Consider the following 56,710-nt stretch of genomic DNA (forward strand, 5'->3'; position numbering starts at 1 on the left):
CGCTGCTGGAGGACATCGCGGCGATCGCCCGCGAACACGACATCCGCATCAACGTCAACGACTTCGACATCCGCGACATCCAGTACTACCCCGAGGACGGGCTGGAGCTCACCGAGAAGGTCGCCGCCAACCTGGGCCTCGGTATCCGCCGCATCCGCACCATGGCCGGGCACGACTCGGTGGCCATGAACCGGATCGTGCCCACCGTGATGATGTTCATCCCCTCCGTCGACGGCGTCTCCCACTGCGAGCGCGAGTTCACCACGGACGCGGACATGGTGGCGGGCCTGGACGCGCTTTCCGGCGTGGCCTGGGAGATGGTCAACGGGGCGCTCATCGGCGCGGAGTCCGCGGAGCACGACGCCGGCGTGCTGGCTTCCGGCCCGGCCGTTTCCGGCGCGGTCGCGGCCGGGGCAGGCGCCCGATGAGTCCCCAGCCGACGGGTTCCCAGACGGCCGGTTCCGGGACGGCGGTGGCCGGGCTTGACCGGGCGACAGCGGCGGGGGAGGGGCTGCACTTTCTGGACGCGGTCTCCGCGCTGGAGGCGTTCCGTGCGCTGGAACTCTCCCCGGTGGAACTGGTTTCCGCCGTGGTGGCCCGGACGGAGGCCGTCAACGGAGACCGCGGGAGCGGCATCAACGCCTTCACCGAGACGCTGTTCGACGAGGCCTTGGAGCAGGCCCGGACCGCCGCCGACGTCTACGCACGCTGCGCGCGCACCGGCGAGCAGCCCCCGGCGCTGCTGGGGCTGCCGGTCGCCACCAAGGAAAAGCACGCGCTCGCCGGACGGCGGATCGAGCAGGGACTGTACGCGCACCGCGGCCGGATCGCCGCCGCCGACCATCCCGTCGTGGAGCGCATCCGGGCCGCCGGGGGGATCATCCACGCCCGCACCACCTCCCCGGAGTTCAGCTGCGCGACCGTCACGCACTCCCCGATGTGGGGGACCACCCGAAACCCCTGGAACCTGGACGCCTCGCCCGGAGGCTCCTCCGGCGGGGCCGGGGCTGCCCTGGCCGCCGGCGTGGCCACGCTGGCCACCGCCAGCGACATCGCCGGCTCCACCCGCATCCCCGCCGGCTTCACCGGCACTGTCGGCTACAAGGCGCCCTACGGGCGGATCCCCGGGCTGCCTCCGCTGTCGGCGGACTGGTACCGCGGCGACGGGCCGATGGGACGGACCGTCGCGGACACCGCCCTGCTGGCTTCCGTGATGTCCGGCCGGCACCCGGTGGACCACGCGTCCTGGGGAGAAAACGGGGGAGGGAACGGGCATGCGCTGCCCGGGGCCCACTCGGTGGCCGGGATGCGGATCGGACTCTCCGTCACGCTCGGCGACTTCCCGGTAGCCCCCGAGGTGGAGGCCAACACGCTGGCCGTGGCCCGGGCGCTGGAGGCCGCCGGCGCCGTCGTCGTACCCGTCTCCCTGCCGTGGACCACGGCACGGATCGCCGAGACGATCTTCGCGCACTTCGGGCACATCCTCGGCCCGGCCATGGAGGCCGAGACCGCCGGGACCGAGGAGAAGCTGGCCGCGTACACCCGCCGGTTCATGCAGGACGCCCGGGCCGCGGCAGCGCGGCACTCGATGGTCGATTCGCTGGCCCTGGACGCGAGGCTGCAGGCGGAGCTGGCCGCGGCGATGGAGGGCCTGGACGCGCTGCTGTGCCCGACCTCCGCGGTGACCTCGCTGGCCGCGGACGGCGACTACCTCGAGGGGATCGACGCCGGCGGCCGGCACCTGGGCCACTACTGGGAAGCGCACCTGACCAGCCCATTCAACGTGGCCAACCGGTGCCCGGTGCTGTCCGTGCCGAGCGGAGTTGCCGACGACGGCGTGCCCACCGGCGTGCAGGTCGTCGGGCACCCCTTGGACGAGGCCACGGTCTTCCGCCTCGGGGCGGCCGTGGAAGCGCTGATCCCGCGGAGGGCCTGGCCGCTTCTCGGTTAGTCCTGCTCGGTCATTCCAAGGAAGCTCGGCTAGCTGGGCAGGGTCAGGATTTCGGCTCCGTCGTTGGTGATGGCGATTGTGTGCTCGCTGTGGGCCGTGCGGCAGCCCGTCGCGCTGCGCAGCGTCCACCCGTCGGGATCGGTGACCAGCTTGGCGGTGTCCGCCATGACCCACGGCTCCAGCGCCAGCAGCAGCCCGGGGCGCAGCGTGTATCCGCGGCCGGGGCGTCCGGTGTTCGGAACGTGCGGATCCTGGTGCATCGTTGATCCGATGCCGTGGCCTCCGAACTCGGTGTTGATCAGGTACCCCGCCTCGCTGAGGACCGAGCCGATGGCATGGGAGAGGTCACCGATGCTGGCCCCCGGCCCGGCGGCGGCGATCCCCGCCGCCAGGGCGCGTTCGGTTGCGCTGATCAGCGCAACGCTCTCCGGGGGTTGGGATTCGCCCACGATGAAGCTGATGGCGGAGTCTGCGGCCACCCCGTCCTTGGAGACGGCCAGGTCGAGTGTCAGCAGGTCGCCGTCGGCCAGCGCGTACTCGTGCGGCAGGCCGTGGAGCACGGCGTCGTTGACGCCCGTGCAGATGTAGTGGCCGAACGGACCGCGTCCGAAGGGCGGTGCGTAGTCGACGTAGCAGGACTGCGCGCCGGCCTCGATGATCATCTCCTTGGTCCACCGATCGATGTCCAAGAGGTTGGTGCCCACTTCGGTGCGGCTTTTCAGGGCCTGCAAGATGTCCGCGACCAGGGCGCCCGTGTCCTTTGCCCGGGCCAGTTCGGTGGGGGTCAGGATCTCGATCATGCGGCGCCCTTCTCGCGAAACCAATAACAATACCGGCCATACTATACCGGTATTAGAATGGGATCCATGGTCAGGTTGCCACTTACACCCGAAGAGATCGAGCGCGGACAGCGGCTCGGCGCCCTGCTGCGCCGCGCCCGGGGACGGCGCTCGATGCTCGAGACCGCGCTCGATGCCCGCGTCTCCCCGGAGACCCTGCGGAAGATCGAGTCGGGCCGGGTGGCGACCCCCGCCTTCCCGACCATCGCCGCGATCGCCGATGTCCTGGGCCTCTCCCTCGATACGGTGTGGGCCGAGATGAGCCAACCGCTCGCGGGTGCTGAACCGGCCAGGCCTGGCCGCAACACGCGCGAGCGGTTGGTCTCGTAGGTCCCGACTCTGTTGTGTTGGAGCCCTGCTGTGTTGGAACCCTGCTGCGGCAGCGTCGGCGGTGGGGCTACCGCACGCCGGCCGCGCTGGGGGCCGGTTCGGCGCCGTCGGCCGCGTCCAGCGACGCGGCGTTGAAGGCCGCCTCCTTGCGGCCCCAGCCGCCCGGCAGCAGCGCCACCGAGACGATCGAGATCGCGGCGACCACCAGCAGGTAGGCCACGACGGCGTCCGAGGTGCCGTAGGCGGCGAAGAGCGCGGTGGCGATGGTCGGGGCGAAGGCCGGCCCAACGATCTGCGAGATCGTGTAGCCCACCGAGGCGCCGGTGTAGCGGACCTCGCGGGAGAACACCATGGAGAACAGGGAACCGGTCACGCCCGCGGCCGGGGGCATCGCGATGCCGAAGAGCAGGATCACCCCGGCCATGAACCCGGCCACGGTGCCGGTGTTGATCAAGGCAAAGGTGGGCCAGATGCTCACGAACATGGCCACCGCGCCAATGAAGTACATGGTCTTGCGTCCGTAGGTGTCCGCGAGCGCCCCGCAGACCGGATAGAGCACGGTGGCGATGACGGCCGCGATGAAGACGCCCAGCAGCGCGTCCGTGCGGTCCAGGCCCACCACCTTGGAAGAGTAATTCACCAGGTAGCTCATGGTGATGTAAGCCAGCACACCCTGGGACAGGTAGGTCCCGGCGATCAGGAAGATCTCCTTCGGGTGGCGCCGGAAGGCCTCCTTCAGCGGCAGCTTGACCAGGTCGCCCTTGTCCCGCGCGGCGGCGAAGGCGGGGGACTCGTCCACCGCGAGGCGGATGGCCAGGCCCACGACCACCAGGACCGCGGAGGCCAGGAACGGCAGGCGCCAGCCCCAGGACAGGAACGCCTCCTCGGGCAGTTGGGCCACGGCAAGGAAGGCGACCGTGGCCAGCGCGGTGCCGGCCGGCGCGCCGGTCTGCGGGAACGCCCCGTAGAAGCCCTTCTTGCCCTTGGGGGCGTGCTCGACCGCCATGAGCGTGGCGCCGCCCCATTCGCCGCCGACCATGAATCCCTGGAAGAGGCGCAGGACGGTCAGCAGGATCGGCGCGAGGATCCCGATCGTCGCGTAGCCGGGCAGCAGGCCCATCAGCAGGGTCGCGATGCCCATGCCGGTGAGGGAGATGACCAGCATCTTCTTGCGTCCGATCCGGTCGCCGAAGTGCCCGAACACCACGCCGCCGAGCGGGCGGGCCAGGAAGCCGACGCCGAAGGTGGCGAAGGACAGCAGCGTGCCCATCAGCGGGGTGGCCTCCGGGAAGAACAGCTTGGGGAAGACCAGTGCGGCGGCGGTGCCGTAGATGAAGAAGTCGTAGTACTCGATCGTGGTGCCGATGAACGAGGCGCTGGCCACCTTCAGCGGGCCGGCCGGCTTCTTCCGTGCCAGGGTGGTGCTCATGGTGCTCCTTGGGAGTCGGATGTCAGGTGGAGAGGATCAGGTCAGGCTCTAGCGGGGGCGTTCAGGCCGGGACGTTCGCGGTCGGGGCGGCCGGCTCCAGGCTGGTTGGATCCAGGGCCAGGGCGGCCGCCAGCGCGGTGCGCAGTGCGGCCTCGGCGGCATCTGCGTCCCACAGGGCGGCGCCGTGCCGCCAGGCGACGTAGCCGTCGGGGCGCACCAGGAGGGCGCCGGCCTCGTCGATCTCGCGGACCTTGGCCCACGCCGCGTAGGGGTCCTCTGCCCCCGGGGTGCCGACGGTCAGCACGTCCAGGCAGTCGAGGCCCGGGGATTCCGAGCCTTTGGATTCGGAACCCAGCCGGGCGGCGGCCTGCGCCCACGCGGCCCCGGCCAGGCCCGTGACCAAGGTGAAGCGGCCGTGCCCGGTGAGGTCCAGGGTGGAGACGCGGCGTCCGTCCGTGCCGACCAGCCACGCGTGCGGCAGTTTCGCTCCGGGCCGGGTGGTGGGCTGCACGTAGAGTTCCGCGTCGCGTTCGAAGGCCTCCGGTTCCGTGCCGGGTTCGGGCACGACGGCGGTGGAGGCGTAGCGCTGGTTCAGTTCCACACCCTGGGCGTTGAACTCGCGGTTCTTCAGTTCCAGCGCCTCGGCCAGCCGCGCGCGCAGGGCGGCGCCCTCGATGGTGGGGGCCTTGAGGCGGGCCAGCCCGGCCTCGACGGTGCGGGTGCCGTCCCCGGCGTCGGTGTCGAAGCATGCGCGCAGCGGGGCGTAGTCGAGGCGGGACTGGTTGGCGCGGGCGACGATCTGCGCGCCGACCGGGGCCCGCTCGGCGGAGTAGGACTCGAGCAGGTCCATTCCGGCGCGGCCCTGGACGACGTAGGCCAGCTTCCACGCCAGGTTGAATGCGTCCTGCATGCAGGTGTTGGAGCCCAGCCCGCTGCTCGGCGGGTGCCGGTGGGTGGCGTCGCCGCCGCAGAAGACCCGGCCCTTGGACATGCTCAGGGCGTGCTGCTGGTTCACGTACCAGGTGGAAACCCCTTCGATCCGCGGCTGCAGGTCGGGGTCGCCCACCAGGGTGCGGATCTGTTCGGTGACGCGCTCGGTGGACAGGTCCGGTTCGCCGGCCTCCTTGTCGAAGCCCCAGCCGGCGATCCACTCGTCCCACGGGCGGACCGCGCGCAGCAGGCCCATGCCGATCTCGCCGAAGTCCGCGGCCGGGTTCATGATCCAGTGCAGGATCGAGGGGCGGTGGGCCACGTGCCGGGACAGGTCGGCGCGGAAACGCACGTACGCGGTGCCGGCGCGGGCCACGTGTCCGACGATCTCCAGGCCGATCTCCTCGGCGATCTGGCTCTTGGCGCCGTCGGCTCCGATGAGGAAGCGCGCCCGCTGGGTGTATTCATGGCCCGTCGTGCGGTTGAGCAGCCGTACGGTGACCCCGTTCTCGTCCTGCTCGTGGCCGAGGTATCGGGTGGAGAAGGCGACCTTGGCTCCGCGCTCGGCGGCGTTCTTGACCAGCAGCGGCTCCATGTAGGTCTGCGGAATGTCCAGCATGGTGCACGGGCTGGCCGTCACGTAGTCGCCCTGGCGCTCGTCACCGGTGCCCCAGGCGCGCATCCGGGCGATCTCGGGACCCGTCAGCGAGGTGGTGAAGAGGGTGTCGCCCATCTGGTTCCACGGCACGGCGTACTTTTTGGCCTCCTCCTCGATGCCGAGGTCCCGCAGGACCTCCACCGCGCGCTGGTTGGTGATGTGGGCCCGGGGCGTGTTCGCCAGCCAGGACCACTGCGAGACCATCGTGGCGCGCACGCCGTAGGTCGCCAGGGCCAGCGCGGCGGTGGCGCCGGTCGGTCCGGTGCCGACGATGAAGACGTCCGTGTCGAAGTCCGCGGCGTCCCCCGGAAGGGTGCCGGCCGCGTCCAGCAGGTCGGCGGCGCCGGTGATGTCGGTGAAGTTCTGTGCCTTGAAGTTCGGGGCGGGGGAGTTGTGTGCCATGTGTGTTTCCTCGGTCACGCTCGGGTGTGTTGCACCACACTAGCGTACTAGCATGCCAGTTGGTCAAGTAAGAGGGCGGTCGATGCGGAATACTGGAGGGATGGCGATCTCCGACTTGACTCCGCACCCCGGCTCCAGCCAGCGACAGGCGGCCGGCGGACGGTTGTCCGGGCGGGTGTACGAGGAACTGAAGGACCGCCTGCTGGAGGGGCGGTTCGAGCAGGGGAAGCGCATCTCGATGGAGGCGCTCAAGGCCGATTTCGGGGTCAGCAAGCAGCCCATCATGGAGGCGTTCCGGCTCTTGGCCGCCGACGGCCTGGTGGAGATCCTGCCCCAGATCGGCTGCCGCCCGGTCCGCTACACCGCCGAGGAGGCCGCCGACTTCTTCCGCGTGTTCGCCGGGTACGAGGGCGCCGTCGCCGAGGCCGCGGCCCTGCGCCGCACCCCCGAGCAGATGGCGCAGCTGCGCGGGATCTCCACGGAAACCGAGGGGCTGGACGCGCTCCCGGACGCGGACGCGCGGGCGCGGGCCTACCGCCGCGGCAACCGTCGCTTCCACCAGGCGCTCCAGGAGATGGCCCACTCGCGGGTGATGTCCGCGATCAGCCAGCGCATGTGGGACCTCAGCGACTACCTGGTGGGCACCTCGGAGACCGGCGGAACCTTCGGGCACCAGACCGCGCAACGGCACGGGGAGCACCAGGACATCCTGCGGGCCCTCGAGGAGGGCGACTCCATGGCGGCGCGCGACCTCATGTCGGCCCACATCCTGCACACCGTGGAACTGCTGCGCTCGCCGGAATCCGACTAGGCCCTGCCGCGCGAGACACTGCGGCCGGGACGGCTAACCCTGCATCGTGAAGTGCCGGGCGACGGAGTCGTGCACCGCGCCGTGCCCGACCAGCGCCCCGATCGCCCTGTTCCTTCCGCGCAGCAGCGGGCCGGGCAGCGGCCGGCCGAGCACCATGTTCAGGTGCGCCGCCCGTCCCGCGGTCCGCGCCGCGTCCAGCCGCCGCGCCGAAAAACGCTCCAGCGCGGCCTGGGTCGCCGCGTCGTGCGGTGTCCGGTGCGCTGTTCCCTGGCGTACTGTCCCGTGCCATAGCCCGTGCGCAGTCCCGTGGCCCTGCGCCAGCGCCGCGCAGAGGATTCCGGCCAGCTGTGCGGCATCGAGCAGCCCCAGGGTCATGCCTTGGCCGCCAATGGGGCTGACCTCGTGCGCCGCGTCGCCGATGAGTACCACCGGCCCGGCCGCCATCCGCGGCACGCTGCGGCGTGCCGTGCCGAACACTGAGGGGACGACGCCGGCCGCCTCCACCGCGTGCCCGGTGCGGCGGGCGATGGTTGCCGGCAGCGCCTCACCCAGACTGTCCCGTGGCGATCCGGCCACCGGCACCCGGAGCGGGCCGCCGCCGTTGCCCCGGCGAAGGAAACGGGGGGAGCCCGGCCCATCGGCGAGGCGCGCCACCCAGCGCCGCAGCCCGCCCGGCAGCGGGAAGGACTCCACGATGCCCTCCGGGTGCAGGAAGAGCGCGGCGGTGGACCCGAAGTCCGTGGTGTCCGGGTAGTCGGCCATCGCGTAGCGGTCCGGATGGGCCTCGCCGAGGAACGGCAGGCCCAACGCCTGGCGCGTTCCGGAGCGCACCCCGTCCGCCCCGACCAGGAACCGCGCCGTCAGGTAGGGCGACGCCGGTGGCCCGCCATCCGGGGGCGTGTCCGGGCCGCTGACGCGGGTGCGCACCCGCACCCCGTCCGGGCCCGGGCCGAACCCCTCCACCCGCACGCCCCGGCGAAGGGCCCCGGGGTCCAGCAGGTCCAGCCGCTTCTCCAGCAGGGCCAGCGTGGTGGTCTGCGGCAGCGCCAGCACGTAGCGGTGAGGCCCCGGAAGCACCCCGAAATCCATCGATGCCACCGCCGCCGCGCCCCGGTGCGGGATCCCGTTCAGTGCGACCCCGGAGGTGATCCGCACGCCCGCCTCCACCGCGGCCGAGCCCACGCCCGCCAGATCCAGGACCTCCAGCCCGGGCGGGTGCAGACCAATGGCCCGCGAATGCGTCCCCGGCTGCGCCCGCTCCTCCAGCACCCGTACCGAGACGCCCCGCTGCGCCAGCAGGATGGCCAGCGCCAGCCCGGCGGGCCCGGCGCCGGCAATCGCCACGTCGACGCGGCTCACGGGGCGGCTCCGGGACCTCCGGGGCCGCCCGGCGTGCGGGGGCTACCGGGATTTCCGGGGTTTCCGGGGTTTTCGGGCGGGCCAGTCATCCGGGGCCGGTGGATGAGCAAGTTCCGGAACGGACGCCGGGACCGGACCTCCCACCCCGGCGGCGCCAGGGCCGCCAGTTCGGGGCCGGTGTAGCTGCGCCGGATCGAGGCGAGCCCGTCGCGGCGGATGAAGGAACGCCCCGCCAGCGGCAGGGTCGCCGCCCCGAACAGCAGCAGCGCAGTGCGCGAACGCCGGATGTCCGCGTGCACCGCGATCCCGCCGGCCAGCGCCTGCGAATCCGCCAGCAGTCCGACCAGTTCCGCCTGCCCCAGGTGGTGCAGGACGTGGTTGGAGAGCACCACGTCGAACCGGGAGCCCTCGGCCACCAGGTCCGCGCTGTGCGCGCGGCGGAAGACGACGCCGGGCCCGCCCGGTGCCGCGGAGCCCGGCGTCCGCGTCCGGCTCGCGGCCGCGTCCGCCCGTGCCGCTGCCTTGGCCGCCGCCCGGGTGGCGAAGGCGTGGGCGCGCTCGTCCGGATCGATCCCGGTGACCTGCACGGCGATCCCGTCGCGAGCGGCCCAGCCCGCGAGCGCCAAGGCGATGTCCCCGCCGCCGGAGCCGATGTCCAGCACGGTGGCGGTGCGCCCTCCGCGCTGGACACCTGATCCGGCGGCGTCCAGCAGGACCGGGCGCAGCAGGTCCCGGTAGATTCCGTGCCAGCGCGAGAACGCCCCGTTGACCAGCGGGAACTGGGCATAGGTCCGCTCGAGCAACAGCGGGTCGCAGTCGGGGCGGTCCATCTCCTCGACCGCGTCCACGGCGCGTCGCATCGGCGCCCCCGTTCTTTCGGGCCCCGCTACCGGCCCGCTTCCAGGGCCGGCACCGCGGCGGACCCGGGCACGGCACTGGGCACCGGGCCGGGAACCAGCGTCATGAGCGCGGTCTCCACGGTCAGTCCCGGCCCGAACGCCATGGAACAGACCCGCTCGCCGGCCGCGTCCGCCGTCGGACCGCTGCCCTCGAGGATGTCCTTGAGCACGAACATAACGGTGGAGCTGGACATGTTCCCGTAGTCGCGCAGCACCCGGCGGGCCGGAGCCAGTTGCGCGTCATCAAGTTCGAGCCGATGCTGCACGCGGTCCAGGATGGCGCGGCCGCCGGGGTGGATGCCCCAGTGCGGGATCTCGGAGTACGCGTCCGGGAGCGTGGGGTCCTGGTTCAGCAGCGGTTCCAGCGCCCCGACGATGTGGTCGTCGATGATGTGCGGGACGTAGGTGCCCAGCACCATCTCGAACCCCTCGTCGCCGATGTTCCAGGCCATCGCCTCCTCGCCGACCGGGGTGAGCGTGGTTTCGAAGAAGTCCAGCAGCAGGTGCGGCGGGTGCGGCGGAAAGTCCCCGCCGTCGGACTGCGGGCGGGCGGTGACCACCGCGGCGGCGGCCCCGTCGGCGAACAGGGCCGAGCCCATGATGGTGTCCGGGTTGTTGGAGCTGCGCACGTGCAACGAGCAGAGCTCGCCGCAGACCACCAGCACGACGGCGTCCGGCTCCGCCTCGCAGAAGCTCTTGGCCGCGCGCAGGGCCGGGAAGGCGGCGTAGCAGCCCATGAAGCCCAGATGGTAGCGCCGGGTCTGCGGGTTCAGGCCGAGCGAGCGCACCACCTGGTAGTCCGGGCCGGGATTGTAGAAGCCGGTGCAGGAGACGGTCACCACGTGGGTGATGTCCGCGGGGGAGAGGTCCGGGCAGGCCTCGAGCGCCCGGCGTGCGGCCTCCACGAACAGGGGGCCGGCCTCCCGGGCGAAGAGTTCGTTGCGGACCCGGGTACTGGGGCTCAGCAGCAGCCGGGTGTTGGCATCGAAGAAGACGGGGTCCTCGGAGGTGCGGTCCAGGGTGAGTTCCTCGACGGCGGTGCGGCGGGTGGAGATCGCCGCCGAGTCGAAGGAGGTGGCGATCAGCCGCTGCCCCAGCCGGGTCAGCCCCGGTTGGGCGGCGAACACGTCGCGGGCCTGGTCCTGGTAGAGGATCGTGGGCGGAACGGCCGTCTGGATGGTGCGGATCATCACTGGCATGCCCCGACCCTATTCCGGGTCGGCGGCGCCGTAAATAGCCTGATGGAAGCCCCGATTGGGCGATGTGGGCGGGCGCGGCACGCCAGGGCCGGAACCGGACGGGCCAGCATACACCGCCGCGGGCGCGGCTTCCCGGCTTTGGCGCCCCCGGAGCCGTAACGCGGCGACCCATTGGCGGCATCGCGGCGGAACATCCGGTTGTGTGACGGTTTTGGCCGTCACGTTGCGGGCCGATTGGCCCGTTTCCGGCGGCACCACAATCATGGGGACAGCCCCTCCATCTGGTGCTCGGCAGCTTGCCGCGGAGGGGGCGCTCCCGCGCCGCCGGTGGATTTAGGACCCTAAGCCACACCATCCAGAGCAGCTGAGAGACCTGCCTCCGTGACGCTGCAGCTTCCCCCGGACGAACCTTGCCGGAAAGGTGCTAATGGCAGGAACGATGGAAAGGAAATGAGCCATGACGCTCGATCGCATTCACACCAGCCATGCCGGATCCCTGCCCCGCACCCCCGAACTGATTGCCGCTAACGCGGCCCGCCGGTTCGCCGCGGACGGGTTCACGCTGGAAAGCACCCCGGAATTCGAGGGGCTCCTCACCGATGCCGTGGTGGACCTGGTCCGGCGCCAGCGGGAGCTGGGCATCACCATCCCCGGTGACGGCGAGTACGGCAAGGCCATGTCCAACGCCGTGGACTACGGGGCCTGGTGGACCTACAGCTTCCAGCGCACCGCGGGACTGGAACTGACGGACTTCAACCCGATCCTCGCCGAACCGGTCCTGAGCGCACCGGGCAACATTAAGCTCACGTCCTTCGCCGACCGGCGCGACTGGACCCGATTCGCCGAGGCCTACCGGGATCCGGAAAGCGGCATCCAGATCGGCAAGAACGCCACGGCTTTCCCGTCCGCCACCGGGCCCATCTCCTACACCGGCCAGGCGGCCATTGCCAGCGACATCGCCAACCTCAAGGCGGGCCTGGAGGCTTCCGGCCTGTCCACCGGTTTCATCACCTCGCTCTCTCCCGGCTCGGCCAGCAGGATCGGCAACGACTACTACGCCAGCGAAGAGGAGTTCATCTACGCGTGGGCCGACGTGCTGCGCGAGGAATACCGCGCCATCGTCGACGCCGGCCTGACCGTCCAGATCGATGATCCGTCCATTGCGGAAAACTGGGACCAGATCAACCCGGAACCCAGCGTCGAGGATTACCGGCGGTTCACGCAGATCCGCGTCGAGGCGCTGAACTACGCCCTGCGCGGCCTTCCCGAGGAGCAGGTCCGCTTCCACGTCTGTTGGGGATCGTGGCACGGACCCCACACCACGGACATCGAGTTCCGCCACATCCTGGACCTTGTCCTGGGCATCAACGCCGGGTCCTATTCGTTCGAGGCCGGCAACGCCCGCCACGAACACGAATGGACCCTGTGGCAGGACACCACGCTGCCCGAGGGCAAGATCCTGGTTCCGGGAGTGGTTTCCCACGCCACCAACGTGGTGGAGCACCCCGAACTGGTGGCCCAGCGCATCGAGCGGTTTGCCGGCCTGGTGGGGCGGGAGCACGTCGTCGCCTCCACCGACTGCGGCCTGGGCGGACGGGTGCACCCGCAGATCGCCTTCGCGAAGCTGGAGGCCTTGGGTCGCGGGGCGGAAATCGCCTCCAACCGTCTCTTCGCCCGCTCGGGCAGCAGCGTCTAGGGGCTGGATACAGGGATTTTTTGGGGGGCCGGTCGCCTGCGGACGAAACCGCCGCAGGCGACCGGCATGTTGCTACGCCTCTCGACTTGCTATACCTCGATCAGATCCGCGGCCGGTGCCGGCTGCACGGTCGGCGTCAGCTGCGCCAGGATCTCCGCGGCGGTGAGCACGTCGGCGTAGCGGCGCTCCACGTCCTGCAGGTTGGACGCGTGCGTGGCCGGGTCGTGGTCTCCGCAGCAGTCCTCGGCGACGATCGTCCGGAATCCGTGGGAGAACGAGTCGATCACCGTGGCCCGGATGCATCCGGAGGTCGTGCAGCCCATGACCACCACCGTGTCCACGTCCCAGAAGCGCAGGATGGAGGCGGTGTCGGTGCCGAAGAACGCGGACGGGAAGTGCTTCTTGACCAGCACGTCGCCCTCGGCCCAGACGCGCGGATCCACCTTCACCACCTCGGACCCGGGCGTGAACTCCTCCAGCCCGCGGGTCTTCCAGTTCCCGACGTCGGCCAGGGAGCCGTACTCCACGACCGTATGCAGCACCGGCACGCCCAGCGCGCGGGCCTGCTTCAGGGTCTCGGAGGCGGTCTCCACCGCGGCCTGGGTGTAGGGGCTGCGCCCCATCCGATAGGCGGGGTCGGTGAACCCGAGCTGGAAGTCCACCACGACGACGGCCGTCTTGCGTCCGAAGCCGACGGGGTTGCCTCCGTAGCCGGCGGTGGCGAACGCCTCAGCGGTGGTGTCCGCGCTCATGCGGTCGCCATGCCGACGTGGGCGCGGGAGGCCATCAGCGGCTGGATCTTCTGGCCGAAGTTCTCCGTGCCCTCGATGAAGTCGTCGAAGGTCAGCATGATGCCCTTGGTGCCCTCCACGGCGGCGGCCTCGTCCAGCAGGCGGGCCACCGACTCGTAGGAGCCGATCAGGGTGCCCATGTTCATGTTCACGGCGCCCTCCGGCAGCGAGATGGTCTTCGCGGTGGAACTCGAATCGGCGGTCTTGTCCTCAAGCGCCTGGCCGGTCATCCACGCGATGGCCTCCACATCGATGCCCGCCTTGTAGTGCTCCCACTTCGCGAAGGCGGCCTCGTCGGTGTCGTCCGCGATGACCATGAACAGGACGTAGCTGCCCACGTCGCGGCCGGTCTGGGCGGCGGCGTCGTCGAGCTTCTTCACGCCGTCGGCGTGGGCAGTCGGGGTGTTGATGCCCAGGCCCATCACGAAGTTGTAGTCGGCGTAGTTGGCGGCGAACTCGATGCCGGCCGGGCTCTGGCCGGCGGTGACCAGCTCGATCTTCTTGGACGGCTGCGGCTTCATCATGCAGTGGTCCATGGTGAAGAACTCGCCCTTGAAGTCGGACTCGCCGGTCTCCCACAGTTCGTTCATGACCTGGGTGTATTCGGTGGTGTAGCGGTAGCGGCGCTCGAAGTGCACGTCCCCGGGCCACAGGCCCATCTGGTCGTACTCGGCGCGCTGCCAGCCGGAGACCAGGTTCAGGCCGAACCGGCCGTTGGAGATCGAATCGATGGTCGAGGCCATGCGGGCCACGATGGCCGGCGGCATGGTCAGCACGGCGGTGGTGGCGAACAGCTTGATCTTTTCCGTCACGGCGGCCAGGCCGGCCATCAGGGTGAGGGACTCCATGTTGTAGTCCCAGTACTCGGTCTTGCCGCCGTAGCCGTGCAGCTTGATCATCGACAGGGCGAAGTCGAAGCCGTAGCCCTCCGCCTTCTGCACCACCTCCTTGTTCAGTTCGAAGGAGGGCTTGTACTGCGGAGCGTTCTCGGAAATGAGCCAGCCGTTGTTGCCGATCGGGATGAATATGCCGATGTCCATGATGTGACTCCTTCTTGTGCCGTGGTCAGGCGTGCTGCTATCAGGGGTGGCGTACCCAGGGGCTGGGTGCCGCCGGTGATTCGCGGGAACCTGCGTCCTGCGATTGCCTTCAATCTATGGAGCCTGTTTTGCGCCCCCGTGTGTCCCGTGTAAGGCACGTGTAAACACCGCGGACAATCCGTTTGCGCGCACGTTGCCCGCCAGTTAAGCCAGTAGGATCCGCACAAATCCGGCGTTTCCCGGGGCAAACGCCACGCGCCCGGCCGGGCCCGCACGGCGCCGTGCGACGAAGCACACACCCTGCAGCACACATCAGGCACCACGCACGACGGCGGGGCCGCACCGTGCGCGCGCACGGTGCGGCCCCGCCGTCGTGGGCTGGTTCGCCTATTTGGCTGGTTCGCCTATTGGGCGCGGGCCTCCTCGGCGGCCGGCGCGGGGGAGGGTGCGGCGGCGAAGCGCCGCGTGCGCAGGGAGGCCAGGGCCCCGAGCGCGGCGGCTGCGACCAGCACGGCCAGGGCAACCATCAGGCCTCCCACGAAGGCCCGGACGTCGCCCCCGGACGTGGACAGCGTTCCGGCGTAGGCCAGGGAGCGGTCCGCGTCCCCGAGCAGGACGGTGGCCAGCCCCAAGGACACCGAGGTGCTGAACAGGTAGCCGGCGTTCTGCAAGGTGGAGCGCACGGCGTTGGCGATGCCGCGCCGTTCGGGGGCGACGGTGAGCATCAGCGCGCTGGTGTTGGGGGTCATGAACAGCCCGGTGCCGAACCCCACCACAAACAGGCCCGCGGCGAGGCCCGGGGTCGCCCCGGCCGGCCAGATTGAGGTGCCCAGCCAGATGGAGCCGCCGACGGTGGCGGCGCCGGCGGCGATCAGGACGCAGCCGGCGGCGGAGAGCAGCCCGTGGTGGATGCGGTTGGTCAGCCGGCCCGCGACCAGGGCCGCCAGCGTGGTGCCGATCGGTGCGGGGACCACCATCAGCCCGGCGTGCAGCGCCGTCAGGCCGTGGCCTGACTGGAGGTAGAGCGAGGCCAGCAGCACCACGGCGTAGGTGGCGAAGGCGCTGAGGAAGCCCGCCGCGTAGAGGTAGGCCACCGAGCGGTCGGCAAAGATCCCCAGGTCCACCAGCGGGTCGGTGCGGCGGCGCTGGACCAGCACGAAGAGCGCGATCAGCATTAGCGCGGCCAGACCCGCCCCCAGGATCCACGGGTTGGTCCAGCCTCCGGAGCCGGGCAGTTCGTTGACGGCCACCACCAGGGTCGCCAGGCCGGAGGTGACCAGCAGCGCGCCGAACAGGTCCAGCTTCTCGGTCCGGGCGCCGACGTCCGAGCGCGGAATGAGCTTGAGCGAGGCGGCCAGGCCCGCGACGAGCAGCGGAACCCCGAGCAGGAAGATCCAGCGCCAGCCCATCAGTTCCACGACCACGCCGCCGGCCACCGGGCCGAGGACCTGGCCGACCGCCGCGGCGGTGGCGTTGATGCCCAGCCCGGTGCTCAGCAGCCGGGGCGGGAACGTGTCCGTGAGGATGGCGGTGTTGTTGGTGATGACGGAGGCGGCGCCGATGCCCTGCACGAACCGGAAGGCGATCATGAGGTCGGCGGTGGGGGCTAGGCCGCAGGCCAGGGTGCCGACGGCGAAGACCACGATCCCGCCGATGTAGAGTCGGCGCCGCCCGAACAGGTCCGCCAGGCGCCCGAACACCAGGATCAGGGCCGTGGTGACCAGCATGTAGGAGAGCAGGAACCAGGAGGACTGGGTGGGGGAGGCGTCCAGGTCCCGGGACAGGGCAGGAAGCGCCACGTTCAGGCTGGACGAGTTCAGGAACACCAGCACCACCGTGACGCTGGTGACGGCCAGCACGGACCAGGCGCGCGCCGCTTCGGAGCGGCCTGGTCCATGCTGCCCGGAGGTGGGCCGGCTTGATTTCAGCATTCCGTCCCCGGAACGCGGCGGTGGAAAGCGGTGACGGACTGGAACGCGGCGCCCACCGCCAGCACCCCGCCGTCGTCCCACGGCCGGCCGGCCACCTGCAGGGACAGCGGCATGGAGCCGGCGTCGAAACCCATCGGCAGGGCCAGCGCGGGCATCCCGGTGTAGTCGAAGATGCGGGTATTGCGCGGCAGCACGTCGTGGATGTTCAGGGCTTCCCCGTTGAGCACCATGGTCATGTCCGCCAGCCGCGGGGCCGCGCCCGGCACCGTGGGCAGCACCAGGTAGTCGACGCCGGAGGCGTCCATGCCCCCGAGCAGGGCGTCCAGCACGCCGGCCCGGCGGCGCAGCGCGCGCAGGTAGTCGATCGCGGGCAGCGCCCGGCCCTGCTCGAAGCGGTCCCGGGTGCCGGCGTCGAACAGTTCCCGGCGCGGCAGGTTGGCCTCCTGCGTGGCGGCGATCTCCCCGTAGAAGACGTTCCAGGCCTCCACGTGGGACAGTTCGGGGTCGTAGCCGGGGGCGTCGAAGACCCGCACCTCCGCGCCCAGCGAGCGCAGCGTGTCCAGCGCGTCGGCGAAGGCCGCGGCGACTGCCGCGTCCAGGGGCTCGAGGTGCCAGCCGCCGAGCACGCCGATGCCGACGCCGGCCAGCGGGGCGAAGCCTGATTGCAGGCTACCGGCCCGGACGGGGGCGGACGCCGGCGCGGGGGAGCCGGCAAACACACCCTCGAGCACCGGCAGCAGCAGCTGCAGGTCGGCCGCGCTCAGGCCCATCGGCCCCACGTGGTCCAGGGACCAGGACAGCGTGGCCACGCCCGTGCGCGGCAGCCGCCCGTAGGTGGGCTTGAGCCCCGTGGTCCCGCAGAAGGCGGACGGGATGCGGATCGATCCGCCGGTGTCCGTGCCCAGCGCGAACGGGAACAGGCCCGCGGCCAGCCCGGCGCCGGAACCGGTGGAGGAACCCCCGGTCCAGCGCTCGGGGTTCCACGGGTTCGGCACGGCGCCGTAGCGTGCGTTCTGCGCGGCGCCCATGGCGAATTCGGTGGTCGCGACCATGGCCACCGGGATGGCGCCGGCTCCCCGCAGCCGGGCCACGACGGCGGCATCCTCCGTGGCGGTGCGCTCGCCGGTCTGCAGCGAACCGCACGTGACCTTCGCCCCGGCGACGTCGATGATGTCCTTGACGCCGAACGGGATCCCCTCCAGCGGCCGCGGGGTTCCGGCGGCCCAGCGGGCGTCGGAGGCGGCGGCCGCCTCGCGGGCCCCCTCGATGCGGTGCAGCACCGCGGCGTCGGTGGTTGCGGAGGCCTCCCAGCGGACCAGGTACCGTTCCAGCACGGCCGACGGGGTGGTCGCGCCGCTGCCGTACGCGGCCAGCAGCCCGGCCACGTCGGGGCGGTCGGTATCCCAAGCAGCTGAGTCCCGGCCGGCGGCATCCCGCACGGCCGCGTCCCCGCCGGCCGGCGCCCCGGCGTCGTGCGCCGCCGCGCGTACCTTCAACCCAGGCGGTACGGTGCCGCGCAGGTGCGCGAGCCGTGCCGCGTAGGTCTCCGGGTCCAGGTCCCCGGCGTCCGGGGAGGCGGGCAGCGCACAGCTGCGGGTCAGCGCCTGGCCGGCGTCGGCCTGGCGGCGGATGGCGTCCCCGGAGCGGTCGGCACGGGTGTCCGTTGCGGTCATGCCAGCGCCACCGACTCTTCCAACGACCCTGCCACCGGCGCCGCTGCCGCCACCGGCGCCGCGGCGAACGTCCGGGCCACCTTCTCCAGCAGGTGGGGACGGCGGTCCCGGCCCAGCGGGAAGGCGGCACGGGCCTCCGGGACGGCATCCAGGTCGATGGTCACCCGGAGCAGGTCGTCGTGGTGGTGGGCGGGCAGGTGGTCCACCAGGTCCCCGCGCGGGTCCACCACGCAGGAGAGCCCGAAGTAGTCCACGGTGCGCCCGTCGATGGTTTCCGGGCCGCCGCGGTTGGCCGCGAGGACCCAGGTCTGGGTTTCCAGGGCGCGGACCTGGAGTTCCTGGATGAAGAGCTTCTCGCGGCTGCCCAGCGAGCTGACCAGCGGCACCACCACGTCCGCGCCAAGCGCCCGCGCGCCCATCCAGTACTCCGGGAAGGTGCGGTCGTAGCAGATCAGCGGGGCGATCCGCAGGCCGGCGACCTCGAAGACGGCCGGACCAAAGCCCTCGGCGAAGAAGTACTTCTCATCGATCGGCACGTCCACCACCAGGCTCTGCGGGATGGACGTCTTGCGGTAGGTCGGGACCGTCTGGCCGTCCAGGCCGGTGCCGTGGACCAGGGTGCCGTCAGCGTCGATCACGGCCCCGGAGTTGTAGAGCTCCCCGTCCGCGCCGGCCTCGTAGAAGCCCAGCACGACGGCGGTCCCGTGCTCCTTGGCTGCCCGCCGGAAGGCGGTGAGGGTGGGCCCGTCGAGGGGCTCGGCCCACAGCTTGTAGGCGTCGTTCCCGGTGGCGCCGAAGTAGGGGGTGTTGCACAGCTCGGGGAAGACCACCAGGTCGGTGCCCGGGACGGCGGCCTCGGCGAAGAGGCTGAGCAGGCGATCGAGGTCCTGCGCCAGGTCGCCGGCCATGCCGCCGGACTGGACGATGCAAATGTTCTTTGGGCAAATGCTTTTCGGGTGGGTCATGGTCCGTCTTTCTGGGGAGGGGGCTGGCGGGACGGGATTGGTTCAGGAGCGGGTGGCGGCGTTCTTGTGCCGGATGGCCTGGGAGAGGGCGACGGCGGCGATCAGGGCGCCGCCGTAGAAGATGTCCTGCACGAAGTTCTTGGCGCCGAGCATCTGCAGGCCCACCACGCCGGAGTACAGGAAGTACACGGCGACCAGGGTTCCCCAGGCGTTGAAGCGGCCGGGGATGAAGGCGGTGGAGCCCAGGAAGCAGGCGGCCAGGGCGGGCATCAGGAAGGACTGCCCGGAGGAGGGGTCAGCCCCGTTCAGGCTGCCCGCGTAGACGATGCCGGCCAGGGACATGACCAGCCCGGAGGCGATGAAGGAGCCCGCGCGGATGCGGTCCACCTTGAGCCCGCTCAGGTGCGCCACCTGGCGGCCCTGGCCAACGAACAGAAGCCGGCGGCCGTAGGGGGTGCGGGAGAGGACGAAGGCGATGACCACCACGACGGCGAGGCCGTAGAAGAACTGCGGCTGCAGGCCGAACAGGACGCGGGACCCCGCGGTGGCGGTGGAAAGGCCGCGGTCGATGCCGGTGACGGTGGAGGAATTGCTCATCCAGTACACGATGCCCAGGAACAGGGTTCCGGAGCCGAGCGTGGCGATCAGCGAGCTGACCTTCAGCACCACCACGAAGAAGCCGTTCAGCGCCCCGGCCAGCAGCCCGACGGCGATCGCGGCCGCGATGCTGGCCCCGAGCGGGACCCCGTGCTGGACGTTCAGGACGCTGAGCGTCATGGCGGACAGGGACATGGTGGAGGCGATGGACATGTCGTACTCGCCGGCCGTGAACGGGATGAGGGACCCGGCGGCCATGATGAGCAGGACCGCCTGGGAGCCGAGGATGTTCTGGTAGTTTCCGGCGCTGGCGAAGTTGCCCGGCAGGATGGCGCTGAAGACCAGCAGCAGCAGGACCCACGCGCCCGGCAGGGCGAAGCGCTCCAGGTTGTGGGCGGACAGCCAGGCCGGCCGTCCGGCGGCCCGCCGGGGGCCCGGCTGCGTGGGGGAGTCCTGCGTAGTGGCCTTGTCCGTTGAATTCTGGGCGGCGGTGGCGGTCATCGGTCAGCCCACCTTTCGGATCGGGTCGGTGCCGTGATGTCCCTGCATCACGTGCATGGCAATGGTGTTGCGTTCGACGTCGGCGCCGGCGAGTTCGTCGACCACCCGGCCGTCCTGGATGACCAGGACGCGGTCGCAGATCAGGGCGAGCTGTTCGTAGTCGGTGGTGGCGCACAGGACCGCGGTCCCGGCGTCGGCGGCCTCCAGCAGCCGCTGGTTGATGCCCTCCCGGGCGCCGACGTCCACCCCCTGGGTGGGGTCCTGCAGCAGCACCACGGAGGGATTGGTGTCCAGCCACTTGCCGAGCACCACCTTCTGCTGGTTGCCGCCGCTGAGCATCCGGAAGTCCTTGCGCGGATCGGAGGGCCGGACGTCGTAGCGTTCCACGAAGTCGCGGCCGTGGCGGGCCAGTGTCCGCGGGGAGATCCCGAGGGGGCCGGAGACGGCGCCCAGCCGCGGCATGAGCGCGTTCTCCGCGACGCTGACCTCCAGCATGCCGCCCTCCGTCTTGCGGTCGGCGGGAACGTAGACGATGCCCCGGGCCAGGGCCCCTTCCGGCGTGGAGGCGGGTGCGGCGCCGCCGGTGTCCGGCATGGCCACGGATCCGGATTCCAGCGGGGCGGCGCCGTAGATCGCCGGCAGCACGTCCTCGAACCCGGAGCCGGCGAGGCCGGTCAGGCCCAGGACCTCGCCGCGGCGCAGTTCGAAGTCCACCCCGGCGGCCCGGCCCGCCGCCAGCCCGGTGCAGGCCAGCACGGTGTCGGCCGGTCCCGGTTCGCCCTGCCCGGTGGCGCGCACCGGCCGGCCGGTGCCCACGGTCCGCCCCACGATGCGCTCGCTGAGCGAGGTCGGGGTGGCCGAGTGCGCGGGAACGACGCCCTGGAGCCGTCCGGCCTTGAGGACCACGATCGTGTCGCTGTGCTCGATGACCTCCTCGAGGTCGTGGGTCACCAGCAGCACGCTCAGGTCGTACTCGTCCAGCAGCTGGCGGACCGCGCCGAACAGCAGTTCGGTGCCGGCCCGGGGCAGGAACACCGTGGGCTCGTCCAGCACCAGCAGCGTCTTGTTCGGCCCGAGTTCCTCGACGGCCCGCAGGATCGCCACCAGCGCCTTGTCCGTGTCCGTCAGCGTGGAGATCGGCTGGCGGGGGTCGGCGGCGATGCCGAAGCGGGCCAGCAGCCAGGCCGCCTCGCGGTGCATCGCGCGCCAGTTGATGAATGCGCCCCGGGCGTGCAGGATGCGTTCGTGGAGCAGGTTCTCCGTGATGGACAGCGCCGGCACCAGGCCCAGGTCCTGGTGGACGAAGCTGATGCCGTGCCGGCGGAACGCCGACGGGTCCTCGTAGGGGAAGATCTCCTCTCCCCGGATGAAGAGGCGGGTGACGGAATCGGGCCGGTAGACGCCGTTGAGGATCTTGATCAGGGTCGATTTCCCGGACCCGTTTTCCCCGACCAGGCCCACGACCTCGCCGGCGGGGATCTCCAGGCTGACCGAATCCAGGGCCTTGTTGTCCCCGAACGTGATGGACACGTTCTGGAGCCGGACGTTGGGCTCGGACCGGCCCGGAAGCCCGACGAGCTCGCCGTCGGGCCCCACCGGACGCCGGGTGATCACTGCTTGCCCCAGAGCGCCTCGTAGCCGGCCACGTAGGCGTTGCCGTAGCCCTGCCCGGAGGCCGGCGGGGTCCCGGTGCCGGCGACGTTGGCGTCGGTGATGACCTTCAGCGGGGTCTGCTGGTTGCCGTCGGCGGTGGTCTCGGCGCCGGTCAGGATGCGTCCGGCCTCGTCCAGCGTGGACCAGGCCAGCCAGGTGACGTCCTCGCCCACGTCCATGGCGACGGTGTCGCCGTCCTGCATGAGCTTGAGGATCGCGGGGGTCCCGTTGAAGGAGGCCGTCTTCACCTGTCCGGTCTTGCCGGCGGAGAGGACGCCGGACTCCACGTAGAGCATCATCGAGTCGTACACCGGCAGGACGAAGTCGATGTCAGGGTTGGTCTGCAGTTCGGCCTGCACGGTGGAGGCGATGTCGGTGGCCCAGGCGGTGACCGGGACATCGACCTCGCTGACGCCGCAGCCGCCGCAGTGGGTGGACAGCTCGTCCTTCATGGCCTGGACCATGCCGTTGGACGGCGGCACCTCGCTGGAGTTGACCAGCAGGATGTCGCCGTCGCCGCCGGTTTCCTGGATGGCGTAGTCGGCCATCAGCCGGGCGGCCTCGTTGAAGGGCGCCGTGATGTATCCGGCCACCAGGTCCTCCAGCGCGGCCGGAAGCGCGGTGCCGTTCTGGTAGGTGTGGGTGCTCAGCACCGGGATGCCCGCTGCCTTGGCGCGCTCGAGGGCGGGGACGATCAGTTCCGCGTTGACGCCCTGCGCCAGGATGATGAGGTCCGCCTTTTGGCTGATCGCCTGGTCGACGCCCGCGGTGTGCTCGTTGGGAAGGCCCTGGTTGGAGTACTCCACCCAGCTGGCCCCGTAGGACTCGGCCAGGCGCTTGGCCTCCGCGTCGACGACCTCGATGTAGGGGACGGAGCTGCTGTTGGGGATGTTGAAGATCGTCTTGCCCTTGATCCCGGCCATGTCGAACGGGGTGCCGGCGAAGGTGAACTCGGGGTCCTGGGAGAATGCGGCGATCTGGTCCTTGGCGTGCTGCACGCCGGCGGTGTCGGTTGCGGTGGTTCCGGAGGCCTCGGAGGCGCCGGAGCAGGCGCTCAGGGCCAGGGCGAGGGTGGCCATGGTGGCCAGGGCGGGGACGATGCGGCGTGTGGTTTTCATCGGGAACCTCGGCAATCGGTGTGCGAATGGGAAGGAGCGGGGGACCTCCTGGACACCATGCAATAGGGGCGATGTTTCCGTCCGCCTTGCGGAGGGTAAATCTGTTGTTGCGCCACCCTGGTTGCCGCAACCGGGGGCCTTCGAGGCCGATACGCTGTTCAGGTTCCCGGCGTTTCCGGGCAACATGCCCGTTATTTAGGAGAGACACCGCCCGTGCACACCAAAGCGCAAGTGCTCATCGGTTTCACCCGACGTACGGATTCGGCCCGGCAGGTCGCGGACCTGATCCGGTCGGACATCGTCAACAACCGGTACCCGGTGAGCCTGCCGTACGAGTGGGACCTGGTGGAGATTTACCGGGCCACCCGCAACGTGGTGCGGGACGCCATGGCGATCCTGCAGGGGCAGAACCTGCTGCGCCGCATCCCGGGCTCCGGGACGTTTGCGCTGGCCCCGGGAACGAGCTTCAACGTGGACCGCAAGGAGTCCCGGGTGATGGTGACGCTGGAGCCGGACCAGAAGCGCACCGTCGAGCCCACCTATGCGGAAACCCGGATCGAGGGCTATCCGGACGGGACCTACCAGTGCGTCAACGCCCAGGTCACCGGGTGCCCCGACACGGTGGCCAGGATGCTGGAGATCCGGCCGGGGGACCCGGTGCTCTATGTGGAGGTGGGCATCTCGCTGAACAACGAACGCCAGCGGCTGCGCTCGAGCTGGGTGCCGCTGGAGCGGGTGCCGGGCATCGAGGCGGCCCCGCTGGACTGCTTCATCCCCGACCTGATCGCCCAGATCACCGGCAGCGAGACGCACTGCAGGCGGATGCTTTTCGAGGCCGTGAACGCCGACGCCTCCGCCGCAGTGCTGCTGGGGGTGCCGGAGAACGCGGCAGTCCTGATGACCGAACGGGTCAACTGCATCGCCTCAGGCGAACCCGTCGAATTCGGCTTCAGCCGCCACCGCGGGGACCGGACGCTGTTTGTCAGCAACCTCTGATCGTCAGCAACCTCTGACCGCCGGCAGGCCCTGACCGGGTCGAGGCCCTACAGGACCTCGACCCGGTCAGCGACCGCCCGCGCCCGCTCCAGCAGCACCTCGGCGTCGGGCGCGCCGGCGGCCACGACCAAGTGCCCCTGCGGGCGTCCCTGCACGGGGGAGATGCTGGAGGCCAGCAGCTGGACCGGGGAGCCGGCGTCGTGCTGGAGGTGCGCGACCACGGCCGCCACGTCCACCGGACGCAGGCCGTCGAAGCGCAGCACCAGGCGCGCGTCGCCGTCGTGCTCGACGCCGGCGACCTCGGCGCCGAGCTCCTCCGCCGAGTTGCGGCGGAAGGAATGCAGCAGCGCCCGCGTGGTGCCGTGCGCCGGAGCGCTCAGCACGCGCCACACCGGCCCGTGCTCCACCACGCGGCCGCCGTCGATCACCGCCACCTCGTCGCAGATCTCCTGGATCACCGCCATCTCATGCGTGATCAGCAGGATTGTGACTCCGCGTTCGCGGTTGATCCGGCGCAGCAGGGCCAGGATCGAATGCGTGGTCTCCGGGTCCAGGGCGGACGTCGCCTCGTCGCAGAGCAGGATCTCCGGGTCCTGGACCAGCGCCCGGGCGATGCCCACGCGCTGCTTCTGGCCTCCGGAGAGCTGGCCCGGGTAGGCATCCGCGCGGTGGTCCAGCCCCACCAGCTCCAGCAGCTCGGCCACCCGCAGGTCGGCCTCGGCGGCATTCACCCCGGCCAGCCGCAGCGGCAGCCGCACGTTCTCCCACACCGTCTTGGACGCCATGAGGGAGAAATGCTGGAACACCATGCCGATGCGCCGGCGCAAGTCCCGCAGCGCGGGCCCGGTCACCGTCGCGATGTCCTCGCCGTCCAGCAGGACCCGCCCGGAGGTGGGCCGCTCCAGCAGGTTCACCGTGCGCAGCAGGGTCGACTTGCCGGCTCCGGAGCGGCCGATCACGCCCGTGATGCGGCCCGCGGGCAGCTCCAGCGTGACGTCGTCCAGGGCCGTGACGGCGGTCCCGGCCTTGCCGTTCCGGGGGACGTAGGTCTTGGTCACGTGCTCGAAGCGCACGGCGCCGCGGGCGGCCTGCGGTGGGGCGGTTGCCGCGGACATGTCAGAAGCCCAGCGAGATGTCGCCCTGGTACTTGTCCAGGATGAACTGGCGGGTGGCCTCGGAGTTCAGGGCCTCGCCCAGCTTCACGATGCGCGGATCGTCCTTGAGCTCCGGGCGGGTGACCAGGTACTCGGCGTACTTCGGGTTCGCCTTGTCGGTGAAGATGGCGGTGTTCACGTCGATGCCGGCGTCCAGCGCGTAGTTGGCGAACACGAAAGCGACGTCCACCTGGTCGATGGAGCGGGCCAGCTGGGCGCCTTCGAGCTCCTTGATGTCCAGCTCGCGCGGGTTCTGCGCGATGTCCTGGATGCTGGACTGGGAGTCGCCCGGGGTCTTCAGCGTGATCAGGCCCTGCTCCTCCAGCAGCACCAGGGCGCGGCCGGCGTTCACCGGATCGTTCGGAATGGCGATGCTGGCGCCCTTGGTGACCTCGGCCAGGGAGGCGAACTTGGTGGAGTAGGCGCCGAACGGCTCGATGTGCACCGGCACGGTCGGCACCAGGTCCTCGTTGTTCTCCTTGTTGAAGTTTTCCAGGAACGGCAGGTACTGGTAGTAGTTCCCGTCCAGTTCGCCGCTGGCCAGCTGCGCGTTCGGCTGGATGAAGTCCTGGAACACCTTGACCTCCAGGTCCACGCCCTGCTCGGCCAGGACCGGCTTCAGGTTCTCGAGGATCTCGGCGTGCGGCACGGGGGTCGCGCCGATCACCAGCGTCTGGCGCTCCGTCGCGGCGGCAGCGGTGCCCTTGGCGCCGAGGCTGGGAATGATCGCGGCGGCGGCAATGGCGACGACGGCGACGGCGGCCACGGCCGAACCGATCACGATGTTGCGCTTCTTCGCCTGGGCGCGGCGCTGCGCGGCTGCGGCGGCGAGGCGGCCTGCGGCGCCGGATTCGGGCGTGTTGTTGTCGGTGGACACGGGGGTACTCCTGGGGGCACGGGGACGGAAGGGGCATCGGAACGGAAGGGGGCTCGGTCCGGTGGCGGCCCCACTGGATGTCAAGGGTAGGGTCGGGTCGAAGATCCTTCGGAATTCCCGTCACAAAGCGGCATATTTCCGAATGTTGCGTCGATTCGGCCCCGTTCATGGCGTTTTGTGACCGATTGCTACGCCCTCGTGGCCCGCGGCGGGCGAATGTGACGCGTGGGGCCCGGAGCGCGTCCGGCGGCGGCCATCATCGGGAAAGCCCCGGTATCCCTCCGACGAAGAAGTGAAGTAGCGCCATGAACCCGTCCGTTCCCACCCCTGCCTCCCTGCAGTCCTCCGCGAGGCCCTCCGCCCGGCCGTTCACTCGGCCCCTCACGCCGGCCCGCCGCATCGCCTCCGAGGCCGAGGCCCTGGAGACCGCCGCCCGCCTCGCGGACCGGTTCGCCGCCCGCGGCGCCGAGATCGACGCGGCGGGCACCCTGCCGGCCGACGTCGTCGACGAGTTCTCCGGCTCCGGGCTCTGGGCCATCACCATCCCGGCCGAATACGGAGGCCTCGGCGCCTCCACCGGCACGCTGGTGGAGGTCATCGCCCGCATCTCCGCGGCGGACCCCTCGCTGGGCCAGATCCCGCAGAACCACTTCTGCCTGGTCGAGGACGTCAACCTCTCCGGCACGGCTGACCAGAAGCGCTTCTTCTTCGACCTGATTCTGGACGGGGCGCGCACCGCCAACGCGTTCTCCGAGGCCGGCGGCAAGACCGCCGCCGACATTTCCACCCGGATCCTGCGCGACGGCGACGACTACGTGGTCAACGGCCGTAAGTTCTACGCCACCGGCACCGCCTACGCGCACTGGATCCCGGTGCTCGGCGTCGACGACGAAGGCCGCGAACTGCTCGCCTTCGCCCCGGCCGATGCCGACGGGCTGCACGTGGTGGGGGACTGGGACGCCTTCGGCCAGCGCGCCACCGCTTCCGGGTCCGTGGTGCTCGCCGACCTGCGCGTCCCCGCCTCCCGCGTCTTCCCGATGTACCGCGAATACGAGGAACCGACCATCGCCGGCCCGCTGGCGCAGATCACGACGGCGGCCATCGACCTGGGCATCGCCCGCGGCGCCTTCGCCGCCACGCTGGAAGCCGTCCGGGCCTCCCGCCCGTGGATCGACGCGAACGTCGAGACGGCCACCGCGGACCCCCTCACGCTCTCCGAACTGGGCCGCCTCGACATCGACATCGATGCCGCCGACGCGCTGCTCCAGCGCGCCGCCGTCGTGCTGGACCAGGCCAAGGCCCGCTCGACAGAGGATTCCGTCGCGGCCGCCTCGGTCGCCGTCGCCCGCGCCAAGGTGCTCACCACCGAGGCCGCGCTCGCGGCCGGCTCCAAGCTCAACGAGCTCGGCGGAACCCGCTCCACGGTGGGCGGCAAGCGCCTGGACCGCTTCTGGCGCAATGCCCGCGTGCACACCCTGCACGATCCGGTGCGCTGGAAGTTCCACCTGGTCGGCAACTACGTCCTCAACGGCGTCCGCCCGGCCCGCCACTCCTGGAACTGATCCGATGATCGAGACGCTGCTGCCCAACGTGAGCTGGCCGGAGATCGGCCAGGCCGTCCTGGACACGCTGATCATGCTGTCCTCCGGCCTGCTGTTCACGCTGCTGCTGGCCCTGCCGCTGGGCACGCTGATGTACCTGACGGCCAGCGGAAACCTGCGCGCCGCCCCGCCGGTGTACCGGGTGCTGTCCTTCCTGGTGAACCTGATCCGCTCGGTGCCGTTCATCATCCTGATGATCACGGTGCTGCCGCTGACCGCGTTCCTCACCGGCACCACGCTGGGCGTGCGCGGGGCCGTGCCCCCGATGGTCATCGCCGCGGTGCCGTTCCTGGCCCGGCTGGTGGAGATCGCGCTGCGCGAGGTGGACAACGGGCTGATCGAATCCGGGCAGGCGATGGCGGCCTCCACCTGGCAGACGATCGTCCACATCCTGCTGCCCGAGGCCCGGCCGGCGCTCATTGCCGCGGGCACGGTCACCGCGATCGCCCTGCTGGACTACACCGCCATGGCCGGCGTGATCGGCGGCGGCGGGCTGGGCGACCTGGCCATCCGCTACGGCTACCAGCGCTTCCAGACCGACGTCATGGTGGTCACCGTGGCGCTGCAGGTCCTGCTGGTGCAGGCCCTGCAGTTCTCCGGCGACCGGATGGTGCTGCGGTACGCGCAACGGCGGTAGCGCCCCTTCCGGCGGAAGCGCCGGCGAGTGGCGGGCGGCGGGGACCGTTCCGCTACGCAGGACAAATTTTTTCTTGCAGCTCATCGGTTTGTCATACTTCGGGAAGGCCGGTTCCCGCCGCGCCCGCAGCCCCGCGCTGAAGACCGATGCAAGGAGCCCCCGATGCTTGCCGCCGTTGCCGTTGCCCAGAACGCCGCCGATCCGCTGTCCTGCCTGAAGCTGCAGGACGTCCCCGTGCCGGAGGCGCCGGCCGGCTGGACCCGCGTCCGGGTCAAGGCCTCCTCGCTGAACATGCACGACGTCTGGACGCTGCGGGGGATCGGCCATGACCCCAAGAACATCCCGATCGTGCTCGGCTGCGACGTCGCCGGGGTGACCGACGACGGCCGCGAGGTGGTGGTCTACCCCGTCATCGCCGACCCGGACGCCGGCTTCGGCGACGAGACGCTGGATCCGAACCGCGCGCTGCTCTCCGAGCGGCACGACGGCGGCTTCGCCGAGTACATCGTGGTGCCGGACCGGTGCCTGGTCGACAAGCCGGCCGCGCTGAGCTTCGAGGAGGCGGCCTGCCTGCCGGTGGCCTGGTCCACCGCCTACCGGATGCTCTTCACCCAAGCCGGCCTCAAGGCAGGCGACCGGGTCCTGGTCCAGGGCGCCGGCGGCGGCGTCGCCTCCGCGGCGATCGCCCTCGCCTCCGCCGCCGGAGCGACGGTGTACGCGACCAGCCGCACCGAGGCCAAGCGCCAGCTGGCCCTGGAGCTGGGCGCGCACGAGGCCTTCGAGACCGGCGCGCGGCTGCCCCAGCGCGTGGACGTCGTCATCGAGACCGTCGGCGAGGCCACCTGGGCCCACTCGCTGCGCTGCCTGCGCCCGGGCGGGACGATCGTCATCGCCGGCGCCACCTCCGGCACCAGCCCCGAGGCGGACCTCGGCCGGATCTTCTACCAGCAGCTGCGCATCCTCGGATCCACCGGGTCCACCCGCCACGAGACCGTCGCCATGCTGCGCATGCTCGAATCCACCGGCCTGCGCCCGCACATCGACCGCGTGCTGCCGCTGGAGCGCATCCACGAGGGCTTCCAGGCCATGATCGATGGCGACGTGACCGGCAAGATCGTCATCACGCTCTAACGGAAGGCACCCGTGGCAAACCCGGCACAGGTCTCCGCATCCGCCACCGCTTCGGCGCAGGTGCGGATCTCCGCGCGCAACATGCTCGTGACCATCTTCGGCTACACGTGGCGGCACTGGCACGACCACCTCCCCTCCGGCGCCCTCGTGGAGCTGATGGGGGACTTCGGGGTCAGCCCCGCCAACGCCCGCGCCACCCTCAGCCGCATGGCCCGCGAAGGCCTGCTGGAATCCGCCAAGTCCGGCCGGAACACCTTCTACCGGGTGGCCGGCGGAACCGTGGCCCGCGTCGGCACCGGCACCCGCCGCATCGTCTCCCGCGGGGACGCGGGCACGTGGGACGGGACCTGGACCGTGGTCCTCTACTCCATCCCGGAGGAGCGCCGCGACAGCCGGGCGGGGTTCCGCGAGCAGCTGCGCCGCGAAGGGTTCGCCCCGTTCTACGACGGGGCCTGGATCGCGCCGGGCCGGCGTTCCGCGGCTGCCCTGCGCGCGGTCGCGGACCTCGGCGTGCCGCAGGCCAGCGTGTTGACGGTGCCCGACGCCGACCTGGCCGCGGTGGGCCGCGCCCCGCTGGAATCCTGGGACCTGGACGCCATCGGCGGGCAGCTGCGCGAGCTCCGCGATCGCTCCGACGCCGTGCGCCGCCAGGCCGGCGGCGGGATGGACCCCGCGGCGGCCCTCGTCGAGCGCGCCGTCCTGATGGCCCGCTACCGCGACGTGCTGGCCGCGGATCCGGGGCTGCCGCCGGCGATGATGCCCCCGGGCTGGCCGCGCGGCGAAGCGCGCGCGGCGTTCGGGAAGGCCTTTGATGCCCTGGCGCCGCTGGCCGAAGCGCGCGTGCGGGAGGTGCTGGGCCGGTACGGCGAATCCCTCCCGCCCAAGGTGGAGGCCATCACGACGGCGGAACTGGCCGAGGTGGGCGAGCTGGGCCCCGAACTGCCGGTCTGACGAAGTGCGGCCCGGGCGTCAGACCGGGGCGCCCGTCTGGCCCACCTCGCGCAGGCGGTGCCAGAGCAGGGCCACGTGCAGCGCCGTGCGGACCTCAGCGTCGTCGAGGGACACCCCGAGCCGGTCCTGCAGCCGGGCCAGCCGCGCGTACAGCGCGGGGCGGCTGAGGTAGCCGGTCCTGGCCAGGGCAGACTTGTTGCCGCCGTGCTTGAGGTACAGCTCCAGCAGGGCCAGGGCCTCGGGGTCCGGGGGATCGACCAGCGGGGCCAGTTCGGCCTCGGCGAACGCGCGCAGCCGCGGGTCGGAGCGCATCAGCGCCAGCATGCCGCGCAGCCCCACGTCGGCGAAGCGGTAGTAGCGGCGCGGGCGGGTCTCCAGGGTGGCGGCGATGTCCGCCACCTGCGTGGCCTCGTCCAGGCCGGCCGCCGCCTCCGGCAGCGAGGCGCGGGACCGGCCCACGCCCACCGACCATGGCACCTCCGAATCCTGGGCACCCGAGCGGGGAAGGCCGGAGAGTGCGCCGGATTCGGCCAGTTCCCCGAACACCCGCTCCAGCAGGGGGTCCTCCAGCTGCCGTGCCGGAACGCCCAGCAGGACACCCAGCGATCCCGAGTGCAGTCCCGCCGCCAGCATGGACCGCCGCGCGGAGCGGACGGCTGCCCCGAGGGACTCCAGCAGGGCCCGCTCGCGCAGCTGCAGGCCCGTCGGCTCCTCGCCCGGCAGCCGGTCCAGCCGGATCACCACCGGAACGTACAGCGGCGCCGGCTCCAGACCCAGGGCGACCGCACGGGTGCGGGCCTCCGGCTCGGTCATGGCCAGCGGCTGGCGCAGCTCGTGCATCAGGCCGGCCCGGGCCGCCTCCAGCAGGTCGCGTTCGTCGCGGCCGGCCATCCGGGCGATGGTCAGCGCCTGCCCGGCGCGGTCCAGCACCTGGGAGGCGTCGGCGTCGTCCTCCAGCACGGCCGGGACCACCAGCCGTCCCCAGCGGCGCCCGCTGACGCCCACCGGCGTCTGCAGCCAGTCCTCCTCGTCCTCGCCCTGCCCGGTCTGCCGGCGCCTGCCGGTCTGCTCGCGGTATCCGACGCGGCGGGACCGCTCGGTCCACCGCCGCAGCAGCGGCTCGGGATCCTGGCCAGCGGCGGCAAAACCCAGCACCAGGTGCGCCACGTCCTCCAGGACCACGGGGGCCGCGACCATTTCCGCGGTCCGGTCCACGATCTGCTGTTCGCTGGCGTTTTGCAGGCTCAGTTCCGTGAACACCTCGTGCAGGTGGCGGGCCCGTTCGACGCGGGCCAGCTGCTCGCCCACCAGCATCCGGTGCACCACCTCGGTCACCCGCACGAAGCGGACCGGACGGTTCAGGAGCACCACCGGCAGGGGCCGGCCGGCGGCCGCCTCCCGCAGGGCCGCGGCGGCCGGGTCGGCCAGCGTTCCGTCGGGTTCGACCAGTTCGACGACGGCACCGGCCGCGCCCGCGGCCTGGAGTTCGTCGAGGAAACGCGCGGCCGCCTGCGCCGAGGAACGGAAGGACGGCGAGCGGAAGGACAACCCGGAGCTGAGGACCAGCTCGCCACCTTCCAGGACCGCGCCCACCCGCTCCCCGTCCGCGATGTGGACCCAGCGCACCGAGGCATCCAGGCCCTCGGCGCCGGCGAGGACCTCCGGGGCGCCGGAGCTGACCTCCTCCAGCGCCAGCACGGTACGCACCGTGAGCGCCGGACCGGAGGCCGCGGCCGGGAAGCCCCTGGGCAGGGAATTCGGCGGCGTGAGGGGCCGGGGAGACGTGCTCATTTACAGAGTGTACCGATCCGAGGGAAAATTCTTACAAGATGTCTCTTTCGGGCAGCGCCCGGGGAGTTCAGGATGGAGCATAACGACGCCACGGTGTGGCACCGGATACGGAGAAAGGCCCCGCACATCATGCAGACCGTCACCCACTGGATCAACGGCACCCAGGCCGAGCAGGCCGCGGATTCCCGCTTCGGCGAGATCACCAACCCCGCCACCGGCAAGGTGAGCGGACGCGTGGCCTTCGCGAGCACCGCCACCGTCGGCGAGGCCGTCTCCGCCGCGGCCGCCGCCTTCCCGGCCTGGCGCGACACCTCGCTGGCCCGGCGCGTGCAGATCCTCTTCAACTTCCGCGAGCTGCTCAACGCCCGCAAGGGCGAACTGGCCGCGATCATCACCGCCGAGCACGGCAAGGTCCTCGACGACGCGTTCGGCGAGATCTCCCGCGGCCAGGAGATCGTCGAGTTCGCCTGCGGCATCCCGCACATCCTCAAGGGCGGCTACACGGAGAACGCCTCCACGAAGGTGGACGTGCACTCGATCCGCCAGCCGCTGGGCGTGGCCGCGGTCATCTCCCCGTTCAACTTCCCGGCCATGGTGCCGATGTGGTTCTTCCCGATGGCGATCGCCTCCGGCAACACCGTGGTTCTCAAGCCCAGCGAGAAGGACCCCACCGCCGCCAACTGGATGGCCGAACTGTGGCACGAGGCCGGCCTGCCGGCGGGCGTCTTCAACGTCGTGCACGGCGACAAGGAAGCCGTCGACGCGCTGCTGGACCACCCGGAGATCAAGTCCGTCTCCTTCGTCGGCTCCACCCCGATCGCCAAGTACGTCTACGAGCGCGGCACCGCGCACGGCAAGCGCGTGCAGGCCCTCGGCGGGGCGAAGAACCACATGCTGGTCCTGCCCGACGCCGACCTGGACCTGGCCGCCGACGCCGCGGTCAACGCCGGCTTCGGCGCCGCGGGCGAGCGCTGCATGGCGATCTCCGCCATCGTCGCCGTCGAATCCGTGGCCGATGAGCTGGTGGCCAAGATCGCCGAACGCACGCGCACCCTGCGCGTCGGCGACGGCATGCGCGGATGCGACATGGGCCCGCTGGTCACCGCGGCGCACCGCGACCGCGTGGCCGGGTACATCGACGCCGGCGAGGCCGCCGGGGCGTCCCTGGTGCTGGACGGGCGCCACGTTTCCCCCGACGCCGAGGGCGACGGCTTCTTCCTGAACCCGACGCTGTTCGACCACGTCACCCCGGAGATGAGCATCTACACGGACGAGATCTTCGGCCCGGTGCTCTCCGTGGTCCGCGTCCCCGGCTACGACGAGGGCCTGCAGCTGATCAACGACAACCCCTACGGCAACGGCACGGCGATCTTCACCAACGACGGCGGCGCCGCCCGCCGCTTCGAGAACGAGGTTCAGGTCGGCATGGTCGGCATCAACGTCCCGATCCCGGTGCCGATGGCGTACTACTCCTTCGGCGGATGGAAGAACTCGCTGTTCGGCGACACCCACGCGCACGGCGCCGAGGGCGTGCACTTCTTCACCCGCGGCAAGGTGGTCACCAGCCGCTGGCTCGATCCCAGTCACGGCGGCATCAACCTCGGCTTCCCGCAGAACGCCTAGGGGGAGCACGCACCATGAGCCTTGATACCACCATGTCCGAAACCGCCGAGATCACCCCCGAGGAGATCGAGGCCGGCCGCCGCGCCCACGAGCTGGACCGCGCGCACGTCTTCCACTCCTGGCAGGCGCAGGGGCCGTTCGCCCCGATGACGGTCCTGAAGACCGAAGGGTCCCTGGTGTGGGACGGCGAGGGCACCCGCCTGATCGACCTCTCCAGCCAGCTGGTGAACACCAACATCGGGCACCAGCACCCGAAGGTCGTCGCCGCCATCCAGGAGCAGGCCGGAAAGATCTGCACGATCGCCCCGCAGCACGTCAACGACGCCCGCTCCGAGGCGGCCCGGCTGATCGCCGAGCTGGCCCCGGGCGACCTGGACCACATCTTCTTCACCAACGGGGGCGCCGACGCCGTCGAGCACGCCATCCGCATGGCCCGGCTGCACACCGGCCGCAAGAAGGTGTTCGCCGCCTACCGCAGCTACCACGGAGGCACCCACCTGGCGGTGAACGTCACCGGGGACCCGCGCCGGTTCGCGAACGACTCCGGCGACTCCGGCGTCGTGCACTTCCTGCCCGCCTACCCGTACCGCTCCTACTTCGGCTCCACCACGGAGGCGGAGGAAACCGAGCGGGCGCTGCGCCACCTGGAGGACATGATCCTGCTGGAGGGCCCGCAGAACATCGCGGCCCTTATCCTGGAGTCCATTCCCGGCACCGCGGGCATCTACGTGCCCCCGGCCGGGTACATGGAGGGGGTGCGCGAACTCACCCGCCGCCACGGCATCGTGTTCATCGCCGACGAGGTAATGGCCGGGTTCGGCCGGTCGGGCAAGTGGTTCGCGATCGACCACTGGGACGTGGTCCCGGACCTGCTGACCTTCGCCAAGGGCGTGAACTCCGGCTACGTGCCGCTGGGCGGCGTGGCCGTCTCCGACGCCATCTTCGAGACGTTCCGCGAGCGCGCGTACCCGGGCGGGCTCACCTACTCGGGGCACCCGCTGGCCTGCGCGGCCGCCGTCGCCACGATCGACGCGATGCAGGAGGAAGGGATCGTTGAGAACGCGGCCCGCCTCGGCGCCGAGGTGATCGGACCGCGGCTGCGCGAGCTCGCCGCCAAGCACCCGTCCGTGGGCGAGGTCCGCGGATCCGGCTGCTTCTGGGCCGTGGAACTGGTGAAGAACCGCACCACTCGCGAACCGCTGGCCGCCTACGGCGGGTCCTCGCCGGAGATGAACCAGGTCGTTGCCGCGCTGAAGGCCGGGGGCGTGCTGCCGTTCGCGAACTTCAACCGCATCCACGTGGTGCCGGCGCTGAACATCCCGGACGAGCTGCTGCTGGAGGCCCTGGAGGCCCTGGACCGTGCGCTGGATGTCGCCGACGGGTTCGTCGAGGACTGACGCCAATCAGGCAAGAGGACCGGTTCGCCCGGGGGAGCTGGATCCCCCGGGCGAACTGGTCCTTCTTGTTTGGGGCCGCGCAGGGGAAATCCGCTGGCAGGATTCCGGCTGCGCAGGCCTGCCCCGGAGGGATAGGCTCCATATCCATCGGGGAAGGCCACTGTCCGGCGGCCGTCCTCCCGGCGGCCGTCCTCCCGGCGGCGGGCATCCCTCGGACCAGGCGGCCCCGGATCCACACCGCAGCGGGGAAGACCTTGGGCGAAAGGAAGACCTTGGCAGAAGAGACGATCGGCGTTTCCCGCGAAAGCGCCGCGGCACGGCCGGCGCGTCCAGCCTTCCTCAGTGCCGTGGAGATGTCCGCGGCGTTCGCCGCCGGCGCGTTGACGCCGGTGGAGGTCGCGGAGGACGTGGTGGCGCGCATCGCCGAGCGGGAACCGGTACTCAACGCGTTCTACCGGTTCGACGCCGCGTCCGTGCGGGAACAGGCAGCGGCCTCGGCGCGGCGCTGGGCCGCGGGGGAGCCGCGCTCCGCCCTGGACGGTGTGCCCGCCTCGGTCAAGGAGAACATCGCCCGCAAGGGCCATCCGATGCCCGCCGGGAACGCCCTTCCCAACCCGCCCGTGGCAACGGAGAACGCGCCGATCGTCGACCGGATGGAGGAGGCCGGGCTGGTCCTGCTGGGATCGACCACGATGCCCGACTACGGGATGCTGTCCTCGGGCGTTTCCAGCCTGCACGGGATCACCCGCAACGCCTGGGATCCGTCCCTGACGGCCGGCGGCTCCAGCGCCGGCGCCGGCGCCGCGGCCGCGGCCGGCTACGGACCGCTGCATGTCGGGACCGACATCGGCGGATCGATCCGGTTGCCTGCCGCGTGGGCCGGACTGGTGGGGCTCAAGCCGAGCGCCGGACTGGTTCCCCTGCACGAGCCCTACCCGGGACGGGCGGCCGGGCCCCTGACCCGCACGGCAATGGACTCCTGCCTGTTCATGGGGGTCCTCGGCCAGCCGGACTCCCGCGACTACACCACCCGTCCCTATCCGGACATGGAGTGGTGCGGCCGCAACTTCGAGCCGCGCCGGGCGCGGATCGCGCTTCAGTTGGAGGCAGGATCCGGCATCGACCCCGATCCGGAGGTCCTCGCCGCCGTGCGGCTGGCGGCGCAGGCGTTCGCGGAGGCCGGGGCGGAGATCATCGAACTGGGGCCGTTCATGGCGCCCGAGCAGCTCAAAGGGGTGGACGACTTCTGGCGGACCAAGTTCTATGCCCAGTACAGCCTGCTTGAGGAGGACAAGAAGGCGCTGGTCCTGCCCTACATCGCGCGTTGGTGCGCCCTCGGGGCGCACTTCGACGGCCCGGCCACCGTGGGCAACTACCACCGTATGGCGCAGATCCAGCAGGCGACGGTCGCGGCCACGCGCGGCTTCGACCTGATGCTCTCGCCCGTGGCCCCGATGGCGGCTTTTCCCGCCGAACAGCCGATGCCGCTGGACGATCCCGACCTGCCGATGGGGCACATCTCCTTCACCCTTCCCTACAACATGTCCGGCCAGCCGGCGGCCAGCATCAACTGCGGATTCACGGCCGACGGGCGGACGATCGGCCTGCAGATCGCCGGCCAGGTGGCCCGGGACGACTACGTCATGGCCGCCACGCGCTGGTACGAGCAGGTCCGCCCCGCCCCGGCCGCCCCGGACTGGACCCGGCTGCCCTAGTTCCCCGCATCCCTTCCGCTGGCCGGGCCGGGGCGTTCCGGGAAGGGGACCTGCTCCGCCGGGATCCAAGGACCCTTGTGTACCCGTTGCAACAGGCATACTTTTGATGTATGCACCGGCCAAAGGCGGCCGGTCGTGGCCGACCGGAAGGGGCGGACCATGGGACGCAGGAACTCGGTTGCAGCGGACGGCACGGCGCGCCACCACGGCACGCCCGGCAACACGGCCGCCATTACCGGGTTGATTCTGATTGGCGTCTGCGGGGCGTTCCTCGCGATCGGCTTGGGCGGCCGAGACGCGTTCGGTTCCCTCTGGTTCGGCATCGTGGTTGGCCTGGGCTTGTTCCTGTTTGGCCTGGTCCGCAGCGCAGGCGGCATGAAGCCTCCGGGCGGCTTCGGACGGCCGCCGGGGGACACCGGCAGGGACTAGGCGCGTCTGGCGCACGTCCCGGCTAGCGGTCCGGCCCGAGGGTTTCGAAGCGCAGGAGCCACCTCTTGGCCGCGGGGCCTGCCACGTAATGCCCCGGTGAGCCGTCCAGCTTGACCACCCGGTGGCACGGAACGACGATCGGCAGCGGGTTGCGGGCGCAGGCTGCGCCCGCGGCGCGGACCGAATCGGGTCGCCCGGCCAGTGCGGCGACGTCCGTGTAGGTGGCCACCGCGCCGTAGGGCACCCGCCGTACGACCTGCAACACCCTGGCACCGAACGTTGGCGGGGGATCCGGCAGGTCCAGAGGAACCGTGAATGCGTTCCGCCGCCCGGCGAAATAGTCCTCGAACTGCCGGGCCGGTTCGTCGAGCGCGGCCCCGGCCCCTTCCACGTCTCCTTGGGTCAGTGCCGCCAGGCCGTCCAGGACGTCCTCGTGGTCCTCCACGCTGTAGGCCACCCGCACCAGGCCCGCCGGAGAGGCCACCAGCAGCAGGGAACCCAACGGGGAATCCACCGTTCTGTAGGTTAGCCCAGCTCGGTAGGTCTGCCCAGTTCCGTAGACCGGCCCAGTGCGGTGGTTCAACGGCGTGGGGTACGGATGTTCGCTGTCCTGTGTTTGAGTGCCCATGCCTTTCATGGTCATCATGTTCCTTCCTGTAGCGGGGCCCGTGGTTTTGCCGGTGCCGGACCCCAGTCCGTCGTCTGGACAGGCGCCGGCAGGTCTCCATCCCACCGCGGAACGCTGCCGCCCAAAAGCCCAGGGGAGCCCTGTTGTGGAGAAGATCGCCCGCTCCGCACGGGCGGCGACGGGGTGAGGGGAACGTGTCCGGGATTCTCCCGGAAGGAAGACAACAAGTGTGGCAATGCGGCGGGGGGAGCCATAGGCTCGGGGGAAGGCCGCAGGCGGGCGCAGCGCCCGCCCTGCCACCCACACCGACGTGGAGGAGTGCGCCAATGCCCACCCTGCCGATACCCAATTCGCGGACAGCAACGCAACGTCCGTCCAAGCCACAGGCTGCCCGAGGCGGCCGCACCCGCCACGGCCCGGTCCGGGACGCAAGGGCCAAGGGAACGGCGCTGGCGGCCTTCGCCGCCCTCGCACCCCTGCTGCTCTCCGGCTGTGCCAGCGAAGCCGGCCCGCCGGTCCTTACGTGGTACATCAACCCGGATGCCGGCGGACAATCCGCCCTCGCGAAAAAGTGCACCGAGGCCGCGGACGGCGCCTACACCATCCAGACCTCGCTCCTGCCCAACGACGCCGCCAGCCAACGCGAACAGCTGGCCCGAAGGCTCGCGGCGAACGACAGCTCGCTGGACATCATGAGCCTGGATCCGCCCTTCATCCCCGAACTGGCCGAACCAGGATTCCTGGCGCCGGTTCCCGAAGCCACCGCGGCCACGACCACCGCCAACACCCTGGCCGGGGCGCTCGCCGGGGCCACCTGGAAGGGAACCCTGGTCTCGGTTCCGTTCTGGGCGAACACCCAGCTGCTCTGGTACCGCAAATCGGTGGCCGAGGCCGCCGGCCTGGACCTGAGCCAGCCGGTGACATGGGACCAGCTGATCGAGGCCGCCCGCGACCAAGGGAAGTTCCTTGGGGTCCAAGGCGCCCGCGCCGAATCCATGACGGTGTGGGTGAACGCGCTCGTGGAAGGGGCCGGGGGACGCATCGTTGAGGATCCGGAGGCGGCCAAGAACGACATCACCCTGGGACTGGAATCCGCGGCGGGGGAGAAGGCTGCCGAGATCGTCGGCACCATCGGGCGTGAGGGACTGGGCAGCGCCGGCCTGCCCACCCAGGCGGAAAACGAATCGATGCTGCTTTTCCAAGGTGACAAGGGTTCCTTCATGGTCAACTGGCCATTTGTCTGGCCGGCCACGAACGAGGCGGTGAAGGCCGGAAACCTGGATGGATCGCTGCCGGAGGACATCGGCTGGGCACTTTATCCGCAGACGGTGGCCGGCCAGGACCCCGCCCCGCCCCTGGGCGGCATCAACCTCGGCGTCGGCGCCGCGAGCAAGCATCCCGACCTGGCGTTCCACGCCATCGAATGCATCGTTGCGCCGGAAAACCAGGCCGAATACTTCCTGACCAACGGCAACCCGCCGTCGGACGCCACCGCGTACGACGACCCGTCGGTCGCCGAAAGCTTCCCGATGGCGAAGACCATCCGCGAGTCCCTGGAACTCTCCGCCCCGCGGCCCCAGACGCCCTACTACAACGAGATCACCACCGGCATCCAACAGAACTGGGCGCCTCCGTCCGACGTCACGGACCAGACGCCCGCCACGACCTCTGAGTTCATCCTGGAGGTCCTCCGAGGGGAGAGGCTGCTGTGAGCGCATCCACCGAAGTCCGAAAAAGCGCCCCCGCGGCGTCCCCCACGCGCCGCGGCGGGGCCGTCCTGAGCCAGAGGCGCAAGGCTGAACGGCGGCTGGGCTGGCTGCTCGCCGGTCCGGCGTTCGTCGTTATGCTGCTGGTCACGCTCTACCCCATCCTCCAGGCCATCTGGGACTCCCTGTTCAACTTCCGCCTCACCGCACCGCAGGACCGGGCCTTCGTCGGCTTGGCCAACTACGTCGTCACCCTCACCGACCCGCTGTTTTGGCGGGCGCTGGGCGTCACCTTGCTGATCACCGTAGTGACGGTCGCCGTCGAACTGGTCCTGGGCTTCGCGCTGGCCCTGGTGATGCACAAGGCCCTCAAATCGGTCAGGGGCCTGGTCCGCACCGCGATCCTGGTGCCCTACGGCATCATCACCGTGGTGTCCGCCTTCGCCTGGTTCTATGCCTTCGACATCAACTCCGGATTCGTGAACACCTGGTTCGCCTGGCTGCCGGGCATCGGCCCCGACACCAACTGGTTCGCCGGGACCTGGAGTTCGCTGTTCGTCATCATGGCTTCGGAGATCTGGAAGACGACGCCGTTCATCTCGCTGCTGCTGCTGGCCGGACTGGCGCAGGTGCCGGACGAGCTGACCGAGGCCGCCCAGGTCGACGGGGCCACCTGGTGGCAGCGCATGCAGCGGGTGATCCTGCCCAACATGAAGGCCGCGATCATGGTCGCACTGCTCTTCAGGGCCTTGGATGCCTTCCGGATCTTCGACAACGTGTTCATCATGACCAACGGCGCGTTCGGCACCGAGGTGCTGTCGCTGCTGGCCTACCGGACCTCGATCGGACGGTTGGAGATCGGCTTGGGTTCGGCGATCTCGGTGCTGCTGTTCCTGTGCGTCCTGCTGATTTGTTTCATCGCCATCAAGCTGTTCAAGGTCGACCTCACCAGCGCCCGAGGGGGCAAATGATGTCCAGCCCGCAATCCAAGAAGGCCAAGGAGCGGGTGCTCTGGGCGCTGATCACCGCCGCGGTGCTGGTCTACGCACTGTTCCCGGTCGCCTCCATCCTGGCCACCTCCTTCAAGGAGCCCAGCGACCTGACCACCGGCAAGTTCCTGCCCACCGAATGGTCCGGCGTGAACTACGAGCAGATCCTCGTGGGCGATGCGCAGGTGCTTTTCCTTTCCTCGCTGCGCAACTCGATCGGCATCGCCCTGATCGCCACCACCATCGCCGTCGTCCTGGCCACGCTGTGCGCCTACGCGATCGCCCGGCTCGACTTCCCGGGCAAAAAGCTGATCCTCACCACCGCGCTGGCCGTTTCGATCTTCCCGGTCATTTCGATCGTCACACCCCTGTTCAACGTGTGGCGGATGATCGGGCTCTACGACACCTGGGCGGGGCTGATCATTCCCTACCTCTCGCTCACCCTGCCGATCTCCATCTGGACGCTGGCCGCGTTCTTCCGGCAGATCCCCTGGGAGCTCGAGCAGGCGGCACAGGTCGACGGGGCCACCACGTGGCAGGCGTTCCGCAAGGCGATCGTTCCACTCGCTGCCCCGGGCGTGTTCACCACCGCGATCATCGCCTTCTTCATCGCCTGGAACGACTTCGTCTACGGAATCTCGCTCACCTCGACGGAGGCCGCCCGGCCGGTCCCCGCCGCCCTGGCCTTCTTCACCGGCGCCTCCCAGTTCGAATCCCCCACCGGCGCCATTTCCGCGGCCGCCATCATCGTCACCATCCCCGTCGTGCTGCTGGTCCTGCTCTTCCAGCGGCAGATCGTCTCCGGCCTGACCCAAGGCGCGGTGAAGGGATGACGCGCGGTGAAGGGATGACGCGCGGCGAGGGGATGGGGCGCGGCCGAAGGACGACGACGGCGCCCGCAGGCTTCCGCCCCCATCCCGCCTGAGACCCCACCCCAGCAAAGGAGACCCGTGCAATGGCATCCATCACCTTGGACCACCTGGTCAAGAAGTACGACGACGGATTCCCGGCGGTCAACGACGTGAGCATCGACATTGCCGACGGCGAGTTCATCATCCTGGTTGGCCCCTCCGGCTGCGGCAAGTCGACCCTGCTGCGCATGATCGTGGGACTGGAGGACATCACCTCCGGGAACCTGCTCATCAACGGCAGACGGGTCAACGAGGCCGCCCCGCGCGACCGGAACCTGGCCATGGTGTTCCAGAACTACGCGCTCTACCCGCACCTGACAGTGTTCGAGAACATCGCCTTCCCGCTCCGGCTGGCGAAGGGCAAACTGACGGAGGCCGAGATCCGCGAACGCGTGACCACGGCGGCCGCGACGCTGGAACTGAGCGAGCACCTGGACCGCAAGCCCGCCAACCTCTCCGGCGGGCAGCGCCAGCGCGTCGCGATGGGCCGGGCGATCGTGCGCCAGGCGGACGCCTTCCTCTTCGACGAGCCGCTGTCCAACCTGGACGCGAAGCTGCGCGGGCAGATGCGCTCGGAGATTTCCCAGATGCAGCGCCGGCTGGGGGTGACCAGTGTGTATGTCACCCACGACCAGACCGAGGCGATGACCCTGGGAGACCGGGTGGCGGTGCTGAAGAAGGGGGTCCTGCAGCAGATCGCTTCACCCCGGGAACTGTACGAACAGCCGGTGAACCTGTTTGTCGCCGGGTTCATCGGCAGCCCCTCCATGAACTTCCTGCCGGCCACGCTGGAGGGCAACGTGTTCAGGACTCCGGTGGGGGACATTCCGGTGGTGTCCGAGCGCGCGGAGGTTGCCCGGGGCAGGGGAGTGGTGCTGTTGGGGGTGCGTCCGGAATTCTTCGAGGATGCGGCGCTGTACGAGCCGGCCAAGCTGCCGCACGGCACGGTCTTTGAGGCGGACCTGACCCACACCGAGTGGCTGGGCAGCGAGCAGTACGGGTACATCAACTTCGAACCCACCCCGCAGGTGCGTGAACTGTTGCAGTCACTGGCCCGCGACATGGATGCCGAAGAGTTGCGGCCCCAAATCGTGGCCACCCTCGATGCCGACAGCAAGCTGCGCGGCGGCCAACGGGCCCGGCTCTGGCTGGATACCCGGAGGGTACACATCTTCGATCCGGGGACGGGGGAGAACCTGACCCGCGACGCCGAAGCCGGTGCCGCGCTCACCGCCGAAGCCGCCGCGGTCCGGGCCGAGCAGATTGCCCGGGCCGCGGAAGGAGTCCCTACCGCATGAGCGCCAACGCAACTACGGTTGGACCAGCGGGCCACCACCGCGCCAGCCATGAGCCCGCCCACCAGGTGAGGAGAACGCCATGAAAAACGTGACGCCGGAACCGGAGCACACCGCCGGCGGCGGAGGCAGCGAGGAACGCGCCGAGGAAGAGGGCGCCACCCGGCAGGTGCCCCCGGAGCATCCCCGCCACGTCCCCTCCGCCAGCCCGGACGAACTGCCCAACGGCAGCGGCAACGACGAGACGGGGCCACGCAAGGATTCCGACGAGCGCTTTGACGCCGGCTGACACGCTGGAGGTCGCCGGACGGCAGGTGAGGTTCACCCACCCCGACCGGGTGCTTTATCCCTCCACCGGCACCACCAAGGCGGATGTTGCCCATTACCTCCTGGAGGCCACCGCGGTGCTGGTGCCGCAGGCCGCGCGGCGCCCGGCCACGCGAAAGCACTGGATGGACGGGGTCGGCACGGCCGCCCACCCCGGGGAGTCCTATTTCCGCAAGGACCTCGAGGACTCGGCACCGGACTGGATCCAACGCGTCGACCTCCGCCATCAGGACCACACCAACACCTACCCCGTGGTGGACGGCCCGGCGGTCCTGGCCTGGTTCGCGCAGCGGGCCGCGTTGGAGATCCATGTGCCCCAGTGGCGCATGGGCGCGGACAACTCGCCGGACGCCCCGGACCGCCTCGTCATCGACCTCGACCCCGGTGCGGGAGTGGACTTGGCCGGGGTCGCCGAAGTGGCCCACTGGTGCCGGGACGCGCTCGCCGAGCGCGGGCTGGCCGCGCTTCCGGTGACCTCGGGGTCGAAGGGGATCCACCTGTACGCGGGCCTGAAGAAAGGGACCACGGCGGAGGAATCCATCCGGATCGCCCACGAGGTCGCCCTCCAGCTCGAGTCCGCCCACCCCCAGCGCGTGGTGTCCGAGATGAAGAAGTCCCTGCGGGGAGGCAAGGTGCTGGTGGACTGGAGCCAGAACATGCCCCACAAGACCACCGTGTGTCCCTATTCGCTCCGGGGGCGCCTCCGCCCGGCCGTCGCCGCCCCACGGACTTGGGAAGAACTCGCGGACCCGGACCTGCGCCAGCTCGAGTATCCGGAGGTGCTGGACCGCATCGCCGCCGGGCAGGACCCCATCGCCGGGCTCGGCTGGCACGGTGCGCTGCACCGGCCGGAAGAGTGAGGCCCGAAGGCTGAGATCCGGCTCCCTCCGTAAGGCCGGGACCCCACATTTTTGTGGCGGCGGGGGATTGCATCCCACGGCAACAGGCGTAGTTTGGTGACGTCGATACCCGACGCAAGGCTCCAGCCGAAGAAGGTGTGCCATGCCAGACAAGACTCCGCAGAAACACGAGCACAAAAAGACCGGCAAAACCATCAAGCAGCGCCGCGCGGAGAAGCGCGCGAAGCACGATATGGAGATGCCCACCGACCCGGTGGCCCAGGCGCGGAAGCGCACCAGGTAGGCACGGCGCCTAAGCGCACCAGGAAGGCCCAGCGCGCAAGCGCACGAGGTAAGCCAGCGCTTAAGCGCGCCAAGTAGCAACACCGGAAGGCGCGGCCCGTGGGCCGGGCAGTGAACGACGGCGGGACACCGGAAGGTGCCCGCCGTTGCCGCTGTCCGCCGTCGCCGCGTCTGAAGCCTTGCCGGGGCCGGGCCGCGGCCTGAACCCCCGGGAATGAAAACGGCACCGTTGTGGTTTTTACATGCAATTGCATTGAAATCGACTGAAGGGTGCCCACCATGGCCAAGTCCATCGTTGTTGTTTCCGGAGGCCTCGGGGTCCCGTCCACCAGCCGCATGCTCGGCGACCGGCTGGGCCAGGCCGCCCGCGGCGCGCTCGCCGAACGCGCGATCGATGCGGACGTGGCCGTCGTCGAACTGCGCGACTACGCGGCGGACATCGCCAACAACATGGTCACTGGCTATGCGTCGCCCCGCCTCGCGGAGATGATCACCCAAGTCACGTCCGCGGACGCGGTGGTGGTCGTGGGGCCGGTGTTCACCGCCTCCATCTCGGGGCTGGTCAAGTCGTTCCTGGATGTGCTGGACCCCAAGGCCCTGGAGGGGATGCCGGTGCTGCTCGCGGCGACCGGCGGCAGTGCCCGCCACAGCCTGGTCCTGGACTACGCGATGCGTCCGGTCCTTGCCTACCTGCGTGCAGCCGTGGTGCCCACCGGCGTCTTCGCCTCCACGGAGGACTGGGGCGGGGACACCGGGGGCGGGGCGCTGGCCGACCGCGTGGAACGTGCCGGAAGGGAACTGGCCCTGGCGGTCGAGGGCGCGGCTCCGGCGGGTCGGGGGACCGGCGCCATGGAGTCCCTGCCGTTCGAACAACTGCTGGCCAACATCCGCCCTTCCTCCTGACCCGGCGGCTCCGGACGGTACCCGCGCACGCGGTGCCGTCCGGTAGCGTGGATGCATGAAATCCGACGAGGAACCGCCCGTTACATCCGAAGCGGAACTGTCCCGCCAGGCGCGGGCCGGTGACGCCGAACGCGGCCGCTCGGAAACGTTCGATGAAATGCTGGACCGGAACTGGAACGAACTGCTCCAGGAACTGCGCGTGATGCAGACCGGGGTCCAGATCACCACGGCCTTCCTGATGACGCTGCCCTTCCAGTCTCGGTTCGACGAGCTTGGCCCGGTGCAGGTCCGCTTCTACCTGGTGCTGCTTGCCTTTTCCGTGCTGCTGGCCGGCCTGAACATGACTCCGGTGGCGATCCACCGGAGGCTGTTCCGCCAGAACATCAAGGAAATCACGGTCAAGCAGGGCCACCGGATCGTGCAAATCGCCCTCGTGGGGACCGGCCTGCTGGTGTCCGCCTGCGTCACCTTCATCGCCGACGTGCTGCTCGGCGATTCCGCGGCCCTGGTCATCGGAGGGGTGGTGCTGCTGGCGATGGCCCTGCTTCTGGTGGTCCTGCCGGTCATCCTGCGCCGCAGGGAAGGCTACCCGAAGGACTAACAGGCCGATAGGCCGGCCCGGTCCTACCGTGCGAGCACGCCGCGTGCCACCACGTCCAGCTGTCGCGACTTGACCTGGACCGCCCGGCGGTAGTGTTCCACCAGTTCCGCGCACACCGCGGGCCACGTCCGGGTCCGCACCGCCGCGTACGCCGCCGCTCCGAACGCCAGCCGCTTGCCGTCGTCGTACGCCAGGTCCTCCACCCGCGCGCGCAGGCCCGCGAGGTCGCCCGGCGCGTAGAGCCAGCCCGTGCGGGAGGAATCCACCAGGTCCACCGGCCCGCCCCGGCCCACCGCCACCACCGGCACGCCGGAGGCCATGGCTTCCTGGATCGTCTGGCAGAAGGTTTCCGCCTCGCCGGGGTGCACGAAGAGGTCGAACCCGGCCACCGCCTCCGCCAGCTCCTCCCCGCCGAGGAATCCGGCGAAGTGCGCGTTCGGCAGGGCGTCGCGCAGGCCTTCGCGCAGCGGCCCGGACCCCACGATCGCCAGCCGCGTGCCCGGCAGCGCGTCCAGCACCGCCAGGTCCTCGACCTGCTTTTCCGCGGCCAGCCGTCCCACGTAGCCGATGATGCGTTCGCCGTTGGGGGCCACCCGGGCCCGGAACGCGGCGCCCCCGGAGGTGCCGCGCCGGGAGGGGTGGAAGCGCTGCGTGTCCACCCCGCGCCGCCACATGTGGGTCCGCCGCACCCCGAGCCCGCGCAACTGGCCCATCGAGTGCGTGCTGGGCACCAGGTTCACCGTGGAGGCCTCGTGCAGGGTCCGCACGTGGTTCCACAGCAGCGGCTCCAGCCACGGCGCCCCGTAGCGCGCGGCGTAGGCGGGAACCTCGGTCTGGTAAACGGAAATCGACGGCAGTCCCAGCTGTTCCGCGGCCTGGATGGCGCGCCAGCCCAGCACGAACGGGCTGGCCAGATGCACCACGTCCGGCGCGAATCCGGCCAGCAGCCGGCGCACGCGCAGCACGCTGCCCGCGGCCACCCGCACCGTTGGATAGCCGTTCAGCGGCAGCGCGGGCAGGTGCACCACGGGGAACCCCTCGACCGACTCCGGTCCCGGTTCGGCCCCGGCCGGGGCGATGACCATCGCCTGGTGGCCTTGCTCGCGCAGGTGCGCCAGGACATGGAGAACGGAATTGGTGACCCCGTTCATGTGCGGCAGGAACGATTCGGCAACTACTGCGACCCTCACGGGCCCAGCCTGCGCCGCGTGCGTGGCCGCGCGGTGAACGGGCGGCGCGGCGCGGATGAATTTCGGCCACGGCGCCGGCGGACGGCTTGGGCCCAGCCCCGCGTCGCTGGCCGGACGCCGCGCGCGGGGGTGGCACCATGGGAACGATGAAAGACGAGCGCAGCACCGACCCCGAGGGTTCCAGCCGGCGGGGAGCCCCGAAGGCGGGGCGCCGCCCCGGCGCCCCCAAGGCCCCGCGCGCGGAGAGGCCTGCCGCGCCCCACGCCGGCGCGCCGCCGGGATCCCCCACCGGGACCCGGCCGGGACGGCCCGCGGCGGCTGCCAAGCCGTCGGCGGGGTCTCGCGGGACGGCACTGCGGGGATACCTCGAGGAGGGGTTTCCGATGCCGCTGTGGCTGCAGGGATCCCTTGAGTTCCTCCAGTGCGCGATCCTTTCCGGGCTGCTGGTGCTGGGGCCGCTCGTCGCCGTGTGGTTCAGCCAGGGGTTCGCGGACCGGACGCTCGATTCGGTGCTCCAGCTCGGCGGGCAGGCCTGGCTGATGATTCACGGCGTGCCGCTCCAGCTGAGCATCCCGCTGAACGCGGATTCGCCGGAGGTCCTGACCGGCACCCTGACGCTTACCCCGCTGGGCCTGACCCTGCTGCCGTTCTTCCTGGCCTGGCGCTCCGGCCGCCGCATCGCGCGCGCTTCCTACACCGACCAGCTGTGGCAGGGCCTGGTCGGGGCGCTGGGCGCGTACATGATCTTCGGCCTGGTCACCGCCTTCGCCGTTCGGACGGAGGAGGTGCGGATCTCGCTCGCGGCGGCCGCCCTGGTGCCGCTGGTGGCGGCGGGCGCCGGCCTGGTGGTCGGCGCCCGCCGCGAGGCCGGCTCGTGGGGGCGCCTGATCGGCGTTGACTCGGCGGCCTGGATCGCCCGGACCAGCCAGCATTCGCGCTGGGCCGGATCCTACGTGGGGTCGGTAATCCGCGCCGGCTCGCTGGCCTACCTGGCCGCCCTCGGTTTGGCGGCGGCGGTGCTTGCGGTGGACTTCGCGATGCATTGGGCGGAGATCTCCAACGTCTACCAGCAGCTCAAGCCCGGCCCCGTGGGTGGGGCGGTGCTGACCGCGGCGCAGTTGGGCATGGTCCCCAACCTGGCGGTGTGGACGCTGGCCTGGGTCTCCGGCGGCGGGTTCTCGCTGGGTACCGGAAGCACGCTGAGCACGCTGGAAACCACGGTGGGACCGCTGCCGGCCCTGCCCGTGCTGGCGAGCCTGCCCACGGGGGACCTGAGCCGGGCCTGGCTGTTCATGTTCGTGCCGGTGGTCGCAGGTTTCCTGGCCGGGTGGTTCTTCCTGCGCGAAGGGGAAAACCACCTGGACGACTGGCTGAGCCTGAGGTCCCGGGCCCGGTGGTTCACGCTGTCCGCCTCCACCCTCCTGCTGGGCGCATTCATCGGGGCCGTTGCCGGGATCCTTTCCCTGATCGGCAGTTGGCTTTCCAGCGGGTCGCTGGGCATCGGCAGACTGGTGGACTTCGGCCCCAACGCCTGGCTGACTGCCCTGCTGCTTCTGGCCGAGGTGGCCGTCGGCGCCGTGGTCGGATACCTGGCGGCCCCCGTCCTGGAGCACGATCCGGTGCTGGAAGACTAGCGGGCGAGGGCCCCGCCCCGAGCGAAGCGAGGGCGGTAGCCGCTAGGGGCTCCTGCCGTCCCTGCCCGGCCTCCGGACCCGGCCGTCCCGGTCCGCTGCACGTCGGTGAGGGGTCGACCGCCGTTACCGCGGCGCGGTCTCGGTCAGCGGCGCGGTCCCGGTCGGCGGCTGGGCCGCGGAGGGCCCGACGGGGAACGCCCGGACTGGCCCGGCGACGCTGAGTCCCACGCGCTCATCGGTCCGGGGCGCGTGCTGGCCGAGGACCCTGGCGACCACCGGTCGGGATGGCGTTCCGCCGATCCCGTCGAGCTCCACGACGGCGTCGTGCCCGAAGTAGGACACGGCGCGCACCGTGGCGTCGAGGTGGCCGCTTCCGGCGCGGGTGAGGGCGATTTGCTCGGGCCTGACCATGACCAGGACCTGCCCGTCGGGCGTCCCGTCTTGGACGGGTAGTGTGCCGAGCGCGCAGGAGACCGTGCCTTCGATGGCGGTGCCGTCGAGCAGGATGGCGTCGCCGAGGAATCCGGCCACCTCGGCGTCGACCGGTTCGCGGTAGATGTCGGTGGGGTGGCCGACCTGCCTGAAGCGGCCGGCGTCGAGGATCGCGACCTCGTCCGCGAAGGAGAGCGCCTCGCCCTGGTCGTGGGTGACCAGCACGGCGGTGGCGCCGGCCGCGCGCAGGGCCCGGGCGGTGGCCTCGCGGGTGGCGGCACGCAGGCCGCTGTCCAGCGCGGAGAACGGCTCGTCGAGCAGGATCAGGCCCGGGCGCGGGGCCAGCGCACGGGCCAGGGCAACGCGCTGCTGCTGGCCCCCGGAGAGCTGGTCCGGCCGGCGGTCCGCCATCAAGGCGGGCAGCCCGACCAAGTCGAGCAGTTCGAGCACGCGGGCCCGGTGGCGGTGCCGCGGCCGGGGCAGGCCGAAGGCGATGTTCCCGGCGATTGACAGGTGCGGGAACAGCCCGCCGTCTTGGCGTACGTACCCGATCCCGCGCCGCTCCGGTGGCACCCACACACCGGGCCCGGCCACCGTCCGGCCGCCGACGGACACCTCGCCCCCGATGGGCCGATGGAAGCCGGCGATGATGCGCAACAGCGTGGTCTTGCCGCTGCCTGAACCGCCGAGCACGGCCGTTGTCGTGCCCTGCGTCACGGTGAGGTCGACGGAGTCGAGCACCGTGTCGCGTCCGTAGCCGGCTGTGACGGCGCGGATCTTCAGTTCGGTCATTTCTCCTCCAGGATCTGCCGCCGCAGAAGCAGGGTCAGGGGCACGGACAGCGCGATCATCGCCGCGGCGTAGGGGGCCGCGGCGGCGTAGTCGAGTTGGCTGGCCTCGCGCCAGAAGGCCAGGGCCAGGGTTTCGGTTCCGGTGGGCGCCAGCAGGAGCGTGGCCGTCAGCTCGGTCCCGACCGCCAGGGCCACGAGCACGAGCCCGGTCAGCACGGACGGGGCCATCAGGGGCAGGACGACCCGGACCAGGGTGCCGGCGCCGCCGGCGCCGAGGGCGCGTGCGGCTTCGGAGAGCTCGGGCGGCGTGGCCGCCAGGCCAGCCCGCAGCGAGACCATGGCGCGGGGGACGAAGAGGATGGCGTACGCGAGGACCGTCAACGGGACGCTCTGGTAGAGCGGGCGGGCCCATCCCACGGCGAGGGTCACCAGCGCCAGCCCGACGACGATGCCGGGCAGGGAGCTGGCGACGAAGGTGACCCGTTCCAGGGCCAAGGTCAGGCCGGAGTGGTGCCGGCTGAGCAGCCATGCCCCGGGCAGCGCTGCCGCGGTCGCCGCCACCGCACCCAAGGCCGCCAGGCCCACCGTGCCGAGGGTCGTGGTCAGGAGGTCGCCGTCGAACAGCCCTGCCCATCCGCCGGGGGCGGCGAGCCAGCGGGCCACGCTGGCGACCGGGACCACCAGGGCCCCGGCCACGAGTGCGGCGAGGAAAAGCACCCCCGGCGCGGCCCAGGCGCCGAGGGCGTGGGGAACGGCCCGGCGCTGCGTGCCGGGCCCCAGGCGGGCGACCCGGCGCCGGCCGCGGGCGATGAGTTCAAGCAGCAGGGTCAGCAGGCACAGCCCGACCAGCACCGAGGCGAGCAGGCTGCCGGAGGTGTCGCTGAAGCCTACGGCGTATTGCTGCATGATCGCCGTGGTGAAGGTCTGGAACCGCATCATCTCTAGCACGCCGTACTCGGCGAGCAGGTGCAGCCCCACCAGCAGGGCTCCGCCGCTGAGGGCGGGCCGCAGCCGGGGCAGGACGGTGCGGGCGAAGGCGGCGGCCGGGGACAGGCCCAAGGAGCGGGCCGCTTCCTCATCTCCCGGGTCCAGGGCGCGCAGCAGCGCCGCGACGGGAAGGAACACGAATGGGTAGTAGGCCAGCGTGGTGACCAGCGCGGCCCCGGCGAAGCCGGTGAGGCCCGGGGCGACCGTTACCCAGGCGTACGCGCTGACGAACGAGGGCACGGCCAGCGGCGCCAGCAGCAGGGTCCGCCACCAGGCGGCTCCGGGCAGCGTGGTGCGTTCCACCAGCCATGCGGAGGCGGTGCCGACGACTACGGAGGCAGGCACCGTGACGGCCATGAGCATTCCGGTGTTCGCCAGGAGGTTTCCGATGCGGGGGCGGAACAGGTATTCCGCGGCCCGGGCCGGGCCCTCCGAGAGCGCGCCGGGAAGGGCGACGAGCAGCGGCAGCACGGTCAGGGCCGCAACCAGGGCCGCGGCCACCGTGACCCCGCGCGTGCTAGAGGATCCCGACATCGGTCATCAGCTTGATCACCTGGTCGGAGTTGAGGGTGGAGACGTCGACCGTGGGGGCCTCCAGCTTCTCCAGCGGCGGGAGGGCCGGATCCGACTCCAGGCCGGTGCCGATCGCGTATTCCATCGAGCCGCTGTCGACGAGGGCCTGCTGGCCCTTCGGTCCGGTCACGTACTCAAGGAACTGCTGGGCCTGTTCGGGCATGTCGGAGGAGGCGAGCACCCCGCCGGCCGAGAGGCTGACGAACGCGCCGGGGTCCTCGCCGCCGAAGTAGTGCAGTTGCGTGTTCGCGCTGCCCTGCTGGTCCCCGGCCTGGTCGCGGTACCAGTAGTAGTGGTACATGATCCCGACCGGCACTTCGCCGGCGTTGACCGCCTTCATGGTGGCGATGTTGTTCTGGTAGATTTCCGCGTTGTCCGCCAGTGCCTGGAGCCAGGCGCGGGTCTCGGCCTCGCCGCGCTCGGCGAGCATGCCCGCGGCGATGGCCTGGAAATCCGCGCCGCCGGGCGCCGCGCCCCACTTGCCTGCCCACTTGGCGTCCGCCAGGTCCATCATCGAGGACGGCAGGTCTTTCTCACTGATCAGGTCCTGGTTGTAGACCAGCACGGTGGAGCGGGCCGCGATCGGCGCCCACAGACCCGAGGACGGGGCCAGGCCGTCGCGGACCTGGTCCAAGGTGGGGCCGTCCACCGGCGCGAGGAGCCCCTCCCGCTCCACGACGGTCATGGCCGGGGAGTTCTCGGTGAGGAACACGTCGGCCGGGGAGGATTCGCCCTCCTGGACGATCATGTGCCCCATCGAGGAGTCCTGGCCGTCGCGGACCTGGGTCGGGATGCCGGTCTCCTCCGTGAAGGCGGCGGCGACGGCCTCGGTGACCTCGATGTGCTGGGCGGAGTAGATCTGCAGCGTGTCGGCCTGCGGTGCGTAGGTGTCCTCGCCGGCGGGGCCGCCGGAGCAGGCGGTCAGGAGCAGCGGCAGCACGAGGGCCAGGGCGAGCAGGGGACGGCGGTTCTGGGTCATGGGGCGCTTTCGTTTCATCGGGTGGGAGGGTGGACCAGGTCCTGCAGGCGCCGCATCGGGCGGTCGGCCAAGCGCCACACGAGGCACCCCGCCGCCAGCGCGGCGACCGTCTCGACGACGTCGTTTTCGAAGGCGGACAGCACCATGAACTGGACCAGGTATATGTATAGCGATGCGGCGGCCAGCAGGCCGACCAGAGGTATCAGCCGGGCGGGGACCCGCACCCGGGGCACGAGGATGAGGGCGGCAAAGCCGGCGACGATGGCCACGTCCCGCATCGGCTGGTCGGGGAAGAACGCCGCGCCGCCGATGACGGCCAAGGCCACGGTGAGCCAGCGGCGCAGGCGGGTGTCGGCGTAGGCCGCGGCCGCGCCGGCGCCGACCAGCCACAGGGTGGTCGGCATGATCGACGGCGCCATCGAGTCGTCCGTCATCGCCAGGATGACGAAGCGGGGCACCAGCGCGGCCGCGGTGAGCCAAGCGGCGACGCGCCAGGGGTCGGCCCGCCAAGCCCGGGCGACGGCGGGGACGGAGAGCACCGCGGTGAGCACCAGGAGGCTGGCGACGAGGGCGTCGACGAACCAGTACTCGTTGCGCGTGGATCCTTCGGTCGTGTCGCCGATCAGCCAGTGGCTGAGCAGGATGTTCGACCACCCGTACCGGCCGGTGGTAAGCATGCCGAACAGCGCGATGAGCATCGTGGGGACGGCCACGCCGACCAGGATCCGGGCGGTGGCCCGCCACCGGCCGGCCACGCTGGGCACGGAGAGCCCGAAGCGGACCGCGTTGAAGCCGGCGATGGCCAGCAGGAGGTGGGCCCCGCCCATGATGTCGAACAGGTCCGCGTGGGATCCGCAGATCGCCACGACGGCCAGCGCGCGCAGGAGGACCGAGGTTTCCACGGTGCGCCACGCCCAGCGCCGCCAGCCGCGCGCGGGGGTGCCCTCGCCGTCGGATCCCGCGGGGGAGGCGGCAGCGCGCTGGGGGGCGACTAAGGCCGCGAGCTCGGACAGGGGCCGATGGTGCCATCCGCGCGGCAGCGGCCCGACGAGGCCCTCCAGCCGGACGGAGGCCTGGACGTGGCTCAGGGAATCGCCCCCGTGCTGGACGAACGAGCGGCCCAGGTCGACGGAGTCCGTGCCCAGCACATGGGACACGGCCTTCGCGACGTCCGCGGCCGCGGGGTCGGCACCCGGCGGGGCGTCCTTGGCGTCCGCGGCGGCGTGGGCCCGCACGAGCTCCGCGCTGCCGGGCCGGTCGATCTTCCCGTTGGACAGGCGCGGCAGGTCGGCGACGGCCACCGCGACCGCGGCCGGACCGAGCCCCGAGGTCCGGCCTGCTACCCACCGGGCGTCGGCGGCGGTGGCGTCGGCGGAGCGGCCGGGCCGCGGTTCGACCGCCACGAGCAGCCGGGTGCCGTCCCCGCCCACGCACGCGGCGTGGCCGGCTGTCTCCAAGGCCTGCTCGACGGCGGAGACGTCGATGCGCACGCCCATGACCTTGACGAAGCCGGAGCGCCGCCCGACGATCCGCAGCAGCCCGTCGGCACCGATGCGCCCGAGGTCGCCGGTGCGCAGTTCGGTCAGCATTGCGCCGAGCGCGAGGTCGTCGGGGTGTTCGGCGTAGCCCATCATGACGCCGGGGCCGCGCACGACGACCTCGCCGGCGCCGTCGGCCGCCTCGGGCACGGCCGTGTCCAGATTCAGCGAGGTCCCGTCGACGGGGCGGCCCACGGCGTCGGGGTTGTTGGCGGCCAGTGCAGGATCGAGGATGCAGATCCGCGCGGTGGCCTCCGTCTGGCCGTACATTACGGACAGTCCCCAGCCGTGCTCGCGACCGAGGGCCGCGGTGCGCCGGACGCGGTCCGGATGCATCCGGCCGCCGGCCTGGGCGATCAGGCGCAGCGAGGGATGGTCCCGCTCGAGCACGCCGGTGGATTCCATGAGCTCGACCATGTGCGGCACGGCGGCCAGGTTGGTGACGCCGAGGCCGTCGATGGCGTCCCAGAGGGCCCCGTCGAGGACCGAGCCCTCGTGCAGCACGACGGATCCGCCGGCGACCAAATGCGAGTGGAGGACCGACAGCCCGAAGCAGTAGTGCAGGGGGAGGCTGGTGATGGCCCGGTCGGCCTCGGTGAGGTGCAGCGCCTTCGCGATGGCGGCGGCGTTGCTGGCCAGGTTCCGGCGGGAGAGCCGGACGAGCTTGGGGGAGCCGGTGCTGCCGGAAGTGCTCAGCAGCAGCGCCAGGTCGGGGTGCAGGACGTGGCGCGGAGTGGGGGAGTCGAGTCGGAAGGGCTTCTCGGGGTTGCCTGTGGCCGTCACGTCGGGCCGGTAGCGGTCGAGGATCGCGGCCGCCCGAGGCTCGTCCGAAGTCACCAGTGCGACGTGGCCGGCCTCGAGCGTCGCGAGGTAGGCGGCGACGCTGTCCAGGTCGGGGCGCAGCGCCAGGTGCACGAGGCGGCGCCCCGTCGCGGCGTTCGGCAGGTGGCGGGCCAGCCGTGCGACGGCGGCGCGCAGGTCGCCGTGGGAGACGGCGTCACCCGACGCGGTGAGCAGCGCGGGCCGCCCCGCGCGGGCGGGGTCGGAGCCAGGCTCCAGCAAGGAATCGTGGCGGGGGGCCGCAACGGTGAGGCCTCGCACAGGAATTTGGGTCACGGGCGTTAAGGTTAGCCTAAGCAAAGCATGTTAGGGCAAGGCGAGGTGATTTATGGCGTTCGTGTGGTGGTCGTCGCTCACGGCGGCCGGGCAAGGGCTCCTGGGCATGCTCGACTCGGCCGAGCAGGCCCGGCTGGAGTCACTGGACCGCCCGGCGGACCGGGGCAGGTCCATGGTGGGGGCGGCGCTGCTGCGCGCGGCCGTCGCATCCCACTCCGGCATCGCTCCGGCCGACGTCGTCGTCGACCGCACCTGCGAGGAATGCGGCGCTCCCCATGGTGCGCCCCGCATCGTGAACCCCGGGAGGGCTGCGCCCTGGGTGTCGGTGTCGCATTCCGGGCTGCTCATCGTCGTGGCGCTCAGCGGGCGCGGTCCGGTGGGGGTGGACGTGCAGCGGGTCGCTGACCTGGAGGACCCGGCAGCCGCGCCGGAGTGGGTCCGGCGCGAGGTGCTGTTCAAGGCGCGGTCCGGGAGTCCCCACTGGGACGGTTCGGCGCGTGAGTTGGAGGCCCCGTTGCCTGGCTACCTGGCCGCCTTGGCGCTTCCGGCCGGCGACGGGCAGGACTTGGTGATCCGGAACTGGCCCTAACGGGGTTTGAGGCGAGGTCCCGGCCATGGGTAGCCCTCGTGACCCCCCGGGTCTAACCTGAGCAGTGGGCCTGACAAGTCCGCCGGGCCCACCATGGACGGAGGGTCCAGCATGGGTTTCGAGCAATACCACGAACCGGCCGGGGAGTTGTCGGCCGAAGTGCGAACGTTCGCGCGCATGTGCGCCAACCTGACCGAAGAGGCCGAGGCGATCGGCTGGTACGAACAGCGCCTCTCCCTGGAACAGGACCCGGTCGCCCGGTCCATCATGGAGAACTCCCAGGTCGAGGAGTACAAGCACTTCAGCATGCAACTCGAGTTCCTGCTGCGCGCCAAGCCGGTGTGGCGGGAGATCGCCCGCGGCGTGCTCTTCCGGGACGGAGACATTGCCGCCAACGCCAGCGCGGCCGAACACGCGGTCGAAAGCGGGGGAACGGACGGCGGCGGGGCGCGGCGGCCGGATGCCGGCGCCTCGCTGGGGATCGGAAGCCTGAAGGAGGGCCAGAGGTGAGCACCAACCATTTGCTGCGGGAGAACGCCCCGATCTCCGAGGCCGGGTGGCGGTTCCTGGACCGGGAAGCCACGTCCCGCCTCTCGGTGGCGCTGGGGGCCCGGAAACTGGTGGACTTCTTCGGCCCGCTGGGCTGGGAGTATTCGGCCACGCCGCTGGGGCGCGTGGAGGCCTTGGCCGGTCCGCAGGAGGGACTGCGTGCCCTGCGCCGCCGGGTGCTTCCGCTCGTGGAGGTGCGGGCCGACTTCGAAGTATCGCGCGCGGAACTGATGGACATCGACCGCGGGGTCTTCGACGCTTCCCTACCCGGGCTGGACGACGCCGCGCTGCGCATCGCTGCAGCGGAGAACACCGCGGTTTTCCACGGCTGGGAGAACGCCGGCATCATCGGCATCACCGAGGCCACGCCCCACGCGCCGGTGCCGCGCGTCGAGGACTTCAATGACTATCCCAAGCGCGTGGCGCACGCCGTGTCCGTCCTGCGCCAGGCGGGCATCGGAGGCCCGTTCGGGCTGGCCTTGGGCCCGGGACACTACACCGCCGTCGTCGAGGCCACCGAACGCGGAGGATACCTGCTCTCCGAGCACCTCACCAGCATCCTGGAGGGCCCCCTGGTGTGGGTGCCCGGCATCACGGGCGCCGTCGTGCTGAGCCTGCGTGGAGGCGATTTCCGCTTCGAGGCCGGACAGGACCTGTCCCTGGGCTACCAGGGGCACGACGACGAGACCGTGCACCTCTACCTGGAGGAATCGTTCAGCTTCCTGGTGGCCACCCCGGAGGCGGCCATCCACCTCA

General features: G+C 71.0%; 50 protein-coding genes (2 of these 50 only partly in view). 27 read left to right on the forward strand and 23 right to left on the reverse strand.

Annotated elements, in window-relative coordinates:
• On the forward strand, positions 1 to 428 hold the 3' portion of the coding sequence (locus tag ABD912_RS21670) for a M20 family metallo-hydrolase (protein ID WP_345154251.1). 904 nt of this gene lie to the left of the window's left edge; 428 of the gene's 1,332 nt are visible here — the last part of the coding sequence; its start codon lies off the left edge, out of view; the stop codon is at positions 426 to 428.
• Entirely contained in the window at positions 425 to 1,951 is a 1,527-nt protein-coding gene (locus tag ABD912_RS21675) for an amidase (protein WP_345154253.1), read from the forward strand. Before ABD912_RS21670 ends, ABD912_RS21675 begins: the two co-directional genes overlap by 4 nt.
• 29 nt (positions 1,952 to 1,980) lie before the next feature.
• On the opposite strand, the gene map is transcribed toward ABD912_RS21675, so the two are convergent.
• On the reverse strand, positions 1,981 to 2,751 hold the full coding sequence (map, locus tag ABD912_RS21680; RefSeq protein ID WP_345154254.1) for a type I methionyl aminopeptidase: 771 nt from the start codon (positions 2,749 to 2,751) through the stop codon (positions 1,981 to 1,983).
• A 66-nt stretch (positions 2,752 to 2,817) separates the two neighbouring features.
• Here map and ABD912_RS21685 point away from each other — a divergent pair, with 66 nt between their 5' ends.
• Positions 2,818 to 3,120 (forward strand): helix-turn-helix transcriptional regulator, encoded by a 303-nt coding sequence (locus ABD912_RS21685; protein WP_345154256.1) that lies wholly within the window; start codon positions 2,818 to 2,820, stop codon positions 3,118 to 3,120.
• A gap of 67 nt (positions 3,121 to 3,187) precedes the next feature.
• On the opposite strand, the gene ABD912_RS21690 is transcribed toward ABD912_RS21685, so the two are convergent.
• Positions 3,188 to 4,549 (reverse strand): MFS transporter, encoded by a 1,362-nt coding sequence (locus ABD912_RS21690; RefSeq protein ID WP_345154257.1) that lies wholly within the window; start codon positions 4,547 to 4,549, stop codon positions 3,188 to 3,190.
• A 61-nt stretch (positions 4,550 to 4,610) separates the two neighbouring features.
• On the reverse strand, positions 4,611 to 6,539 hold the full coding sequence (locus tag ABD912_RS21695; RefSeq protein ID WP_345154258.1) for an FAD-dependent monooxygenase: 1,929 nt from the start codon (positions 6,537 to 6,539) through the stop codon (positions 4,611 to 4,613).
• Between the two features lie 100 nt (positions 6,540 to 6,639).
• Here ABD912_RS21695 and ABD912_RS21700 point away from each other — a divergent pair, with 100 nt between their 5' ends.
• On the forward strand, positions 6,640 to 7,350 hold the full coding sequence (locus ABD912_RS21700; RefSeq protein ID WP_345154260.1) for a GntR family transcriptional regulator: 711 nt from the start codon (positions 6,640 to 6,642) through the stop codon (positions 7,348 to 7,350).
• Between the two features lie 33 nt (positions 7,351 to 7,383).
• Here ABD912_RS21700 and ABD912_RS21705 read toward each other — a convergent pair whose 3' ends face one another.
• The 3 genes from ABD912_RS21705 to ABD912_RS21715 are packed head-to-tail and all read right to left on the reverse strand — an operon-like array spanning position 7,384 to position 10,807.
• Entirely contained in the window at positions 7,384 to 8,709 is a 1,326-nt protein-coding gene (locus tag ABD912_RS21705; RefSeq protein ID WP_345154261.1) for an FAD-dependent oxidoreductase, read from the reverse strand.
• Positions 8,706 to 9,569 carry a methyltransferase domain-containing protein gene (locus ABD912_RS21710; RefSeq protein WP_345154262.1) on the reverse strand — a complete coding sequence of 288 codons (864 nt, stop codon included), beginning with the start codon at positions 9,567 to 9,569 and terminating at the stop codon, positions 8,706 to 8,708. Before ABD912_RS21710 ends, ABD912_RS21705 begins: the two co-directional genes overlap by 4 nt.
• Before the next feature lie 26 nt (positions 9,570 to 9,595).
• The gene (locus ABD912_RS21715) at positions 9,596 to 10,807 is read right to left on the reverse strand and encodes a type III polyketide synthase (protein WP_345154264.1); all 1,212 of its coding nucleotides are present in this window, start codon (positions 10,805 to 10,807) and stop codon (positions 9,596 to 9,598) included.
• Between the two features lie 457 nt (positions 10,808 to 11,264).
• Here ABD912_RS21715 and ABD912_RS21720 point away from each other — a divergent pair, with 457 nt between their 5' ends.
• Positions 11,265 to 12,503, forward strand: a complete 1,239-nt coding sequence (locus tag ABD912_RS21720) for a cobalamin-independent methionine synthase II family protein (protein WP_345154266.1) — start codon at positions 11,265 to 11,267, stop codon at positions 12,501 to 12,503.
• An 89-nt stretch (positions 12,504 to 12,592) separates the two neighbouring features.
• Here the strand turns inward: ABD912_RS21720 and ABD912_RS21725 are convergent, their stop codons facing one another.
• From ABD912_RS21725 to ABD912_RS21760, 8 genes are all read right to left on the reverse strand, one after another.
• Positions 12,593 to 13,255 carry an isochorismatase family protein gene (locus ABD912_RS21725; protein ID WP_345154270.1) on the reverse strand — a complete coding sequence of 221 codons (663 nt, stop codon included), beginning with the start codon at positions 13,253 to 13,255 and terminating at the stop codon, positions 12,593 to 12,595.
• Positions 13,252 to 14,334, reverse strand: a complete 1,083-nt coding sequence (rutA, locus tag ABD912_RS21730) for a pyrimidine utilization protein A (protein WP_345154274.1) — start codon at positions 14,332 to 14,334, stop codon at positions 13,252 to 13,254. Before rutA ends, ABD912_RS21725 begins: the two co-directional genes overlap by 4 nt.
• A gap of 404 nt (positions 14,335 to 14,738) precedes the next feature.
• Positions 14,739 to 16,265 (reverse strand): MFS transporter, encoded by a 1,527-nt coding sequence (locus ABD912_RS21735; protein WP_345154276.1) that lies wholly within the window; start codon positions 16,263 to 16,265, stop codon positions 14,739 to 14,741.
• A complete protein-coding gene (locus ABD912_RS21740; protein WP_345154278.1) occupies positions 16,259 to 17,938 on the reverse strand; it encodes an amidase in 1,680 nt (559 codons plus the stop codon). The genes ABD912_RS21735 and ABD912_RS21740 overlap by 7 nt, the downstream gene beginning before the upstream one ends.
• On the reverse strand, positions 17,935 to 18,903 hold the full coding sequence (locus ABD912_RS21745) for a carbon-nitrogen hydrolase family protein (protein WP_345154280.1): 969 nt from the start codon (positions 18,901 to 18,903) through the stop codon (positions 17,935 to 17,937). The genes ABD912_RS21740 and ABD912_RS21745 overlap by 4 nt, the downstream gene beginning before the upstream one ends.
• A 42-nt stretch (positions 18,904 to 18,945) precedes the next feature.
• A complete protein-coding gene (locus ABD912_RS21750; protein WP_345154281.1) occupies positions 18,946 to 20,001 on the reverse strand; it encodes an ABC transporter permease in 1,056 nt (351 codons plus the stop codon).
• A 3-nt stretch (positions 20,002 to 20,004) separates the two neighbouring features.
• The gene (locus tag ABD912_RS21755) at positions 20,005 to 21,615 is read right to left on the reverse strand and encodes a sugar ABC transporter ATP-binding protein (RefSeq protein WP_345154283.1); all 1,611 of its coding nucleotides are present in this window, start codon (positions 21,613 to 21,615) and stop codon (positions 20,005 to 20,007) included.
• Positions 21,612 to 22,772, reverse strand: a complete 1,161-nt coding sequence (locus ABD912_RS21760) for a sugar ABC transporter substrate-binding protein (RefSeq protein ID WP_345154285.1) — start codon at positions 22,770 to 22,772, stop codon at positions 21,612 to 21,614. The genes ABD912_RS21755 and ABD912_RS21760 overlap by 4 nt, the downstream gene beginning before the upstream one ends.
• 213 nt (positions 22,773 to 22,985) lie before the next feature.
• On the opposite strand from ABD912_RS21760, the gene ABD912_RS21765 reads away from it, so the two are divergent.
• Positions 22,986 to 23,768 carry a GntR family transcriptional regulator gene (locus ABD912_RS21765; protein ID WP_345154286.1) on the forward strand — a complete coding sequence of 261 codons (783 nt, stop codon included), beginning with the start codon at positions 22,986 to 22,988 and terminating at the stop codon, positions 23,766 to 23,768.
• Between the two features lie 47 nt (positions 23,769 to 23,815).
• Here ABD912_RS21765 and ABD912_RS21770 read toward each other — a convergent pair whose 3' ends face one another.
• Both ABD912_RS21770 and ABD912_RS21775 read right to left on the reverse strand, forming a co-directional pair.
• Positions 23,816 to 24,883, reverse strand: coding sequence for a methionine ABC transporter ATP-binding protein (locus tag ABD912_RS21770; protein WP_345154289.1), 1,068 nt, complete (start codon positions 24,881 to 24,883; stop codon positions 23,816 to 23,818).
• Between the two features lies 1 nt (position 24,884).
• Complete coding sequence (locus ABD912_RS21775) at positions 24,885 to 25,799, reverse strand: MetQ/NlpA family ABC transporter substrate-binding protein (protein ID WP_345154291.1); 915 nt, start codon at positions 25,797 to 25,799, stop codon at positions 24,885 to 24,887.
• A 305-nt stretch (positions 25,800 to 26,104) separates the two neighbouring features.
• On the opposite strand from ABD912_RS21775, the gene ABD912_RS21780 reads away from it, so the two are divergent.
• The 4 genes from ABD912_RS21780 (at position 26,105) to ABD912_RS21795 (ending at position 30,119) form a co-directional block, all read left to right on the forward strand.
• Complete coding sequence (locus ABD912_RS21780; protein WP_345154293.1) at positions 26,105 to 27,361, forward strand: SfnB family sulfur acquisition oxidoreductase; 1,257 nt, start codon at positions 26,105 to 26,107, stop codon at positions 27,359 to 27,361.
• Between the two features lie 4 nt (positions 27,362 to 27,365).
• Positions 27,366 to 28,037, forward strand: a complete 672-nt coding sequence (locus ABD912_RS21785; RefSeq protein WP_345154294.1) for a methionine ABC transporter permease — start codon at positions 27,366 to 27,368, stop codon at positions 28,035 to 28,037.
• A gap of 162 nt (positions 28,038 to 28,199) precedes the next feature.
• Positions 28,200 to 29,168: a zinc-binding dehydrogenase gene (locus ABD912_RS21790; RefSeq protein WP_345154295.1), complete on the forward strand. Its 969-nt coding sequence runs from the start codon at positions 28,200 to 28,202 to the stop codon at positions 29,166 to 29,168.
• Between the two features lie 12 nt (positions 29,169 to 29,180).
• Positions 29,181 to 30,119 (forward strand): PaaX family transcriptional regulator, encoded by a 939-nt coding sequence (locus ABD912_RS21795; protein WP_345154297.1) that lies wholly within the window; start codon positions 29,181 to 29,183, stop codon positions 30,117 to 30,119.
• An 18-nt stretch (positions 30,120 to 30,137) separates the two neighbouring features.
• On the opposite strand, the gene ABD912_RS21800 is transcribed toward ABD912_RS21795, so the two are convergent.
• Positions 30,138 to 31,910 carry a PucR family transcriptional regulator ligand-binding domain-containing protein gene (locus ABD912_RS21800; protein ID WP_345154299.1) on the reverse strand — a complete coding sequence of 591 codons (1,773 nt, stop codon included), beginning with the start codon at positions 31,908 to 31,910 and terminating at the stop codon, positions 30,138 to 30,140.
• A 129-nt stretch (positions 31,911 to 32,039) separates the two neighbouring features.
• Between ABD912_RS21800 and ABD912_RS21805 the strand changes: the two genes are divergently transcribed.
• The 4 genes from ABD912_RS21805 (at position 32,040) to ABD912_RS21820 (ending at position 37,074) form a co-directional block, all read left to right on the forward strand.
• Positions 32,040 to 33,533: a CoA-acylating methylmalonate-semialdehyde dehydrogenase gene (locus ABD912_RS21805; protein ID WP_345154300.1), complete on the forward strand. Its 1,494-nt coding sequence runs from the start codon at positions 32,040 to 32,042 to the stop codon at positions 33,531 to 33,533.
• Positions 33,534 to 33,547: 14 nt separating this feature from the next.
• Positions 33,548 to 34,930 carry an aspartate aminotransferase family protein gene (locus ABD912_RS21810; protein ID WP_345154302.1) on the forward strand — a complete coding sequence of 461 codons (1,383 nt, stop codon included), beginning with the start codon at positions 33,548 to 33,550 and terminating at the stop codon, positions 34,928 to 34,930.
• 272 nt (positions 34,931 to 35,202) lie between these two features.
• Positions 35,203 to 36,645: an amidase gene (locus tag ABD912_RS21815; protein ID WP_345154303.1), complete on the forward strand. Its 1,443-nt coding sequence runs from the start codon at positions 35,203 to 35,205 to the stop codon at positions 36,643 to 36,645.
• Between the two features lie 135 nt (positions 36,646 to 36,780).
• A complete protein-coding gene (locus ABD912_RS21820; protein ID WP_345154305.1) occupies positions 36,781 to 37,074 on the forward strand; it encodes a hypothetical protein in 294 nt (97 codons plus the stop codon).
• Positions 37,075 to 37,096: 22 nt separating this feature from the next.
• Here ABD912_RS21820 and ABD912_RS21825 read toward each other — a convergent pair whose 3' ends face one another.
• Positions 37,097 to 37,588, reverse strand: coding sequence for a methylated-DNA--[protein]-cysteine S-methyltransferase (locus tag ABD912_RS21825; RefSeq protein WP_425548123.1), 492 nt, complete (start codon positions 37,586 to 37,588; stop codon positions 37,097 to 37,099).
• A gap of 440 nt (positions 37,589 to 38,028) precedes the next feature.
• On the opposite strand from ABD912_RS21825, the gene ABD912_RS21830 reads away from it, so the two are divergent.
• The 9 genes from ABD912_RS21830 (at position 38,029) to ABD912_RS21870 (ending at position 45,576) form a co-directional block, all read left to right on the forward strand.
• Complete coding sequence (locus tag ABD912_RS21830) at positions 38,029 to 39,414, forward strand: extracellular solute-binding protein (protein WP_345154310.1); 1,386 nt, start codon at positions 38,029 to 38,031, stop codon at positions 39,412 to 39,414.
• Positions 39,411 to 40,379 carry a carbohydrate ABC transporter permease gene (locus ABD912_RS21835; protein ID WP_425548124.1) on the forward strand — a complete coding sequence of 323 codons (969 nt, stop codon included), beginning with the start codon at positions 39,411 to 39,413 and terminating at the stop codon, positions 40,377 to 40,379. The genes ABD912_RS21830 and ABD912_RS21835 overlap by 4 nt, the downstream gene beginning before the upstream one ends.
• Positions 40,379 to 41,230, forward strand: coding sequence for a carbohydrate ABC transporter permease (locus ABD912_RS21840; RefSeq protein ID WP_345154312.1), 852 nt, complete (start codon positions 40,379 to 40,381; stop codon positions 41,228 to 41,230). Before ABD912_RS21835 ends, ABD912_RS21840 begins: the two co-directional genes overlap by 1 nt.
• Positions 41,231 to 41,352: 122 nt before the next feature.
• On the forward strand, positions 41,353 to 42,606 hold the full coding sequence (locus tag ABD912_RS21845) for an ABC transporter ATP-binding protein (protein ID WP_345154314.1): 1,254 nt from the start codon (positions 41,353 to 41,355) through the stop codon (positions 42,604 to 42,606).
• 79 nt (positions 42,607 to 42,685) lie between these two features.
• Positions 42,686 to 42,892 (forward strand): hypothetical protein, encoded by a 207-nt coding sequence (locus ABD912_RS21850; RefSeq protein WP_345154316.1) that lies wholly within the window; start codon positions 42,686 to 42,688, stop codon positions 42,890 to 42,892.
• Positions 42,879 to 43,790, forward strand: coding sequence for a non-homologous end-joining DNA ligase (gene ligD / locus ABD912_RS21855; protein ID WP_345154318.1), 912 nt, complete (start codon positions 42,879 to 42,881; stop codon positions 43,788 to 43,790). Before ABD912_RS21850 ends, ligD begins: the two co-directional genes overlap by 14 nt.
• A gap of 142 nt (positions 43,791 to 43,932) precedes the next feature.
• Positions 43,933 to 44,073: a hypothetical protein gene (locus tag ABD912_RS21860; protein ID WP_345154321.1), complete on the forward strand. Its 141-nt coding sequence runs from the start codon at positions 43,933 to 43,935 to the stop codon at positions 44,071 to 44,073.
• A 278-nt stretch (positions 44,074 to 44,351) separates the two neighbouring features.
• Positions 44,352 to 44,975: an FMN reductase gene (locus ABD912_RS21865; protein ID WP_345154323.1), complete on the forward strand. Its 624-nt coding sequence runs from the start codon at positions 44,352 to 44,354 to the stop codon at positions 44,973 to 44,975.
• Between the two features lie 55 nt (positions 44,976 to 45,030).
• Positions 45,031 to 45,576 (forward strand): DUF6328 family protein, encoded by a 546-nt coding sequence (locus tag ABD912_RS21870; RefSeq protein WP_345154324.1) that lies wholly within the window; start codon positions 45,031 to 45,033, stop codon positions 45,574 to 45,576.
• 23 nt (positions 45,577 to 45,599) lie between these two features.
• On the opposite strand, the gene ABD912_RS21875 is transcribed toward ABD912_RS21870, so the two are convergent.
• Complete coding sequence (locus ABD912_RS21875) at positions 45,600 to 46,766, reverse strand: glycosyltransferase family 4 protein (protein ID WP_345154327.1); 1,167 nt, start codon at positions 46,764 to 46,766, stop codon at positions 45,600 to 45,602.
• 383 nt (positions 46,767 to 47,149) lie between these two features.
• Between ABD912_RS21875 and ABD912_RS21880 the strand changes: the two genes are divergently transcribed.
• Positions 47,150 to 48,400, forward strand: coding sequence for a cell division protein PerM (locus ABD912_RS21880; protein ID WP_425548129.1), 1,251 nt, complete (start codon positions 47,150 to 47,152; stop codon positions 48,398 to 48,400).
• Positions 48,401 to 48,523: 123 nt separating this feature from the next.
• On the opposite strand, the gene ABD912_RS21885 is transcribed toward ABD912_RS21880, so the two are convergent.
• From ABD912_RS21885 to ABD912_RS21900, 4 genes are read right to left on the reverse strand one after another with little or no spacing between them, the layout of a single operon-like run.
• Positions 48,524 to 49,624, reverse strand: coding sequence for an ABC transporter ATP-binding protein (locus ABD912_RS21885; protein ID WP_345154329.1), 1,101 nt, complete (start codon positions 49,622 to 49,624; stop codon positions 48,524 to 48,526).
• Positions 49,621 to 51,144 (reverse strand): ABC transporter permease, encoded by a 1,524-nt coding sequence (locus ABD912_RS21890; protein ID WP_345154331.1) that lies wholly within the window; start codon positions 51,142 to 51,144, stop codon positions 49,621 to 49,623. The genes ABD912_RS21885 and ABD912_RS21890 overlap by 4 nt, the downstream gene beginning before the upstream one ends.
• A complete protein-coding gene (locus tag ABD912_RS21895) occupies positions 51,128 to 52,162 on the reverse strand; it encodes an extracellular solute-binding protein (protein ID WP_345154332.1) in 1,035 nt (344 codons plus the stop codon). The genes ABD912_RS21890 and ABD912_RS21895 overlap by 17 nt, the downstream gene beginning before the upstream one ends.
• 14 nt (positions 52,163 to 52,176) lie before the next feature.
• Positions 52,177 to 54,816 (reverse strand): AMP-binding protein, encoded by a 2,640-nt coding sequence (locus tag ABD912_RS21900; RefSeq protein WP_345154333.1) that lies wholly within the window; start codon positions 54,814 to 54,816, stop codon positions 52,177 to 52,179.
• A 52-nt stretch (positions 54,817 to 54,868) separates the two neighbouring features.
• On the opposite strand from ABD912_RS21900, the gene ABD912_RS21905 reads away from it, so the two are divergent.
• The 3 genes from ABD912_RS21905 to ABD912_RS21915 form a co-directional block, all read left to right on the forward strand.
• Entirely contained in the window at positions 54,869 to 55,405 is a 537-nt protein-coding gene (locus ABD912_RS21905) for a 4'-phosphopantetheinyl transferase family protein (protein WP_345154336.1), read from the forward strand.
• Positions 55,406 to 55,516: 111 nt separating this feature from the next.
• Positions 55,517 to 55,915 (forward strand): ferritin family protein, encoded by a 399-nt coding sequence (locus ABD912_RS21910; RefSeq protein WP_345154338.1) that lies wholly within the window; start codon positions 55,517 to 55,519, stop codon positions 55,913 to 55,915.
• Positions 55,912 to 56,710, forward strand: partial view of a family 1 encapsulin nanocompartment shell protein gene (locus tag ABD912_RS21915; protein ID WP_345154340.1) — the 5' portion only. It continues 83 nt past the right edge of the window; 799 of the gene's 882 nt are visible here — the first part of the coding sequence; its start codon is at positions 55,912 to 55,914; its stop codon lies beyond the right edge, outside the window. Before ABD912_RS21910 ends, ABD912_RS21915 begins: the two co-directional genes overlap by 4 nt.

This window comes from Arthrobacter ginkgonis (genome assembly GCF_039540195.1).
Classification (GTDB): domain Bacteria; phylum Actinomycetota; class Actinomycetes; order Actinomycetales; family Micrococcaceae; genus Zafaria; species Zafaria ginkgonis.

Bases quoted from the DNA above. Each gene is read 5' to 3' on its own strand.
- ABD912_RS21675 (WP_345154253.1), top strand. From the start codon at position 425: ATGAGTCCCCAGCCGACGGGTTCCCAGACGGCCGGTTCCGGGACGGCG.
- map (WP_345154254.1), bottom strand. From the start codon at position 2,751: ATGATCGAGATCCTGACCCCCACCGAACTGGCCCGGGCAAAGGACACG.
- ABD912_RS21685 (WP_345154256.1), top strand. From the start codon at position 2,818: ATGGTCAGGTTGCCACTTACACCCGAAGAGATCGAGCGCGGACAGCGG.
- ABD912_RS21690 (WP_345154257.1), bottom strand. From the start codon at position 4,549: ATGAGCACCACCCTGGCACGGAAGAAGCCGGCCGGCCCGCTGAAGGTG.
- ABD912_RS21695 (WP_345154258.1), bottom strand. From the start codon at position 6,539: ATGGCACACAACTCCCCCGCCCCGAACTTCAAGGCACAGAACTTCACC.
- ABD912_RS21700 (WP_345154260.1), top strand. From the start codon at position 6,640: ATGGCGATCTCCGACTTGACTCCGCACCCCGGCTCCAGCCAGCGACAG.
- ABD912_RS21710 (WP_345154262.1), bottom strand. From the start codon at position 9,569: ATGCGACGCGCCGTGGACGCGGTCGAGGAGATGGACCGCCCCGACTGC.
- ABD912_RS21715 (WP_345154264.1), bottom strand. From the start codon at position 10,807: ATGCCAGTGATGATCCGCACCATCCAGACGGCCGTTCCGCCCACGATC.
- ABD912_RS21720 (WP_345154266.1), top strand. From the start codon at position 11,265: ATGACGCTCGATCGCATTCACACCAGCCATGCCGGATCCCTGCCCCGC.
- ABD912_RS21725 (WP_345154270.1), bottom strand. From the start codon at position 13,255: ATGAGCGCGGACACCACCGCTGAGGCGTTCGCCACCGCCGGCTACGGA.
- rutA (WP_345154274.1), bottom strand. From the start codon at position 14,334: ATGGACATCGGCATATTCATCCCGATCGGCAACAACGGCTGGCTCATT.
- ABD912_RS21735 (WP_345154276.1), bottom strand. From the start codon at position 16,265: ATGCTGAAATCAAGCCGGCCCACCTCCGGGCAGCATGGACCAGGCCGC.
- ABD912_RS21740 (WP_345154278.1), bottom strand. From the start codon at position 17,938: ATGACCGCAACGGACACCCGTGCCGACCGCTCCGGGGACGCCATCCGC.
- ABD912_RS21745 (WP_345154280.1), bottom strand. From the start codon at position 18,903: ATGACCCACCCGAAAAGCATTTGCCCAAAGAACATTTGCATCGTCCAG.
- ABD912_RS21750 (WP_345154281.1), bottom strand. From the start codon at position 20,001: ATGACCGCCACCGCCGCCCAGAATTCAACGGACAAGGCCACTACGCAG.
- ABD912_RS21760 (WP_345154285.1), bottom strand. From the start codon at position 22,772: ATGAAAACCACACGCCGCATCGTCCCCGCCCTGGCCACCATGGCCACC.
- ABD912_RS21770 (WP_345154289.1), bottom strand. From the start codon at position 24,883: ATGTCCGCGGCAACCGCCCCACCGCAGGCCGCCCGCGGCGCCGTGCGC.
- ABD912_RS21780 (WP_345154293.1), top strand. From the start codon at position 26,105: ATGAACCCGTCCGTTCCCACCCCTGCCTCCCTGCAGTCCTCCGCGAGG.
- ABD912_RS21785 (WP_345154294.1), top strand. From the start codon at position 27,366: ATGATCGAGACGCTGCTGCCCAACGTGAGCTGGCCGGAGATCGGCCAG.
- ABD912_RS21790 (WP_345154295.1), top strand. From the start codon at position 28,200: ATGCTTGCCGCCGTTGCCGTTGCCCAGAACGCCGCCGATCCGCTGTCC.
- ABD912_RS21800 (WP_345154299.1), bottom strand. From the start codon at position 31,910: ATGAGCACGTCTCCCCGGCCCCTCACGCCGCCGAATTCCCTGCCCAGG.
- ABD912_RS21805 (WP_345154300.1), top strand. From the start codon at position 32,040: ATGCAGACCGTCACCCACTGGATCAACGGCACCCAGGCCGAGCAGGCC.
- ABD912_RS21810 (WP_345154302.1), top strand. From the start codon at position 33,548: ATGAGCCTTGATACCACCATGTCCGAAACCGCCGAGATCACCCCCGAG.
- ABD912_RS21830 (WP_345154310.1), top strand. From the start codon at position 38,029: ATGCCCACCCTGCCGATACCCAATTCGCGGACAGCAACGCAACGTCCG.
- ABD912_RS21840 (WP_345154312.1), top strand. From the start codon at position 40,379: ATGTCCAGCCCGCAATCCAAGAAGGCCAAGGAGCGGGTGCTCTGGGCG.
- ABD912_RS21845 (WP_345154314.1), top strand. From the start codon at position 41,353: ATGGCATCCATCACCTTGGACCACCTGGTCAAGAAGTACGACGACGGA.
- ABD912_RS21850 (WP_345154316.1), top strand. From the start codon at position 42,686: ATGAAAAACGTGACGCCGGAACCGGAGCACACCGCCGGCGGCGGAGGC.
- ABD912_RS21860 (WP_345154321.1), top strand. From the start codon at position 43,933: ATGCCAGACAAGACTCCGCAGAAACACGAGCACAAAAAGACCGGCAAA.
- ABD912_RS21865 (WP_345154323.1), top strand. From the start codon at position 44,352: ATGGCCAAGTCCATCGTTGTTGTTTCCGGAGGCCTCGGGGTCCCGTCC.
- ABD912_RS21870 (WP_345154324.1), top strand. From the start codon at position 45,031: ATGAAATCCGACGAGGAACCGCCCGTTACATCCGAAGCGGAACTGTCC.
- ABD912_RS21880 (WP_425548129.1), top strand. From the start codon at position 47,150: ATGCCGCTGTGGCTGCAGGGATCCCTTGAGTTCCTCCAGTGCGCGATC.
- ABD912_RS21885 (WP_345154329.1), bottom strand. From the start codon at position 49,624: ATGACCGAACTGAAGATCCGCGCCGTCACAGCCGGCTACGGACGCGAC.
- ABD912_RS21890 (WP_345154331.1), bottom strand. From the start codon at position 51,144: ATGTCGGGATCCTCTAGCACGCGCGGGGTCACGGTGGCCGCGGCCCTG.
- ABD912_RS21895 (WP_345154332.1), bottom strand. From the start codon at position 52,162: ATGACCCAGAACCGCCGTCCCCTGCTCGCCCTGGCCCTCGTGCTGCCG.
- ABD912_RS21905 (WP_345154336.1), top strand. From the start codon at position 54,869: ATGGCGTTCGTGTGGTGGTCGTCGCTCACGGCGGCCGGGCAAGGGCTC.
- ABD912_RS21910 (WP_345154338.1), top strand. From the start codon at position 55,517: ATGGGTTTCGAGCAATACCACGAACCGGCCGGGGAGTTGTCGGCCGAA.